Genomic DNA, 57,671 nt, shown 5'->3' with positions numbered 1-57,671 from the left:
ATCTGCATTTAATAATCTTTGATGTTTTCCCTCGAAATCGTTTGTTAAAAGCTGAAAACGATCATTTACCCCGAAGCTTTTAATTAACTCTTTTGCTCTCCGTTTCGCCTCATCCAACAGATTACCATCCTTATTGATGGCTTCCATACTATAAGAATTATCGATATAAATGCTAATTGAGTTGTTCTGGCTGGTCGTTTTTTGACCTTTGAGCGGGATATAAGGTTGCGCAAATGCAAGTACAAGGAAGATTAATGCTAAAATCCTCGAAAATAAAATCATTAAATTTTTAAGCTTTTCTCGTGATGAATTTTGTTGCTCAACTTCTTTTAAAAGCTGAACATTAGAGAAATAAACTTTTTTAAATTTTCGGAAATTGAATAAATGAATGATGACCGGAATTGCAACCGATAATAGTGCGAAAAGAAAGCCCGGATAAAGGAAATTCATTAAAAACCAAAGATAGAAAAATTATGGAAAGAGGCGAACTTCAATTATAATAAACTAGTTCTAGTACGCAAACCCCGGAAATTCAATATTTACGATTTTCCACTGATCATTATGCAGTGCAAAGTACAGCTTAAACGGACCGCTTACAATTTTTGATTGTTTCTGAATCACATTTCTATAACCGGCCACACCTTCTACAAAACCCATTCCTTTCCCATCGGCTAACAACTCAAAGTTGACATCAATAATATCATATCTCCCACCAACATATTCATCAGATTTACCAAAAATTCCTTTCAGCCGGCTAACAATAATCCCTTTGCCAATCACCTTATTACCAGGTAAAATAAAGAAATCGTTAAGCTCTTCAGTAATCGCTTTAGACTGTTTAAACCATGAGTTTATGAATCTAATGGCACTATTAACGATGTCGGCTTGATGATTAAAGGTGGTATTATCTTGCATGGTAATCTTTCGAAAAGTAATCGACCGGTATAAAACCGGTCGATTAAAAACTTGGCGAAGTTAACTATTCTTTGGTGTTTCTCTAATTTAATAGCGGCAATAGTTGCTTCTACGCTACCTTTTCCCCTTCCTCCTTCTCTGGAAACATGACCGATAAAATTACCGATATGATTAATACACCTCCAATTACAATCAGTGAATAAACTGAATCAATGTGAAAGAATGGAGCAATAATCATCTTGATCCCAATAAAAGACAGGATAATTGCCAATCCGTATTTTAATTTACTGAACAAATGGATGAAGTTATCCAATAAGAAAAACAAAGCACGTAAGCCCAAAATGGCAAAAATATTTGAAGTATAAAGAATGAAAGGATCTTTAGAAATCGCAAAAATAGCAGGGATAGAATCGACTGCAAAAAGCAAGTCGGTAAATTCGATTACCGCGACAACAACCAATAATGGCGTAGCTAATTTCACCCCATTTTCCATGGTAAAAAACTTGTCTCCGTCGTATTTATCGCTTACTCTGAAAAACTTCCTCACTAATCTTGCTCCTCTAGTGTTATTATAGTCTTCATCATCATTGTCGTCATCAGCCGACCACGACTTTATTCCGGCGTACACCAGGAATAACCCGAACAGCGTCATAATGATATTGATGTCGTATTTAAAGCCAGCCACTCCAAACAGACTCAAAATTTTATTTAAGTACGTTAATTCAATGAAAAATGCGCCAGAAAAAATAAAGATCGCCCTTAAAACCAAGGCACCAATAATTCCCCAAAATAGCACTTTGTGCTTGTTTTCATTGGCAACATCAAAAAACTTGAACACCAGAATAAAAACGAAAAGGTTATCTACAGAAAGTGCTTTCTCTATCCAGTAAGCTGATTGAAACTGGGTGAATTTATCAAAACCCAACTCATAATAAACAGCACCACTAAAAATCATTGAAAGAGAAATCCAAACGATTGACCAAGTGATGGCTTCTTTATTGGATATGGTGTGGCTTTTTTTGTTGAAGAGACCTAAGTCAATGATCAGCATTATAACAACCACTACCGCAAAGCCTGCAATTAAAAGTGGGTGATCAAACATGTTATTATTCATTATAGTTATTTTGGTTTATTTGTTTGCAAGCGTTATTAAAATTACCCTTCCACCATCCTCTTTAGATAGTAAAAGCTTCTTTCCATCTGTTAGTTCGACCATCGAACCGATAGGAATTTCCTTTTCTTCAGTTTTATCTACCAAAGATGTGAGTTTTTGGTTAACTAACACCCATTTTCCTTCGTGAAAAGTAAAATAACCCACTGGTATTTTTTGTTCGTCTGTTAGTTTTTCATTTCTAACCACATTTCTGTTTACATGCCACTGAAACAAGTATTGATTATTGTACACCATCAATCTGTGATTTTCAGGTTTCCAAACCGAGGGTTGAAATTGATAATATAAATCCAATATGGGCAAAGTTCCTTTATGGCTGGTGCCGCAAAACGGACATTTTGGGATAGAGGTATTGTCGAAAACATACCATTTCTGATCGCAATAAATATTGCTGCATTGCTGCATTAAATCTGTAGTTTTAAGCAAAGCGATTTCCCACTCTTCAGCCGTTGGGCGCTGCATAGGATTGTGCAAACCATCAATAAAAGCCTTATCAAAAAGTGCTTTTAAGTATGGACCGGTAATGTTATAGGGTATTTTATTCACATCGGCCCAATAGGTATCCCATTTGGAAACCTGATTCATTTTTGGCCGGTTCGATGAATCTGTTGGATGTTCTACAAACAATGCCTTCTCGCCCATACTCAACAAATCGTCCTTTTCGGTATCCAGATCATGAACCTTGCCGCCTTTTAAGGGATGCCGATGCAGCAAATACATGTAAATTAAACAAGCTAGAGCGTGTAAGTCGGTTAACCGGTTTGGTAATTTCCTGGCGGGATCGTTTTTTTCAAGATGTTTAGTAGCCAAAACTTCCGGAGCGATGAAATCTGCAGTTCCAATTACTTCGGCTTGGAATATGCCAGGAACAACCAAACCATCTAAATCAATCATACAGGCAGAACCAGTTGAAGGATCTATTAACACGTTGTTGTATGATAAATCGGAATGAGAAAGTCCCATTTGGTGCATTTTTTTTACCCCACGGGATAAATTAACGCCAATTTGAAAATAGTTAAGCCAGCGGCCCAATTCATTTTGATCTAAACTTAAGGGGAACTGCCTATTTCTAAACTTGGCGGCGGCAAACCATTTTCCATTTTTTTCTTCCCCTTTAATTAAATCGCTTGAGGTATAACCTTTGGAAAAGAAAAATTTAGAATTGTAAATCGGAACAATAATTCCAATGCGATCATGGGTTTCGATGATATCAGTTGGCCAACGATAAATTTCTTCTAAATAATACTTTCCAGCCTCTTTGGTTTCTATCTGATTGAGGTATTTAGTTACTATTTTGGTCAGCCTTTCTTTTTGATTGAAATCTTGTTTCTCTTTAAAAATCGCGACAACGTACTTTCTATCCGGGCTAAAATAAACATTCTTTGCAGTTCCACTTTTCGGATCGCCATTATCTACATATTGATAAGATTTGCCTGTAAGGGAAGATTTAACGGTAATTGTAGACATAGTTTCTCTCTAAAAAATAACAGCTAAAGTTCGATCATCGTGATTACCGGGACTCCAAAAATCCATCCATGCAGATAACTGCTCAGCAATTTTTTCATTATCAGACTCGAAATTGACTCCCGCACCATCTTCATTGTTGCCCTTCAAATCTTCTACAAATGTTTTCCAATTTTCGAGCTTTTCCAGATTGACTTCCACAACAAATTTTGCATCATAAATTCCATCGGTCATGAGCATAAGATAAGAGAAATCTTCGATTAATGTAAAGCCAAAACGAGTAGAAAATTTTTCACTCGTAAAAATTTCCGGCATGGTTATAAATCTTGTTCCTCCACCAAATTCGCCAACATCGAGCCAATTCATTAACTTGATGTCGGTTAAATCTTTGTTCAATAAACCTATCGGACAATCGCCTACGCCAAATGTTAATATGGCATAACCGAAATCGTATTTTTTAAAAAGTGCAAAAATCAAGGTACTGTGAAAATCTTTTACCGGACTTTCTGTTTTTGTAGCGAAATCTTCTATTTTATAATGTGCGAATTGAGCTGCTTTTGATAGGTTATTATAAACGAAATGGCTAATCTTTTTTTGTGCATCCTCTCCGATTTTATGATGATAATCGAAAAGAATTTGATCAAAACCCTTAAGTTTCTCTTCACTTAAATGATCGGAAAAATATTCGATTACAGCGTCACAGGCAATTTTCGACCCTTGGCGAGCTAATTTTGCACTTCCAGCACCATCAGCAACACCAACTATACTCCAGCCGTTTTCGTCAAAGTGTTTGAAGGCATAATCATCATCTCTAAACGACCCCACATTGGCATGGCTTCTTCCACGTTTTGAAGCCACAACAATATGTTTATCCCCTATCGGCTGAAAATCATTTGTATTATCCTCTTTCCAATAATTAGCAACTTTCCAATCTTCATCTTTCCCTTCAGCACTGGCAATATTTTTCCATAAAGATTTTGGATTAGCATTCACAACTAAAGAAAGCATTTTTTCATGTGCCTCGGTATCCAACTCCTCCCCTGAAACATTAAACTTCATTTTAATTTTGAAATCGCCACTTAAGCTCGGGTCGCCTTCAATTACATTTAAAGTTGGGTTGAAAGTTAAACCATATTGCTCCAATCCCTCAAATTCAACATTTGTGATATCACTGAAACCTAACTTTTCAAACTGTAGGTTTGCATAATAGGGTTTCCCAACGGTTGCATTTGGAATGACAATTTGCTTGGCTAAAATATCTTCGATTTTGTTTTTCAAAATCCATTTATCTACCATAATTTGTTGCTTTTCTTTAATCAGTTTTACGGCATCAATATTAAATGTTTCGTTAACATATTTTTCAAAAATATGCTGCCTTGCGGCTGAAACCTCAATGTTTTTGCTTTTGAGCAGATTTTGTATGTATTGTTTAGTTTCGAGCACGATTAACCCTGTGCTCTTCCTACATCAAAGCCACCTTCTCCATATCCATAACTACCAAAATTACCACACCAAGGGCAAGTACTCATGGGTTCGTTGCCGATACAATGAATTTTTTGGCATACACAAACTGCCAATCCAAACTGATTGCCACAACACGGACAAGCGGGTGCTCCAATCAACTCTTCGCTATTCACTTTTTGCTGTACGGCACTTTCATCGCAGTACTCATAGTAAGAATTATCAACTTGAAAGCCGCCCACCAGACGGTAAGCTTGTGTTTGTAAATCCAAGCCTTCAAAGCCCGATTCATTCATTACCTTTCGGTATTTCATCAAATATGGACGTTTTGTGTTTTGGCATTTGGCCGATAACACTACATAATTATTATCGATATACTGCGTATTTACTGGTGCTTTTGAAATATCAATTTTTGAAAGTGTATCGCCATCCATCTTAGCCAGTTCAAAGCCCGATTCATTATTTTCTACACTGATACTACTCGTTTTAATGGAGTCAGTTACCCATCTGAAAAACTTGTTGTAATCTTCGCTGGTGGCATTTTTAAAGTGCAGTACATTTTCTGTTAGTTCGGATAGCACTCGGGTGTCCGTGCTATCGCCAAATGAAATGGCCACCATGTTTGCCGTACGTTGCCAGTTTTGCTTCCACTCAGAAATTGCTGTTTTAGTATCATCTGTGGGGACCCCATCGGTAAACAAAAATACTATAGGTTTCCAATCCCCCTTTTGTTCCATGGTAGTTTTTACAATATCTTTCCGCATCTGGTACATTAAATGCCCCAAGCCCTTACTTAATGAAGTGCCACCGCCAATTGGAAATTTTGGCGGGTAAAAACTCACCACTTCCTGCAATGGCACTAACGTTTTTGCCTGGCCTGCAAAAACAATAATCGAAATCCATACGGTTTCAATGGCAAAAGGATCAGTTTTTATGGCTTTTATGATAGTCGCCATACCTTCTTCAACCTGCTGGATTTGGTCTCCAACCATCGATTCGGAAATATCTATTAAAAAATAAATGGGTAATCTTCTCATATTAAAAATAGTTGTTTATCAGCAAGAGTATTATCAGCAATATAATCTGAGTCATATCAACCGCCAAGCCTTGCCCTACTTGATATGGGTTTATAAAGGTTTTTAGAAAATTAAGAACAGGCTGAAAAATACCTTGGAAAAAATTAAATGCACTTTTATATCTGCTATTTAGCTTATCCTTATGGGGTAACAATTTCGAATATAAAAACAGCCAGACTATTAAAATATTTAGAAAAATCCTGAAGGCTAAAATCATACAAAAATGGCTTTCCGGATTTCGCCAGCAATGATTTTGTAGCTATCCTGCACACGTTCCTTACAGCTGGAACAGCCATAAATAAGTATATTTTTGCTATCTCCTAAATGGTTGACAGAAAAGTAAGTAACCACATCATTATGGACTCCCTTCATTTCTCCGGTTTTGGTTTTGCGATCAAAAACATCTACAAATCCGACGCTTAAGTACAAGCAGTTGCCCGCCAAACGGGTAGCCAATAAACTAAATTTCGTATGATGGCTATTTCTCAAAGTACGTTCAACGTGATGCATATTTAATTTATCAACGCTAAAAGTTTCATAGCAATTTACTATTCCATCTAAAGTACCATCCTGAAAAGGATCAAGCGGTTCGTTGTAGCTGTGTTGTGCGGGAACATCATGGTCTTCTCCACCTGAGGATATTTTAACAATAAAACCAATGATGGTAATTGCTAAACTGATTATGCCGAGTACGTCCATTTAGATTACCATTGTTATTTCACTTGGTGGGGGCGGTAGTGCAACACTTTCTCCCGTTCCTTGGCTTTTGTTACCTTGTTCGATGGTTTCTGAAACCCATTTAAAAAACTGCTTCAGTGTAGAACTGTCGGCAGTATCCAAATGAACAACATCAGGTGTGAGTTCTTTTAGAAGTGCATCATTTGCAGAATGTCCGGCAGCACAGCCAACAATTGCGCCGAAGTTTAATGATTTTATTTTCGGCACCATTTCGCGATACAACTGCAGATCACTAGGTTTTCCATCAGTGAAGAGAAATAAAAGCGGCTTCCAATCTCCCTTTTGCGCAGAATTCCCTTTGATCAGATCATTTTGAACTTTGTCATATAACATATCCAAAGCCTGGCCTGTATGGGTTGGGCCACTTTGCGGACAAGTAATTTCAGGAAGCTGAAAAGAAGCTAATTCGGTTAAAGAAACGATTTCTTGTACCTCACGATCGAAAGTGATCATCGAAATCCAAAGCGAATCCAGTGCCTGTGCATCTGTCCTCAAAGTATTAATCATCCCACTTAAGGCGTTGTTCAAAGCCTGTATCGGCTCTCCATACATGGATCCCGAAGTATCAATTAGAAAGTAAACGGGTAGTCTTCTCATAATTTTCTGTTAAACAACGATATTCAATTCAGATGGTGGCGGAGGAAGTTCTTTCAACAAACTAATTTCCTTCCCTGCATCTTCGACTTTTGTAGAGGTTACACCAATTGAAGCCGTTACCCATTGAAAGAACTTACCAATACTCGCAGAATCTGCTGTATCTAAACTTACAACATTATCTGTGATTTGTTTAAGCACAGCGGTATCTGCTCCCGACCCTGCTGCGCAGGCAACAGTGAAAGCGACTTTTTGCTTCTTAAATTCAGCCAAACCTGGCAACCAATCATCGGTTGGTACGCCATCGGTCATGATAAAAACTAATGGCTTCCAATCTCCTTTTTGTTCGGTTGTAGTTTTGGCTACTTCATTTTCAATTCTGTTGGAAACCAATCGTAAAGCTTCGCCTAAAGCCGTAACTCCAGTAGCTTTTAAGTCGACCATTTGGAAAGATGCCAAATCGGTGAGCGGAATGATTTGTTGTGCAACACTATCAAAGGTGATCACACTTAAAAAAGCGGTTTCGATGGCTTGAGGATTTCGTCTTAAGGAACTAATCATCAACTGAACTCCATTTTTAACGGCTTCTATAGGCTCTCCACTCATCGAACCTGATGTATCTAGCAGCAGGTAAACGGGTAATCTTCTCATATAAAATTATTGAGGAATATGGTAAGTGCTGGCGGTTTCGTTGCTATTATTTGGCACATTGTAAGTACTACCATTATTATTTTGTCCAGGAATATTGTAACCAGTTCCTGTACCATAAGTAGGATCGTTTCGGTTTATATGCGACATATTTTCGGCAGTATAATCTTTTCCTCCACTTAAAATAGTATAAATATTTTGTATAGTATAAACCGGGCCCCATGTAATTCCCCACCATCCTAAGAAAAAGTTGGTAAACAAATGCCCTAAACCAGGCCCTACCCTAATTTTACCGGGATGGATAAAATGGAAATCAGATGGGTTATTGAATGTCATCACCACTACTGAGATGCAATATTTATACATTACAAATTTTCCGCCCTGCGCTACCAAACTCCTAATTTGATCGCCAGATAAACCCTCTATATTTTTAATGTTCATTACAAATAAGATTTACTGATTAAATGAATGGTTTGCCCTAAAAACGTGTCAGGTGTCGGATCGCCGATGGCATCGAATTTCCATTCATCATTACGTTTGTACAAGTTGCCTAAAATCAGCGCTTTTTTACCTGCATAACTTTGTTCGGCAGAAACGTTGTATGACGCAAAAACTTCTTTCACCTGCGTAGGTGTACCTTCGTACATTCTAATTTTTGAATATGGAATTTGAGAGAAATCCTCTTTCCCAACATTATTCAAAAACAAAAATATTTTAGAAACTTTTGGGTCAATTTAGCTAAATCGACTGTAATAATCTCATTATCCAATCCATCATCGCCACCAGAATCTCCTTGCAAGTCATCGCCAGTATGCCTCAAAGCACCATCCAATGAAACCAATTTCCCTTTTGGCAAACCAAATTGCTGTAAGAAATCAATATTGTACAGCGGCGAGTAGATATGATCACACAAATTGTTGTTCTCATCGATTAGAATGCAACTTAAATCTAAATCTACGCTTTGCTTATTGGTAGATAAACCGAGAAATCCTTTTGTTTCTATTGCGCCCCAATTAACGCCTACGCAGAAACCAGTGAGTTTTGCACCGGTTTCTTTACTTAGATCAATTTTCTGCCCTTTTGATAAATTAATAGCCATCCTTTAGTTTAGTTTTAGTTGTACTTACTCAAGAAAAATTCAAGCCCATCTTTCATCCCGGCACCTACGGCCTCAAATTTCCATTCGCTATTTCGTTTATAAATCCTTCCAAATTCTACCGCTGTTTCGATTGAGAAATCTTCTTCCAACTCATATTTAAGTATCTCGGTTTTGGTACCATCGAATATTCGGATATAAGAATTTCTGATTTGTCCAAAATTTTGTCGCCTGTTTTCAGCATCGTGAATGGTTACCACAATACAGATTTCGGCAGCAGTTGCTGCAATTTTTGAGAGGTCAACTTTTATTTGTTCATCATCACCATCGCCATCACCAGTTAAATTATCACCAGTGTGTTCTACCGCCCCATCTGGCGTTTTCAAATTATTGTAGAATACGAAATGAGCGTCAGATAGTAATCTTTTATTTTCACCTAATACGAAAATCGAGGTATCTAAATCGAAGCTACTACCGGTTGATGAACTATTGGTATCCCAGCCTAATCCGACTGTAAATTGTGGAGCACTAATTGATTCTCGTTGCCCCTTTTGCAGGTTAATTGCCATATTTGGTTGTATTTTAGCTTGAAGTTATCTTTGCTGAATTTGTGAATAAAATCTATTTAGTTCGCGTATTTTTTCAAAACTTCCAAAAAGCTGTCTGTTGGATGAGGCTCTCCAATGGCTCGAAATTTCCAGCCATCATCTTTACGATAAGCCTCAGCAAAAACCATTGTACACATACCATTTAACGAAGCATCTCCAGAAAGGCTGTATCTAGTAATTTCTTTCCCTTTTGCATCAACAGCTCTGATAAAGGCATTTTCAACCATGCTAAAATGTTGGTTGTTCTGCCTCCCTTGATAAATCGAAACTACAAAAACAATCTTTTGATAAATGGGATCCAAGGCATCTAGTTTAACAATAATCTGTTCATCATCGCCATCTCCCGCTCCTGTTCTGTTATCACCAGTTAGCCAAATATTACCCGATGGATGTCTCATGGAGTTAAAGAAAATAACATCTCCTTCGAAAAGACCAATCTGACGGCCGTTTTGATTAACGGTTCTGCCCAAATTCATAAGCTTATCGTTTCCATCAAGCAGAAAAGCAATGGCATCTAAATCGAACTCGTCCTCTTTTGGACCAAAAAGTTTCCCTAAAAAGCCTGTGTTTTTTTGTCGGACATCCCACCCCAAACCCATCGTCACTTTTGATAAGTCGAAAGATTCTCCTTTATCATTTTTTCGGAGATCAATAGTTTGACCTTTTACTAAGTTAATAGCCATACAGAGCGTTGTTAATTTATTTTATAATTTGACCTTTGAAATATTTTGATAAAAAGAACGATAAATCTTCACGATACCCGATTCCTGAAGCTTCGAATTTCCATTTACCTTCACGTTTATAAAGTCTGCCAAATTCTACACCAGTTTCAATAGAAAAATCTTCGCCCAACTCATATTTTGCCACTTCTTCACCTGTGCTATCATCAACTATTCGGATATATGAATTTCTAACTTGCCCATAATTTTGTTTACGGGTAATGGCATCATGGATGGTTACTACAAAAAGAATCTCCTGGATATTGGTATCAACCTTCGACAAATCAACCTGAATACTTTCATCATCGCCTGTAGCACTATTTCCTCCTGTCGGATCATCGCCTGTATGGTGTAATGCAAGATCAGGTGAATCTGTATTGCCATAGAAAATGAAGTACTCTTCCACAGGAATTAATCGGTTTCCATCAATCATAAAAGCCGAAGCATCCAAATCAAAATCATAGCCAGTACCTTCATTTGGATCCCAGCCTAAACCCAAAGTAATTTTAGATAATCCGATATTGATTTTTTGTCCTTTTTGTAAATTAATAGCCATTGTTAAATTTAGTTTTTGATGTTTTATGTTGTAAAAAATGAGATGTACGGGACACTCAGCTACATAAAAATGCAGCGAGACGCTGAAAAGATCGAATCGGATTAAAACCGACACAAACAATCGTAATAAAATAAGTAGAGATAGAATTGGTTACAGCGACAAGGGTTGAGCGCTAATTTTTACATCCTGTAACCGGGTTTATCTGTTTAAATGTTTCCTAACAAATATATTATTTTGGATTTTAATTGCAAATTTCCTACTCAAAAATGTTGTAAATTTTGAGCTACAACCTATACTTTTTCATGGATACCCAAAGCTTTTCGTCCATTTGATAAACATCAGGGCGATATTCTATTTTATTGTTCTGAGCCCAGGCAGTGAAATAAGTAATAATTAATGGCACTGGTTTTTTTGGACCAAACCAAGCTGGTTTAAGTTTAAATGCTTTCGTGGTGTCGGCTTTCGCGGCCATGCGCTTTTTGTACCATTTGTTATGCGTACTGTCAACCGGCGGCAAATCTACCTCCGCCCTAAGTTTATCATAGATATAACCATCACCAACCAATCTTTCGGCAAACTCAAGTGGCTTTTCTACACGAACGCAACCATGGCTAATTGCTCTATTTGTTAAGTTAAAACCGTTCTTGTTATTTGTATCGTGAAGATAGATGCTGGAGCTATTATCGAATATAAACTTAAATTTCCCTAAAGCATTACCACCGCCCGAACCTTGCTTAAACTTGAAAGGAAGTTTATCGCGTGAGTATCTGCTCCAGTTTATCGTATCTGGCTCGCCAATAAGTTTATCTTTATAGTAAACGTTAATGTTGCTGTTTGATAGATAGTAGGGATCCTTTCTGGCCATCCAATAAATTTCGCTTTGCGCAATACTCACGGGAATATTCCAAACCGGGTTGGCCTGTATAGAATTAATTTTACTAAACAACAATGGGGTTTCATGGTTTTTAGGCTTATCATCTAAATTTCCAGATTTGGCAAAAGCCTTCAACTTCTCGTCGTAACCATTTTCGCGTTTACCACCCACGCAAACTTTCATCGAGATTACAGTATCTTGCTTATCAAACCAGGTAAGTTTAAAATCAGGAATGTTTACCTGGACGTAATTGTCGCCGGTCTCAGGCATTTTCCAACGAAAACGCTCCATATTCAAAAGCAAAATACGTTTTTCATCCAATGCATCGGCCTTTAAGTATGCCTCTTGTAAAGCTCTATATTGGGGTGATTTCGGCTGGACTATACGTAAGGTATCAATTAAACTTTCAGAAGCCAGAAGCTTTGTCATCCCCAAACTATCTGGCCGTTTTACTTTAATATAATATCTGGAGAAAATATTGCGAGGGTTTACAACACCGTATTTTAAATAATTATTATAATTAAGGTAGGCATTAGCAGATAATAATTCCAGTTTCGCAATTACCGGATAGGTTTCCTCAACATTTTTAAATTTGTTAGTCGCTAATTCAGCTAATAAACCTTTTATTTCTTCAGTTTTGAATATTTTTGGATTAAACCCGTGCACCTTACTATTTTCTAAGTACGCAACTAGTGAATCTAATTCGCCATCGGTGTAGAATTTTGTAACCAATTTTGGCTCATTAGTCGTGGAAGTATAATAAGCTTTAATAGTTTTAGGATTTACAAATAATTCTGATAAACTATTCATAGTGGAAACAAACACGCTATCGAAAGCAACAGTATCAAAATCTTTATAAATCTTATTTTTAAAATGTTCCGATAGCACTTTGCCAATCTCTGGTGGCTGTTTAAACCATCCACAGGCAGATATACAAATAATTATAGGGATAAAAAGAAAGCGAAAGTTTTTCAAAGCGTCGAATTTTTAGTGTAATAAGTGAGCAACAGCAATTATAAAAATGCAAATGAGGCAAATTAAGTGCCATTATTTTTTGATTTACCGATGCAAACGTTATATTTGCCAATGCATATCAGCTAAAGTATTGATACTGGCAGAAATAAATATATGAATTTAACTTTGAACCATCACTTACATTTACACCATCGCCGATAGGCGATATGATATGTTTGTTTTGTACTTCAAAACTTTTTTTCCGTAAAATTATTTCCTGTTCATTCTATATTCAATACTTTGAAAACACTAAAAATTGCTATCCAAAAATCGGGTAGGTTAAACGAAAAGTCCGTAGAAATATTAAAAAATTGTGGTCTTTCTTTCGAAAACTACAAGAGTTCATTAATATCAACTGTTCAAAATTTTCCATTAGAAATTCTTTTTCTTCGCGATGATGATATTCCAGAATACGTTCAGGATGGCATTGCCGATTTAGGTATTGTTGGCGAAAATGTGATCACTGAAACCCAGGCTAAAGTTGAGTATTTACAAAAGCTTGGCTTTGGAAAATGCACCCTAAAAATTGCAGTTCAAACCGGTAGCCAAATTCAAAATTTGGATGATTTAAATGGCAAAGCCATCGCTACTTCTTACCCGGTAATTCTTGAAAAATTCTTAACAGAAAAAGGAATAAAATCTGATATCAGAACCATCTCTGGTTCGGTAGAAATTGGCCCCGGTTTAGGCTTGAGTGATGCCATTTTTGACATCGTTTCTACTGGCGGAACTCTTAAAAGTAATGGACTAAAACCATTCGCAGATGTGATGCAATCCGAGGCAGTTTTAATTGGAAATAAATCGATTTCAGATAACCCAGAAGTTGCAGAATTGCTACAGAGAATCCGTTCGGTTTTGAGCGCAAAATCTAATAAATATGTGGTGCTTAATGTATCGAAAGATAACCTGCAAAAAGTTGTCGATTTATTACCAGGTGTTAAAAGCCCGACAATAGTTCCCTTGTTCGAACCCAACTGGGTTGCTGTTCATTCTGTAATTGCTGAAGAAGATTTTTGGGAGAAAATCAATAGCCTAAAAGCCGCTGGAGCCGAGGGAATTTTAGTGATGCCAATTGAAAAAATTATCACTTAAAATAGCACAAAAAACACCTAATTACATATTAACTATTAGTTAATTTAAAATCATAACACCTTGAAAGTCTACAATTATAAAGATTTATCTACATCAAAGATCAAGGAATTGTGTTCGAGACAAATTGAAGACGACAAATTGGTTGAAGAACGCGTTGTAGATATCATTAAAACGGTTAAAAGTGATGGAGATAAAGCACTCTTTAATTTCGCCAAAGCATTTGATAAAGTAGAATTAGAAAAGCTTTATTTAGATGCAGAAGAATTGAAAGTCATTGCATCAACCATTCCTGCGGATGCGAAACAAGCAATTGAAACAGCTTATCACAACATCAAAACTTTTCACCAATCGCAACTAAAAACTGAAGATAGAATTGAAACAATGCCTGGAGTGGTTTGCTGGCGAGAATCCAGGGCAATTGAAAAGGTAGGCCTCTACATTCCAGGTGGCACTGCAGTTTTACCGAGCACTTTCTTGATGCTGGCTACCCCTGCAATAATTGCTGGCAGCAAAGAAATCGTAGTGTGCTCACCCCCACAAAGCGACGGCAAAACGAATTGTTACCTTGCCTATTGTGCTGTGCTTCTAGGTATCGAGAAAATCTATCTGATTGGTGGTGCCCAAGCTGTTGCCGCAATGGCTTTCGGAACAGAAACTGTGCCCCAAGTTTATAAGATATTTGGTCCAGGAAACCGATACGTGACAACAGCAAAAACGATGGTTCAAAATAAGGTTGCAATAGACATGCCCGCAGGCCCATCAGAGGTTTTAGTGATTGCTGATGATACTGCCAATCCGTCATTTGTTGCCGCCGACTTACTAGCTCAAGCTGAACATGGAGTTGATAGTCAGTCAATTTTAGTTTCTATCTCAAGTGATATAATAGCTGATACTCTTCAAGAACTTCAAAAACAATTATCTGATTTACCTAGAAAGGATATTGCAGCGAAAGCTATTGAAAATTCTTACGTTGTTTTAGTCGATAATTTAGATGCTGCAATGGAATTTTCCAATGAATATGCGCCGGAACACTTGATTTTAGCTACAAGCAATTTTGAGAACCTTATTCCATTGATAATCAACGCTGGTTCGGTATTTTTAGGAAACTTTACTCCAGAGAGTGCTGGTGATTATGCATCAGGAACAAATCATACTCTACCTACAAGTGGCTTTGCTAAAGCGTATTCGGGTGTGTCAACTGATGCTTTTCTTAAAAAGATAACCTTTCAGCATTTGTCGGTCAATGGATTAGAGAACATTGGAAATACTGTTGAAACACTTGCAGCTGCCGAAGGCTTGCAGGCACATAAGAATGCGATTACAATAAGATCAAAGAACAAGGATTAAAAACAAAGATTTAAAGCAAAAAGTAGAACTAAGGCTTAAATACCAAGTCATTCATCTTTGGCCCTTGCTCCTTTATCTATCACACAGAAATAACATGGACATTAACGAATTAGTAAGAGAAAATATAAAAAACCTTAAACCATATTCTACTGCCAGAGATGAGTTTAAAGGACAAGCATCTGTATTTTTGGATGCCAATGAGAACAGCTATGGTTCTCCCCTACCCGCAAATTATAATCGCTACCCAGATCCACTACAATTGGATTTAAAAGATGCCATTAGTAAGATAAAAGGCGTGCCTATTGAAAATACCTTTTTAGGCAATGGAAGTGATGAAGCGATAGATTTGCTTTTCCGAGCCTTTTGTAACCCAGGAAAAGACAATGTGATCGTTCTTCCGCCAACGTATGGCATGTATGAAGTTTCTGCAAATATAAATGATGTCGAAATTCGCAAAGTCAGCTTGCTGCCGAATTTCCAATTAGACATGGAAAAGATTGCAGAAACGATTGATAAAAACACAAAATTAATCTTCATTTGTTCACCAAATAATCCGACAGGAAATTCGATAAACCGCGAAGATATTGAAACAATTTTAGCCAACTTTAAAGGCATCGTTGTGGTTGATGAAGCCTACATAAATTATGCTCGCCAAAAGACCTTTATTCAGGAGCTAACCGAGTATGCAAACCTGGTAGTTTTACAAACTTTTTCGAAGGCCTGGGGGCTTGCAGCTTTGCGTTTGGGAATGGCGTTTTCGTCGCGAAAAGTGATTGACGTTTTGAACAAAATTAAACCACCTTACAACATCAATCAAGCCACGCAAGATTTAGCTTTTGAGGCCTTGAAAAATATTGCACAAGTTAACGATTGGATCAAAGAATCTGTTACCGAAAGAGACCGTCTTTCCGCTGATTTGAATACGTTAGATATTGTTAAAAAAGTCTATCCATCTGATGCAAATTTTATACTCGTGGAAGTGACGGACGCTACTCAAATTTATGATAGTTTGGTTGATAAAGGCGTTATCGTTCGCGACCGTTCGAAAGTGACTTTGTGCGAAGGTTGTTTAAGAATTACCGTTGGAACAAGAGAAGAAAATGATAAACTACTATCCATTTTGAAAACGAAATAAAAAGATGAAGAAAGTATTATTTATAGATCGAGACGGAACCTTAAATATCGAACCGGAAGATGAGCAGGTAGATAATTTTGCAAAGCTGAAATTTTATCCACGGTCGTTGTACTACCTATCCAAAATTGCAGCAGAGATGGATTACGAATTGGTGATGGTAACGAATCAGGATGGATTGGGAACACCATCAAATCCAGAAGAAAATTTTTGGCCAATCCATAATTTCATGCTGGATACTTTTGCAGGAGAAGGTGTAAATTTTAGTGAAATTATTATTGATAGAACTTTCGCGAAGGATAATGCCCCTACCCGCAAACCCGGAACGGCTTTACTTACCAAGTATTTAAATGGCGATTACGATTTGCAACACTCATACGTGATTGGAGATAGGTTGAATGATGTTGTACTGGCCAAAAATTTAGGAGCGAAAGCTATTTTTCTCCGCCAGAATGATGCACTCGGGTCTACAGAAGCTTTAGATAAACATGAAACCTTGCTTGACATCATTATCCTGGAAACGCAAAAATGGGAAGATGTCTATAATCTCTTAAAAGCAGGCAGCAGAAAAATTAACCACGTTCGCAAAACCAACGAAACCGATATTACCATTAATCTGGACTTGGATGGCACAGGGAAGGCTAAAATTGAAACGGGTTTAAACTTTTTCGATCATATGCTCGATCAAATAGCCAGACATGGCAGTGTAGATTTGGAAGTAATCGCCAAAGGTGATTTACATATTGACGAACACCATACTATTGAAGATACTGGAATAGCACTTGGCGAAGCTTTTGCTCAAGGACTAGGCAATAAATTGGGCATAGAACGTTATGGCTTCTGCCTCCCGATGGATGATTGCTTGGCCCAGGTTGCCATTGATTTTGGTGGCCGCAACTGGATTGTTTGGGATGCTGAATTCAAACGTGAAAAAGTTGGCGATATGCCGACGGAGATGTTTTACCACTTCTTCAAATCTTTTAGCGACGCTGCGAAATGTAATTTAAACATCAAAGCAGAAGGCGAAAACGAACATCACAAAATTGAAGCTATATTTAAAGCTTTTGCAAAAGCAATTAAAATGGCGGTTAAACGTGATGCAGAGAAAATGGTTTTACCGAGTACAAAGGGTGTATTGTAAATGAATAAGGATAAACCAACAAAGAAAAATGATAATTATCTTTACTCTTTGTTATTTATTCTTTAATCCTAATTGATTATGATTGGAATAGTGAACTACGGAGCGGGGAATATTTTTTCTTTAACCGCAGCTTTAGAAAGGCAAAACATCACTTACGGAATGGTAAATACGGAGACTGATTTAGATAAATACAGTCACATTATCATCCCTGGGGTTGGCCATGCGGGTGCAGCAATGAAAAAACTGGAACAAACCGGTTTAGTAAGCGCCATAAAAGCGTTAAAAAAACCTGTACTTGGAATCTGTGTAGGCATGCAACTCATTACCGAACATTCAGAAGAAGGAGATGCAGAACTATTGGATATTGTACCAGTGAAGACTAAAAAGTTTGATAAGGCATTGCAAATCAAGATTCCACATATGGGCTGGAATGATGTTGAGCATAAAAACAATTTATTGTTTGAGGGTGTTGAAGATAATGCACAATTTTACTTTGTTCATTCGTACTTTATTGAATATAACCCTACTTTTGACATCGCCTCTGCCAACTATGGACTAAAATTTTCGGCAGCAGTAAAAAAAGATAACTTTTACGGCGTTCAGTTCCATCCGGAGAAATCGGGAAAAGCTGGCGAACAGATATTAAAAAATTTTTCAAACTTAAGTTGAGGAATGGCTCATATTTATATAACTTTTCACGTTCAACTTTTAACTAAAAAAAAATGTATATAATTCCTGCAATTGATATTTTGGACGGAAAAGTAGTCCGCCTGCGAGAAGGCGATTACAATCAGAAAACCGAGTATGATATTTCTATTGCCGATATGATAGAAAAATATCGTTCAAATGGAACTGATTTTATCCATATCATTGATTTGAATGGTGCAAAAGGTGATTTCAGCAACCAGAAATCACTTTTCGAGATCATTAAAAAAACCGAAATGAAAGTGCAGTACGGCGGTGGAATCCGTACAATCGAGCAGGTAACTAACTTGCTTGATGCAGGAATTCACCGTGTGATTGTAGGTACGCAAGCGATTACCAATCCCGACTTTTTACAGGAATTGAGCGAAGCTTTTGCAAAAAAAGACAACTATGCAAACCGTATTGTGATTGCCATTGATGTTTTGGACGAAGTAATCAAATACTCAGGCTGGATGGAAAGTTCGCCGATTAAATTAATGGATTACGTTGATAAATGCTTGGCGCTTGGTTTCTTTCGTTTTTTATGTACAGACATCAGCAAAGACGGAAAATTAGGTGGAGCGGCTGTCGATTTGTACAAAAAATTGTTAGAACATTCTCCGATGATTAAGTTAATTGCATCAGGCGGTGTTAGTTCAATGGAAGATATTCATGAATTAGCTAAATACCCTATTAGGAGCGTTGTTGTCGGAAAAGCCATTTACGAAGATAGAATTACAATTGAGCAGATTAAAGACTGGAATTTGAAGATGTTGAGTAGTATATAAGTGAATGAACTCAAAGAAGCTGTTAATTATTGGGTTAATATTAATACCTATTAGCTTCGTAATGTTTCTATGGGGAATGCACATGTTTACATATGTAGGTAATTATACAAAGTTTATGGGAGTTAGTGGACTGTGGTGCTTCCTTCTCTGTATACCGACTTTTATAATTGCCTTAGTTTTAATAACAATTGCATCTAGAAGAAAAGATAAAATTTAACACACTCGTCATTGCTAGGCACGAAGCAATCTTACAGCGATAGCTAAGTGCTTTAGGATTGCTTCGTGCCTCGCATGCAAGCAATGACGAAAACTCAAACAAATGCTGAGTAAAAGAATAATCCCCTGTTTAGACGTTAAAGACGGGCGCACAGTAAAAGGTGTAAACTTTGTTGATTTACGCGATGCTGGCGACCCGGTAGAACTTGCAGCCCAATATGCGCAGCAAGGTGCAGATGAACTGGTTTTTTTAGATATCACCGCTACTCACGAACGTCGTAAAACGATGATTGAGATGGTGAAATCGGTTGCCAGACAATTGAACATTCCTTTTACTATTGGTGGCGGTATAACCGAAATTGCAGATGCTGAAGCCTTGTTAAATGCTGGTGCTGATAAGATTAGTATCAATTCTGCAGCAGTAAAAAACCCACAGTTAATAGAAGATTTAGCCAAAACCTTCGGGGTTCAATTTGTGGTTTTAGCAGTTGATACTAAACATATTGATGGCAAAAACATTGTTCATTTAAATGGAGGAAGATTGATAACCGAACTAGAAACGGAAGCCTGGATCAAAAAAGCGGAAGATCTAGGTGCCGGAGAAATTTTATTGACTTCTATGGACCATGATGGCACAAAAGCTGGTTTTGACTGCAACTTGTTAAGCAAGATAAACCAAATGATTAACATACCAATCATCGCATCTGGCGGAGCGGGAAAAACGGAACATTTTACAGAAGTTTTTCAAAAAGCCGGTGTCGATGCTGCATTAGCCGCTTCGGTATTTCATTATGGTGAAATATTAATTCCAGATTTGAAACAAGAATTAAAGAGGAATGGAATTCCTGTTAGGATATAATTTTTTGTCATTTTGAACGCAGTGAAGAACCTCATTTAAGAATTCACAAAATGAGATTCTTCGTTGCTCAGGATGACAAATCCAGTTAAAGATTTAAACAAATGAATATAGACTTTAGTAAGAGTGATGGCTTGGTCCCCGTAGTGATACAAGATGAGCAAACATTAGAAGTGCTAATGTTGGGTTACATGAATGCCGAAGCATTTGAAAAAACCCAAACTGAAGGAAAAGTAACTTTCTATTCTCGCTCTAAAAACCGATTATGGACCAAGGGCGAAGAAAGTGGCAATTTTCTTTTTGTAAAATCTATTCATATAGATTGTGATAACGATACGATATTAATCAAAGCCAATCCGCTTGGTCCAACTTGCCACACTGGAAGTAGAAGTTGTTTTAAAACAGATTACAACCAGAACTTCATTTTTGAGTTGGAGAATATTATCAATGATAGATATGAAAACCCTGTTGAAGGCTCATACATCAATAAAATGCGCAGCAAAGGCTTGAATAAAATAGCGCAGAAAGTTGGCGAAGAAGGTGTAGAAACTGTTATCGCCGCATTGGCAGAAACTGAAGCGGATTTAATTGGCGAAGCAGCTGACTTAATTTTCCACCTGACTTTTTTATTGAAAGAAAAAGGTTTATCGATTAAAGATATTGCTAAGAAACTAGAAAGCAGACATAAATAAGGCAACGAGTTACGGGTTACAAGTTTTTGGGGCAAATTGCCTAATCTAAATCCTAACCTGTAACTCGTAACATGCAACCCATAACTCGAATATGCTTAAACATCTCCACACCTTTCCTGGTCATCAAAATCCTGTTTATGCTTTAGCAAATGCTGATGAGAATGGTATTTTCTATAGCGCAGGAAATGACAAAGGAGTTGTAGAATGGTCGTTAAAAAACATGGCCTTCGTAAAGGTAAAAACACCTGTACAAAGTTCGGTTTATAGTTTACTTAGCTATAATAATTTGTTATTTATTGGCGAAAGAAGTGGCGCATTTAGTGTTTATGATTTAACTAAACAGGAAATAGTTATAAGAATTAACGCACATCCGAAACCAATTTTTGATATCCAACTAGCCAAAAGCAAAAATGAATTATTAACTACAGGTGAAGATGGTTCGGTTGCAGTTTGGTCGCTAAATGATTATTCGGAAATCTATCGGTTTCAAGTCGCTTATGATACAGTTAGGTGCATTGCAATTTCACCAGATGAAACGGAAATCGCCTTTGGCTGTAAAGACCATTTAATAAGGATTTACAATTTGGCGGATTACAGTTTAAAACAAGCTTTGGAAGGTCATTCGTTACCCGTTACTACTTTAGCTTATCATCCTAATGGAAAATATTTGATTTCCGGAAGCCGAGATGCACAATTGAAAATATGGAGCTTACCCAATTACGAATTGGTACAAACCATTCCAGCGCACATGTTTACGATTTATAATATTGTCTTTCATCCAACCCTTCCCTATTTTGCTACGAGCAGCCAAGATAAAAGCATTAAACTTTGGGATGCTGAAAACTTTAAACTCTATAAAATTTTAAATTTAGAAAAAGGAGAATTTGGACATACCCATTCTATCAATAAAATCATTTGGAGCAAAAACGGAAAATATCTAATTTCTACGGGAGATGACAGAAAAGTGATGATTTGGGAGATGGAAATCTAATCCTAATTTAAGTAGTGTCAATTAAAACTGGAAAAGGTGCTACCATAAATCAGTTTGCATTATGGTGCGACCCTATCATTTATGCCACAAACCTTTTAATAATTCGCAACTTATGGCTGTAAACGCCTAATTCTCTATTAAAAATCCCTTGATCATCAATTGGATCAATTTTAACTTTTGCTGATGAGTGGATAATTTCATTCGGACTCAGCATAATACCCACGTGTGTAATTTTACCCTCAGCATTATCAAAGAAAGCGACATCACCAGGTTTAACTTCTGCTAAAAATCCAACCAATTCGCCTTGTTCTGCTTGCTGTGAGGCATCTCGGTTTAACTTAATATTTAACATTTTAAAAACAGTTTGTACAAATCCAGAACAATCGAAACCGAAAAGGTTACGGCCACCCCATAAATAAGGGATATTCTGGAAAAATTTAGCTGTGGATTCGATTTCTGTTTTAAAATCTGTCTTCGATGTATCATGAGGCTCAAAGTTGACCTTAAATTTTTCTTGGCCAGCAAAACAATAGCCATCAGCCAAACATGGGATATTACTCGCCGGGCTCAAATGATAAACACTACCATCGGCAGCTGTTAAAACATTATCGAAACTTAAGGGAGCCAATAATTCACAACTATTCATTTCTACAAATTGTGTTTGCGAAATTGCAGCCAATTGCCTAAAATCCATCCAGCCTTCGTAGCCATCGTAGCCATTTTTTACAAGCCACCATCTATCATCTTTTCCAATAACTTCTACATGTTCGCCGAACAATAACTGCGAAACTATTTCTGCTCTATCTGATGGTTCATCCCTCAAAGGAGCTACTGCAATTCTACAAATACCGTATTGATTTTCCATTTAATGTTGCTCATTGAATTGGACGTAAAACTAACAATTTACAATCAATGCTAACATTTTGAATTCAAATTTGTTATTTTTATGATGTTCACATTTAAATCTGCTAGTGATGAATTTTAAAAAGATATTAATTGCTGTCGATAATAGCACTTGTTCGGAAAAAGCTGCAAAAGCTGGATATGACATGGCTGAAAAGTTTGATGCTGAGGTTGCATTGGTAAACATTATTGAACCGATCCCTGCCAATGTAAACCCCGATTTAACCTTAGCACCTGTTTTTTTAGAAACTTACGATAACAGCGAAGAAAACAGCCATATCTTGCTGAAAGAGATGGAAACTAAATTCGGTAACGGGATAAAAACAACTTATTTGAGTGTGGTAGATACTGCGGCTCACGGCATTATTCAACAATCTGACGAGTGGGGATCTGATTTAATTGTAATAGGAACCTACGGAAGAACTGGCTTGTATCATTTTTTAATGGGAAGTGTTGCTGAGCATGTGGCTAGAAAATCTGCTTGTCCGGTGTTGATTATCCCTAATAAATGCGACATTTAGCAGGAAAATACCTTCTCATGAAAAAATTCTTATACATACCATTATTTTTACTGTTGCTTACGTTCAATAGTTCGTATGCACAACTAAATGAGGTTAAAAGTCCGATATCGTCAAAAGAACTTTTTAAAATTGATAGTCTCTTCAAACAATACCTTGATAGCGGATGGATTAAAGGCATCACTGCAAACATTGCTGTTGATGGAAAAACAGTGTATAACAAGGCTTATGGAAACCAACTGAATCGTCCGTTTAAAACAGATGATATTTTGAGAATTGCCTCACAAACCAAGGCCATGACCTGTGTAGCGGTGATGATGGTTTTTGACGAAGGAAAATTTACACTAGATGATCCCATTTCTAAATTTATTCCGGCTTTTAAAAATCCGAAAGTGCTGGATAAGTACAATAAAAAAGATGGTAGCTATACCACCGTACCAGCCAAACGCGAAATCACCATTAGGGATTTACTTACACACACTTCAGGTTTAGGATATGCGCAAATAGGATCGCCAGAGATGAACGCCATATATGCTAAAGCTGGTATTGAAGCTGGCTTTGTTATCCATAAGAAACTCTTGGAAACCGAGATCAATAAATTAGGAAAGTTGCCGCTCGCTTTGCAGCCTGGCGAAAAGTGGCAATACAGTCTGGCTATGGATGTTTTAGGGAGATTGGTAGAAGTAACTTCAGGTTTAAGTCTGGATCAATTTTTTAGAGAACGAATCTTCCGCCCTTTGGAAATGAACGATACCTACTTTGCGTTGCCCAAAGAAAAACAAGATCGATTAGCAACGGTTTACACCGAAGATAAAACTACAAAAACTGTAAAACCCTGGGTAGATGGTGCGTTTCCAGGTGCAACCGTTAATTATCCAATCAATAATAACGGCTATTTTGCTGGCGGTGCCGGTTTGGTTTCTACTTCAACAGATTACGGTTTATTTCTCCAAATGCTGTTAAATAATGGTGAATTAAATGGAAAAAGAATATTGTCTAAACGAAGTGTAGATTTGATGACCACAAACCAAATTGGCTCTATTCCGTTCGGCGATAACTATTTTGGCTTGGGTTTCGAAGTCATCTCTGACAAAGGAAGTAAAAAACTCGGCCAAAGCGTTGGTTCGTATGGCTGGGGAGGTTTTTTTGGCTCAAATTTTTGGGTGGATCCAAAAAAGAAAGTTGTTGCTCAAATTTATGTTCAACAATGGCCACTTTCTCACGGCAAGCTGAGCGAGCAATTTAAATCGCTTGTTTATCAAGCTATTCAATAATTATTGGCAAAAAAAATCCCGAATTTCATCGGGATTTATATTCATCTTAAACTTTAAATTTGTGGAAATTTAAAATCGTATAGTCACAATCTTAATTCTCCTGGTGTAGCCAGGCTTTTTTCGCAAGTAACTCTTCTTCCGTTTCGCGAATATCCTCATCATCTACGCAACAATCTACCGGACAAACCGCAGCACATTGTGGCTCATCATGAAAGCCTTTACACTCCGTACATTTATCAGATACAATGTAATAAACTTCATCAGAAACAGCTTCTTGCGAAGAATCAGCTTCGATTTGTTGATTACCAAAGTCGATGATACCATTTAGATTTGTACCATCAGAAAAACGCCATGCAGTACCGGCATCGTAAATTGCGTTATTAGGACATTCTGGTTCGCATGCCCCACAATTTATACATTCATCTGTTATTTTAATTGCCATGTTTTCGTCTAATTCTTTTGCTTAGTTTACCTTTGCGATGCAAATATAGCACTTAATCATTTAATAATAATTCTAAATATGTCAGGTTTAACTAAAGAAAAAGTAATAATTGCCTTCAAAAAATTAGGAATAAAGCTTACAAACCCTACTGACATACTAGGAAATGCAATTTATACTGCAGAAAACAGCAATGCCTGGTTTACCGCAGAAAATATAAAAAAGTCTTTATCCTCATTTGCAGAGATGTTAAATGAAGCTGATGTTGAACAGTGGTTCAAAACGATCAGCTTCAGTTCTTCACCGAAAAAGATTGGTTTAATCCTGGCAGGCAACATTCCTATGGTTGGTTTTCATGATGTTTTGAGTGTAATTGCTTCTGGAAATATTGCCATGATAAAGCTTTCTTCATCAGATGACAAATTAATTAAAGCAGTAATTGCTGAGTTGCTAAACATTGAACCTGCATTGGCAAGTAAAATTGAATATGTAGAACGATTAAAAGATTTCGATGCAGTTATCGCCACTGGAAGTAATAATTCATCTCGATATTTTGATTATTATTTTGGCAAGGTGCCAAACATCATCAGAAAAAACAGAAATAGCGTTGCTGTGATTAACGGAACTGAGACAAAGGAAGATATCGAAAATCTGGGAAATGATATTTTCGACTACTTTGGTTTAGGCTGTAGAAATGTTTCAAAAATTTATATCCCTAAAGGATACGATATTGCCAAGTTTTATGAAGGAATTGAAAGCTTTCAACCTATTATTAATCATTTTAAATACAATAATAACTACGATTACAATAAATCAATCTATTTGGTAAATGCAGCCAAACATTACGATAATGGATTCCTATTATTAAAAGAGGACGAAAGTTTGGCATCGCCTTTGGCCGTTATTTTTTATGAAGAATATGAAAACTTGGCTGAAGTTGAAATAAAACTTAACCAGAAAGCAGAGAACATTCAATGTATCATTAGCAAATCAGATTTAAAGACTACAACATTTGCATTTGGTGAAAGTCAGCACCCAAAACTTTGGGATTATGCAGATAATGTAAATACAGTCGAATTTTTGAATAGCCTTAATTGATTAAGCAAAAAATTCTTGCAGTGGAGCCTTGGGAGATCCTATCGTAAATGTTGATTATGGTTCTGGAGCAAGTACTTTCGGGCCTCCCCTAAATAATGGAATTACCAATTACATAGCTGGTTCCCCAAACGATGGCTCTTACACTTTTGCAAAAACAATTTCAGGTTAAATCCAGGTTGGGTGCAGAATATTGTTAATCATACCCCGAATGATCCAAATGGATATATGATGGTGGTTAATGCCTCCAACAGTCCAGGCATTTTTTACCAATCAACTGTTACAGGCTTATGTCCGGGCACAACTTATGAATTCTCTTCATGGATAATTAATATTCTTCGAAATACCGGAATAAAGCCTAGAGTTAAATTTACTAATAATGGGGTAATAATTGGCACATTTATTACGCCAGATATACTTGAGGGAGTTCGACAAATTGCGTTAGATATCCATTAACTTTTACTACGCCAACAAACTTGGGTGTAATAACTTAAAAAATGACGAATGAAAATCCTAGGGGAACAGCAAATGATTTGACATAGAATGACATTACTTTCCGAGCCTGTGGTCCCATCATCACACAAACAATAAATGATACTGATAATATTAGCACCAACTTATGTGAGGGCCAAAGCGCTAATTATTTATTAAAAGCAACAATTTTACATGATGTTTACCAGAACCAAAATACCAATGGCAAGCCAATAACGGTAATGGTTGGAATGATATTGCTGAACAGGTAGGTAAAGAATATTTGGTTAGCTATATTTATGCAGTGGCTGGTAGTTACCAATATCGTTTAATTACGGCAGAAAACATTGGCTTAGCAACTTGCAGGGTTGCAACCACACCATTTACTATTAATGTTACGGCGTTTCCAATAGCAGTTGCAGAAAATTTGGCCCAAATTTGTATCGGGCAAACCATTCATTTAAATGCTTCCGGCGGAACATCGTACAGTTGGGTGGGACCAAATTTCTCATCAACAGAAAAAAGCCCGAGTATTATAAGTGCCACAAAGGAAATGGCTGGAGAATATACGGTTACAGTTGCCACAAATGGCTGCTCCACAACTGCCGCTACCACCGTATCCATTTTAGAACCGCCAGTTTTGGCTACCAATTTTAAGCAGACAACCATTTGCGAAGGTACTTCTGTTGCACTGTCAGCATCAGGTGGAACAATTTATCAATGGGCACCAGCAGTAGGATTATCAGATCCAAATTCTTCAAATCCAACTGCATCTCCAACTGAAACCAAAATTTACACTGTGAAGGTATCAAATGGTGCATGTTCAGAAACCGCTGAAATAACTGTCAACGTAAATAAAAATGCCGTTGTTGATGCCGGCTTAGATCAAAAAATCATATTGGGACAAGCCATTACGCTAAATGGCAAAATTATTGGGAATGATTTTACCTATTATTGGTCACCGAACGATTTCTTGGATGATCCATCAAAATCAAACCCAATTGCCCAACCCACAGAAGATATAACTTACACCCTGCATGCCATTTCTAATTCAGGCTGCAACACCATTACCGATAAAGTTTTTATAAAAGTGTATCCAAAAATTGTAATTCCCAACTCCTTTCGCCAAATGGCGATTCAGTAGATGATACTTGGAATATACCCGCAGCCTTGGCATTTCCAAATCCTATTGTTAGGGTTGTGAATAGAAATGGACAACCTGTTTATCAAAGCAATGGAATTTATAAACCTTTAGATGGAAAATTGAATGGAAGAGATCTTCCGTCTGCAGTTTATTGGTACACCATTATTTTAATGAAGATTTTGAAACCTATTCTGGATGGATAAACTTGATTAGATAAAAACTGTTTTTACTTTCGCTGATAGTTTTGAAATGCTAATTTTATAAAAAATGTAATTCTGCATTAAACTTTAAAAACGCCCTAAAAAAAATCGATTTCTAAAAATGAAAAAGTTCCTATTTCTTTTCTTCGCAATTGCAAACGCATACTCGTCCTTAGCACAGTCAAGCAAGCAACAAATTTTAACAAACACCGATTTATATGTTTCGGATTATCCAACCGGAGTTTACAAAACAAAACAGGATTTTGAAAATAAAATACCAAGTGATACTAGCCAAGTTGTTCCTAAAAATTTGCCTGGTAAGAAAAAAGATTCTATTGTATTAAATCAAAATACTTTTTTTTACACTGCCGCCAATGATAAAAAAATTAAAAATGTTTTTGCAATTTGTTACCGTGGCTATTTGTTTTTCAATGTTCAATCTATTCTTTTAAATAGAAATAAAACCGATCGAGCCCAAACAAATAGCAACCCAAATGCCTTTGTTGGGGTACTTTACGCTGGAAATAATTATTTGTATACAGAAGCAAATTTAGCCAATGCTTGGGCTCAAGGTTTTGCTTATGGTGTGGGTGGAGCCGTTGGTGGCATTGCTGCCCAAGGCATGATTTCAGGCAAAGGGATTTTGTGGGATTTTAAAAATAAAGAGTTTAATATTTTTAAAAACTGCAAAGATTATAATGAGTTTATAAAGGATAAATATGCTGATGGTGTGCAAGAATGTAAGAATAATTATCCAGATATGCTGAGAGTTAGAAACGATATTAGAAATATTCTTTAATTGGATTTTAGCGATGACAGAACTACAATTTAGATCAATTTTTGAAGGTTTTTCTAAATTGAAATGCTATTTTTGAGCACAATGTATATCGTTAAAGTTAAAGGCATCGCCAAAATTCCAGATTACGTACAATTACGAGATGATAAGTTTACCTTACTGGCTTACTTTAGGGTAGATCGGCCAGATAAATCTTTGGAGAAACTGGGTTTGGGCGATAAACAAGAGTACATTATGGAAATGGTTAAAGATTTGCCTTTTGGGCAGATTGCTAAATTAGAAATATAAAATGGCAGGACACGCAGTAATTCATTTAAGCAATGTTGATGTTTTTCAACAGAAACACTTAGTACTCTCAAACGTAAATTTACACATCGAAAATGATGAATTTATTTTCTTAATCGGTCAAACAGGTTCGGGTAAAAGTAGCTTACTGAAAATTTTATATGGCGATTTACACATTGGAAATGGTGAGGGAAATATTGCAGGTTTCGATTTAAAAAATTTAAAAGAAAGCCAGGTGCCGTTTTTACGCAGAAAATTAGGCGTAGTTTTTCAGGATTTCCAGTTGTTAACAGATAGAACCATAGAAAAAAACCTGGAGTTTGTTTTAAAAGCCACAGGTTGGAATGATCAAAAACTTATTGACGAGCGCATCAAAGATGTTTTAGATAAAGTGGGTTTACGTTCGAAGATCAAGAAAATGCCACACGAAATTTCCGGAGGCGAGCAGCAGCGGATTGTTATTGCAAGGGCTTTACTTAACGACCCGGAAATTATTTTGGCCGATGAGCCGACTGGAAATTTAGACCCAGAAACTTCAGAAGAAATTGTAACACTTTTAAAGCAAATAAGCCAGGCCGGAACTGCGGTTTTAATGGCTACCCACGATTACCATATCATCCGCACTTTTCCATCCCGTATTATTAAATGCGAAAATGGAGTGGTGCTTGAAGGCGCACAAATAGCCTAATCATTTAAGAATTTAAATTTACGATTTTAGATTTCGTGCTGCGAAATCTGAAATCGCAACGCTAAATTTCGAACGCTTCTTTCTGCCAAAACCGTAAAGCAAAATTTATCAATCATAAATCCGCTGTCAATCTGTTCAGATAAAACAACATAAATCTGACAGCTTGGCTGATTTACGTTTATGGCAAAATAGTTGAGATTAATACAAAAAAATTCAGCCTAGTATTATGTTTAATAAGAAGAAAAATAACGATAAAGAAGAAAATATAATGAATCCTGAAAATTCATCAGAAAATACTGCTGAAAACGCAGAAAATACTGATGCCACTATAAAAGAAACTGAACAAGCGCCAGAATTATCTGTAGAAGAAAAATTGCAGGCTGAGGTTCAACAACTTAACGATAAGTACTTGCGTTTATATGCCGAGTTTGATAATTACAAACGCCGTACTCAAAAAGAACGCGTTGAGTTACTACAAACTGCAGGTAAAGATGTAATTGTATCATTATTACCTGTTTTGGATGATTTTGATCGGGCGTTAAAAGCCATGGAAACTGCTGCTGATGTTGCGCCAGTTAAAGAAGGAATTCTATTAGTGAGCACTAAATTGAAAAATACACTGTCACAAAAAGGTTTAAAAGATGTTGAAAGCATCAATCAGCCGTTTGATACAGATTTTCATGAGGCAATTACCAATATCCCTGCACCTACCGAAGATTTAAAGGGAAAAGTGATTGATGAAGTTGAAAGAGGTTATACATTAAATGATAATGTAATTCGCTTCGCTAAAGTTGTAGTTGGAGCGTAAATTAATTATTGAATGTTAGAATGTGTGAAGGATTGAATGATTATACATTCTATCACTCGATCATTCAAAATTCAATCATTTTAAAAAGAAGATGAGTAAAAGAGATTATTACGACGTATTAGGCGTTAGCAAAAGTTCGGCTGCCGACGAGATAAAGAAAGCCTATCGCAAGATGGCCATTAAGTATCACCCAGATAAAAACCCTGGCGATAAAGCGGCTGAAGATAAGTTTAAAGAAGCAGCCGAAGCTTACGAAGTGTTAAGTAGCCCAGAAAAAAAGCAACGCTACGATCAATTCGGGCATGCGGGTGTTGGTGGTGCCAGTGGCGGTGGTTACGGTGGTGGCGGAATGAACATGGATGACATCTTCAGTAATTTTGGAGATGTTTTTGGTGGTCATAATCCTTTCGAAAGCTTTTTCGGCGGTGGTGGCGGTGGCCAGCAACGTGGCGGTCGCAGGGTGGCTAAAGGCACTAACCTGCGTATTAAAGTTAAGTTAACGCTTGAAGAGATTGCTCATGGTGCGGAGAAAAAAATCAAGGTTAACAAATTAATCGTTTGTAAAACTTGCGATGGTTCTGGTGCAAAAGATAAATCATCGGTAAGTACTTGCGGTACCTGTGGAGGTAGTGGACAAGTGCGTAGGGTAACCAATACCATTTTGGGCCAGATGCAAACCGCTTCTACTTGCCCTACTTGTAATGGTAGCGGTCAACAAATTACGGCAAAATGTAATGTTTGCCATGGCGATGGCGTTGTACGTGGCGAAGAAACCATCACCATTAACATTCCTGCTGGTGTGAGCGAAGGCATGCAGTTAAGCATGAGTGGCAAAGGTAATGCAGCACCAAACGGCGGTATTCCAGGAGACTTGATTATCTTAATTGAAGAAATTCCTCACGAAACTTTAAAACGCGAAGGCAATAATATAGTTTACGATTTGCATTTAAGTTTTGTTGATGCTGCTTTGGGCATGAGCCTTGAGGTACCAACAATTGATGGAAAAGCGAAAATTAAAATCGAACCTGGAACGCAGAGCGGAAAATTATTACGCTTAAAAGGAAAAGGTTTACCAGAAGTAAACTCTTACCACAGAGGCGACGAAATTATTCACATCAACATTTGGACGCCTAAAGCTTTAAGTAGCGATGAACGCAGTGCACTTGAGAAGTTACGTGAATCTCCAAATTTCAAGCCGCAACCCGGTAAAAACGATAAAAGTTTCTTCGAAAGAATGAAAGAATATTTCGAGTAACCAATTATCGATATAATACAAAAAACCGATGGCCCTCGCTATCGGTTTTTTTCATTTTCAGGCACTCCTACTAGTCAACAAAACTGTTGTAACTGGTGCGCATATATTCGTGCTTCCTAATTAAATTTTCTGTATCATTTTCTGTTATTTTACCAGATGTTGCAGCATCCCTCATCACCTTTTTGGTTTCTATTAAAAACTCTTTAAAGCTTTCGTTAAAACGCCTGAAAGAATCATCCTTACCTGGATACTTAGCTGCATTTGGAGCATCCATTTCTGTATGTTTTTTGTTTTGTGCTTCCAATGCGGTGTAGGCAGTCTTTATCTTACCTTCATCAGCTTTATAATTTTTCGATTCCAAAATTAGTTTATTAAAATCAGCTACCGCTTTACGGTCGTCTTTCATCGCAAAAATATATTCTTTAAGGGGATGCGTTTTCAAAATAATTCGTTCTGCATCATCACCAATTATTTCTAATTTCGTTAATAACTGATCATCATATTTGTAATAAGTTTTACTCATTGCATAAATAGAATCAACAAGCGCTTTGCCTTTTACACCTTTATCATCTTTGAAATCTTCTGCTTTAATATATTCATCAAGCGATTTATACGTATTTTTCATTTTTTCAAATGATTCATTCAGTGCCAATACATTATCCTTAAAAAACTTCTGATCTTCACCGCTTAAAACTTTTGGTGGCGTTTCAGGTTTCATGGTTGATTTGCTAAAATGCGGAACCGAAAAAGGTGTTATAATACCTATAAACGCATATTGATTATTAGGTTGTTCCAGTCCTCTGGCAATGCGCTGCACATTGCTCTCCATGCTTTTCAAATAAGTATTGTTTTTATCTGTGTAAGCAACTAAAACGTTGTTATATTCTACTATTTGATTGGCCTCATCATTACTGGCCTCGGCATATTCGGTTTTAGCATTTCCATCTTTTTTATCCCCGCCTTTACATGCAGAGAATGAAATCGCTGTTGCGATAATTAGTAGTTTAATCGGTAGTTTCATCTTTAGCTTTTGTTTATATCTGATTTATTAATTAAATGACAGTTGTTTTTAAATAAATGCTTAACAATGATAGCTTCGGGATGTTTGTTGAAACAAATGCTTTGTTTGAGGGATGACTCATCAAACTAAATTTTATTCGCCTTTAAACGAAATTTATTTTCACTTCAACATTGTTTTTACTAATTATTTTAGTAATTTTAGATATGGAAAATTTGTTTTTGGTATGTTTAATCCCTCCAAAAGACATTATGGATGATATTGATGATTTAAGAAATTTTATATCTGAAAAGTTTAACGTTTTCGAATCTCTTAAACGCCCTGTACACCTTACTTTATATGATCCGGTGAAGATAACCTCACTTTCGCAAGAGGAAAATTTTTTCAGCGCACTAAATAATGCCGCCTATTCCGAGTCGTTTGATCAGATTTTATTGAATTTCAATTCCTTTCCAGAACATACATTTTACATTGATGCAGAACAGAATCAAGGCATTATGAATTTGAAGAAACAAATAGATGAAGAACCTAAGCCGATGAAATTAATCGAAAAAAATAGGCCGAAATTTAATCCACACGTAACATTAGCATTTAGAGACCTAAAGTCAGACGTTTACCGGGAACTTATTACTGAGTTTAAGGATCGTAAGTTTAAAAGGAAATTTTTAGTTTCAGCGTTTTCAGTTTATAAACATGATGGCAAAAGATGGCAGGCCTTTAAAGAAATCCCATTTAAATCTCCATCAGAAAAACCGAAACCACTAACACTTTTTGGTTGATTAAAAAGGCATACCGATACCAAAATTATACTGAACAAATCGATAGGTATCTGGAGCATGCGTTAAGTTATATTGTTCTTTAAACGCTTTTGATCCCGAAAACATTTTGCCGATTACCCATTGATCGCCACTCCCAAATTGTGGATCTTTTAATTTCAAACCTACATCAAACCTGAAAACAAAATACTGTACATCGTAACGCAAACCAAAACCAGTACCGATAGCCAATTGTTTAGCCAGTCTACTCAATTTAAAAACGGTTAGTTCATCTAATTCGGTAACCTGCTGACTGATTGATTCCCCTAAACGAACATTCCAGATATTACCAGCATCTAAAAATGCTGCTCCTCTTAAGGTTGCCCCAAAAAACTTTCTTGCCAGTGTAAAACGATACTCAAAATTGGTTTCAAGGCGCATTGTTCCCAATTGATCTAAGCCAAACAACGCCTTTCTTAAAGTCTCTGAGCCAATGACTTCTCTGTTGTAATTACCAGGCCCAACCGTTCTAGCCTGCCAAGCCCTTAAACCACTAGATCCACCAGCAAAAAACTGTTTCTCAAATGGAATACCTGTTAAAATAGAATTTCCGTAAGAGTAGGCTATTCCAGTGTTTAGGCGAGCAATAAACTGCCTTTCGCCTCCCAGATGTTTATACCATCTTAGATCTACCTCTGGCCTAACGTATTGGTTAAAAGGCAAACCGAGGATACGCGCAGGGTTATCATTGGCCGGATCGCTATCCGATCCACCAAGCCTGGAAATGCCTTGCAAAAGGTTTCCAGCAATATCAATGTTTGCCCTTAGATAAAAGAATGTTCGCAATTGGTTTAACTTATCTGCATTTAAGGTATAACTGTACTTCATCCCTAAAGTTAAATCCTGACGTCTTAACAACGTTGCATAATAAAGGTTATTTGCAACTTCATTTACATCCAAACTATCGCTTAAATTACCAAAACGATATTCGAAATTTAAAGGCGTAAAGGAATGTAGTTTTGATTTCGTTTCAAACCAATCGTAGGTGATCGAGTTAATAAAAATATTCCTTACAGAGACATCTTTCTGCAGGGCATAAATGTAACTGGAAGAAAATGTAGTATGCGGCATACCATTTCCCCCCAATACCGGGTTGTAAAATGGAATAATTAAGCGTGGAACGGTAATGCTTGCACTAACAGAAAAATCGCGTTGATAAATATCTCTAAATGGAGATGATCCATTTCCTATCCGAGATTGTAATCCGCCTTTTACTTGGAACTCAAATCGCTCTGCGCCTCTAAATAAATTGTTGTTGGTATAAGTATTACTGATATTAATGCCCACCGTACCACCATTAAAAGGTACTTCGCCCTCTATCCTATTGCTCATCACCTTTTGGGGCGTAACCATGATAATTGGATTTATTTTATTGCCCGTGCTATCGCGATTGAAATAATCAATTTTAACATTTTTGAAAATATTCAGTTCGTACAAGCGATCATAGGTTAAATTTTCATTTCGGATGTCGTAGAGTTCGCCCTGTTTTAAGAAATCATAGCGAAGAATAGGGTTTCTTCTATATCTTTTGGACAAATCGGTAAATGAAACACCGCCAGTAGTATCTCTGTTTACGTAATTACGCAACGAATCTGGAAAACCATCCGGACTGGGAGCGATAATCATATAGGTTGTGCCGATTTTGTATTGTTTGTGCGGCCCCGTGGCTGGGTTGGTAATATTTAAACGCAAATTTACTTTTTGTGGCTGTTCGGTTTCGATCACATCAAAATTTACATAAGGACGTAAGAAATAAAAGTAACCATTTTCTTTCATCACCCGGTAAATTTGTTCACGCTCATACGTTAACGAATCTACATCATAGCGCATACCTGAATGTAAACGCGTAAAACTCGATTTATTTCGATCATAAACATCCTTAACTGATTTACTAAAGATGGAGTCGCTCAGTTTTGCTACATACGATGCCTTACCCTGGTTTGCCTTGAAGTCGATTTCTGCTTTCTTGTTTTCTACTTTAATTTCAGCGGCAACCTTTGCATCGAAATAACCTTTACCCGTTAAAAATTTCTGAATCTGATTTCTTGATATTTCTACCAGTGCACTATCCAAAATTGCCGGAGGCGTACCAAAGGGTTTAATGTTATTGGTTTTATAACGGCCATCTTTAGTATTGAACAAATTGTATAGGGGTACGTTTATGCTAAAAGCCGATGGCGGACGAATATCTTTTTGAACATAATTATAAGCTTGCTCCTCAAATTGCGCATCTACACTATCAATTGTAACCTTTTTCACAATTGATTGATAATCGGGAATATACTTTGTAGAAGAACAGCTCTGAATTAAAACAATAATAAATAGTAATATTGCAGTGCTTTTCAGTTTTATATTTATCAAGTATTGGTATGCTTTCAAAGTCTCAAATTAGTTTTATAAAGTCATTGCATCAAAAAAAATATCGTAAAGAGCACGGTTTATTTTTGGTTGAAGGCATAAAATCAATTCAAGAATTTATCCATTCGAGCTACCAAATCCACAGCATATTTTACAACAGCGAACAATCCAATTTGTTACCCAAATTGCCTGCAAATATAAACTTATTTGAAGTAAACAACGTTGAATTAGGTAAGATTAGTACTTTGCAAACGCCACAAGGTTTTTTGGCGATTTTACATATGCCGAAAGACCGAAAAGTAAATCCAAAATCGTTGCAAAATCAATTTACATTGGTGTTAGATGGCGTTCAAGACCCAGGCAATATGGGTACCATTATTAGAACTGCAGATTGGTTCGGTTTTGATAAGATTATCTGTTCTGAAGATACAGTAGAGGCTTATAATCCTAAAACTGTACAAGCCACGATGGGCTCGCTGGCCCGGGTTGAAATTTATTACGAAAACCTTCCATTATTTTTAGAATACAATAATTTGCCAGTTTTTGGTGCGTTGCTGGATGGCGAATCTATTTACAAAACCAATTGGGGCAACGAAGGCTTAATTGTGTTAGGCAATGAAGGGAAAGGAATTTCCAGTGAGGTGATTAGTAAAATAAATAAGCCAGTAACCATACCGCGAATTGGAGCAGCCGAATCTTTAAATGTAGCAGTAAGTGCAGCAATTTTTTGCGCTGAATTAGTGCGGGTTAAAAATTAGACTGATAATAATTAAGATATTATTTGCGCACTAATTAATAATTGCTATTTTTGCAACCTTGAATTTCAAGGTCGAGTGGCCGAGTGGCTAGGCAGAGGTCTGCAAAACCTTCTACAGCGGTTCGAATCCGCTCTCGACCTCCATTTGTACAAATAAAATAATTAAAAGGTTATTACCATGGCAGTTACGAGATTAAAAAGAAAAGACAGAAGGAATAAAAATACAGCTCACCAAGAGGTAGCATTTTTAAAAAGAGCAACTAACATTGAGTTAGGAAGTCGCTCTGCTCAACCTAAAAACGATCAATTAGCTAAAAACAATGCTGTTTTAGCTGGTTTAGCAAAATAGTTTTTAGCGAGTTTTCTCAAAGGCATTTAAAGCATCCTTCTGATCAAAGGATGCTTTTTTTATGCAATAATTTTTGTAAAAAAAATCAAGTGGGCTTTGAACCCTTTGGTTTGCAACATCGGTTATGTGGGTATAAATTGCGTCGTATTTAAACTATTATGTCCGAGAAGTTGTTGGATGTACCTAATATCCGTTCCATTTTCTAACAAATAATATACAAAGACCAAACTGCTAATAGGGTTTTTCAAAAACTATTTAAAATTTTGAAGATAACTTAAACAGCTACACCTGAACCCGCCAGAATTGAAAAGCCGACGTGATGTGCCATTAACAATATACTCCATGATCAAATTGGCAAATCATTGATTCTCTACTTTTAAAATGATATTCCGCAATCGTTCTTCATTTTCGTCTCCCCAGTTACCCAAAGCAGAAATTACAGGAATTAAGGTTTTTCCAAAATCTGTTAAACTGTATTCAACTTTTGGAGGAACAACAGGGTAAATAACTTTTGAAATTAATTCGTGTTCTTCCAATTCTTTTAACTGAATATTTAGAACCCTGCGTGAAGCCTCTGGTATTTTCCTTTGCAATTCACTGGGACGTTTATGTCCTTGTTCAATAAACCACAACAAACGAATTTTCCACTTGCCATAAAGCACCTCACCAATTAAATCAAGGCCACAATTTAGGTTCAATGGAATTTTTCTGTCTTTCATAAAGCAAACTTAGTTCAATGTTCCAAATTGTACAATAGGGGAAAAATTTAACCCAATGCAATTCGATATTCCGTACTTGTTCAAACCTTTTGTATACACCAATTTTGCCCATAAATAATTATACAATGGATCAATTTAATTTTAGCAATGAACTATCTGGCAAAATTGCCTTGGTAACAGGAGGCACAAAAGGAGCTGGAAAAGCGATAGCGGAGAGGCTTTTACAAGCTGGCGCAACCGTTATTATTACAGCACGAAATGCGCCTGAGAAAGAAAATAACAATCTGCATTTCATTTCTTCCGATTTAAGCAAGGCAGAAGATTCACAAAAAGTAGTCAACGAAGTACTTTCTACTTATGGTAGGCTTGATATTTTAGTCAATAACCTTGGTTCTTCAATAACGCCTGCTGGTGGTTTTGCTGCTTTAAAAGATGAAGATTGGGAATCGACGCTACAAGCTAACTTACTTGCTCCTGTACGATTAGACAGAGGATTTTTACCACAAATGATTGAACAAAAAAGTGGGGTCATAATTCATATCGCCTCTATACAAGGCAAACTACCATTATACGATTCTACGTTGCCTTACGCAGCTTCAAAAGCAGCATTGATAAATTACAGTAAAAGCTTATCAAACGAAGTGACGCCAAAAGGAGTTCGAGTACTCACTGTATCGCCAGGATGGATCAATACTACAGCATCGAAAGCATGGCTGGGTGAAATTGCAAGAAACGCAAACAGCAGCGTAGAAGAAGCTCAACAAGGTGTTATGGATGCCTTGGGTGGGATACCGTTTGGCAGACCTGCAGAATCAGAAGAAATAGCGGAATTAGTTGGCTTTTTGGTTTCGCCAAGAGCTAATTATTTAACAGGAACCAATTTTGTAATCGACGGAGGAACAGTACCCACAATTTGATAATCTAAAAGAACAAAAATATGAACTTACCAAAAGTAATCACCGATTTAGTAACAGCGCAAAACAATTTTGATAGCATAGCTTATGCCAATTGTTTTAATGAAACAGCCGTAGTTTTTGACGAGGACAAAACGCACAATGGAAGAAAAGAAATAGAAAATTGGATAGAAAAAGCCAATAAGGATTATCAAGCGACAATGAAACCCATTGAATATCTAAATGCCGATCAAATATTAAAAACTGAAGTTTCTGGCAACTTCCCCGGAAGTCCTATTGTTTTGGCATATCACCTGGATATAAAAGATGGTTTGATCCAATCTTTAAAAATTACTGGTTAATAAAAATTTGGGGCGCAAGCCAAATTGAACAATTCAATTATTAATCGACATCTATTCTTTTCCCAAATCTGCTAAATTGATCGCTCATTCTAGCGGTAGTTTGGGAAAAGATTTTTAAAACTAATAACAATTGGTTATCATCGAATTCATTACATGGCCAAGCGAATTATAATTCACCTGCCATTGTGAAGGAGATCATCAATAGCTCCTCTAAATTTTGTGGCTGGAAATAAAGAAGAAAATCAATGGGCAGGTTACCTGTTTAAAAATAAACCAGCTGTTATTTTCGGTTTCGAGCACCATTCTTTTGGTTGCCCAAGCATTATTGTATTAAACAAAGCCTCTGATAATATTGCCATTAACTGCGACAACCGACATTAGATATTACAGTTTTTTACGTACTCCCCAAAAAATGTAAAAACAAACTCTCCCACTCTCATTTTCAAATATTCAACAGAATGGAACGAATATAAAATAAAGGTCCACGGATAATAACAACGTCTTATTCTCGTAGCATCAAGGTGTATTTTTATTTAGTTAATCTACATATACCTATTAAACTAAAAGACATGAGCACCACACTTATTATCCTTCTCGTTGCCATGGTGGCCATATACGGAGGCTTTTTCTATTTTATGCAGATAAAAAAGAAGAAGCAAGCAGAGATGTTTCTCAACACAAATTTTAGCGCAGAAATGAATAAAGCCGCCATTTATAAAAACAGCTTTTTAAATGGAGAGCTCTCCTCTATCAGTGAACAGATGGAAGGCAAAATGATTGATGCCTTTAATTATGCCGGTCTAAATTATACAACGAAAGATTCTATTAAAGATAGCCTGAAAGATAGCTTAAAGGGAATGGCAATGTTAGGAACAGTCAGATTTCATTCCGTTCAAACCCCGAAATATCTGGTTTTAAGCGGAGATGATTTACACCTGTTTGATACAGATACTGATGGAGAAATCTCCAGCTATTTTGTTTTCAAACCTGCTCGTTTGCTGGTCTCGTCAATTACCGAAATTCCGCTTGAAGGAACAATAAAAGCATATGCCAGGCAAAAAGGAGATCAAGTTAAAGCTTTTAGAATTTCGTTGGCTACTGACGAAAACCTGATAGAGCTTATCCTGTTTTCTGCATTGTTGTTCAGCTTTCCTAACACAGGTTTAAGTACTTTTTCATTGAACGTACAAAAAAACCTTGAAGAAATTATTATTGGCAATGATTTCCTTAAAAAGTTAGGCAATCGTTATCCAAACCTAAGCGTATCAGGCCTAGTGGCCTAACATCCTTAAATATCTGATTACAAAGTCTATCTCGATCAGATATTATATTAGCCTACCTAGGCTATTCGTTCTTAAATCAATCAACGCAAAAAGACATGAAAATAATAAAGCTTATCACATTAATGAACTTAGTAATCGTCTTGGCTTCTTGCAACGGACAAGAAGCAAAATCAAATCATCAGAATAACCAGCTCACAACAGATACCGTGAATCAGTTCGTGATCGGAGGTTACATGATCATGCCCAAACTAAAAGAGGTGCGGGCTTATAAAATGATTGGTGGTGCAAATTGGGATGGTTTCACTTTTGAGAAAGATCCAAAAATTGATTATGATAAGACAACCCTCCTAGCCATTGGGAACGCCATTTTTTTTAAAGAATACTTCCCTTTCAAATTTGATTTAGACAAGCTAAAAATCATTCTACGTGATGAGTTTTACTTCCTCTGTCGAGATGACAAAAATATTTATTATACATCTGAACGAATTAAGACTGTTAAAGTTGACATTTCAAATTTCACTGCTGTTAATGATTTTGTTTATAAATCCAAAACAAATGGAAAGCTGTATTTCCTTGATATCAAATCCTATGCGCTCGCTCCGGTAGCCATACCAGTTGATGAGCCATCTTTGAAACATATTGCAGCAAATTATTTTTATGATAAAAACGGGCTGTATTTCTTTGGTGAACATTCTAAAATTAATTCAAAAGGCTATTATGACGACCATGTAGATCAATCGGAGAAGCTCATGGATGGAAGCAATGTAGTGCCAGTGATCTCTAAAAAATACTTCTCTTACAACAACCAGATTTTCGCAATTGACGATAACTCCATTAAGAAGCTAGATATAGATCAGCGTAAAATAATCGAAATTAAAATTAATGATTCAGAATCATTTATTACGGATGGAAAATCGATATATAGTGATTTAAATTACGGCTATGATGATAGTGGACGTAACGAAAAAGGCTATTATGGTATTTGGTATCCCAGCCTTTACTCCAACACTAATCTTCAGAAGATACTCTCCCCTTCTCTATATTTCCAAAGAGAAGGTAAGGCCGTAGTCTTCAATAAGTATAACCCAAATACTTTCCCAGGGCTCTTTGTCAAAACTGACAATAAAAATTATCTATTGACAGACAAAAAGAAAGTGGAAATAGAGCAGGTACTATTTTACAATCCAGAAACTAAGAAAAATGAGGTTTTTGAAGAAAAGTATATCAAAACGTATGCTTTAGACGGGTTTATGCAATATAAAAACAAACTTTATTTTAACGGAATGCCTGTTGAAACTTCAAAGCTGAAAATGGATAAGTTAAGGCAAATTCCAGAAAGTAATTACCTTACTGATGGCGAATCAATCATATACCTAGGTAATATAGGGGGCTATAGCAGTGTAACGAAGGGCGATCTGGAATATGCAGTTTTTGATGAGTTAATTTTAAAAAACGTTTTTACAGATAAAATGAAAGCTGTAAATCCTGATTTGATCACGGATGGTATTTCTTTAATCAGCAGGGCACAAATAGTGAAAATAAAAGATCTGCATCTTAACGTCAAGATCCTGGAATAATCATCTGCAAAATCTAATAATTATTTCATCGATTGCCGCTAAAGATTGAAAGGTGTTAGAAAAATCTTATCCTAAAGGGCAACTATTTAGAGTTTCAGATTTCCAGTTTTGATATTATAAGTTCTGATCTCTGCAACGAATAATAGATGAACCCCGACAAATTCTAAAATAAAGCTTGCGAATCCTAATTATATTAATTCTGATAAGCGCTAACGCTTATCTTATGTAATGTTAAATTGAATTAAAAAAATCCCTTTAAAATGAGTGCAATAAAACCATTATTACTGCTTTGTTTTACTTTCTTATTGATAAGTTGTAGTTCGCAGGAAAAGGAAAGCTACTGGAAAGTGAGTGACATTTACAGAGAAAATAAAGAACCATTTAGGGGGCTTAACGGCGACCTGATGCAAGAGGTAGTAGATTATAATTTCCACTTTATAAAGCGAAATGATAGCCTGTTTTTTGAACTTCCCGAAAAATTCACAATCGAAACAAAAAAACTCAAAAATTTCCGTCAGCTCCAAATTCCGAATAAGGACTATTATGAGATCTATGCAAACGAGTTTGATGGCGATGCTTTTAAAATCAAATTTAAAGATAATGCCACACTGTCGGGCTCGAAAAATACGATTCTAGAATTTAAGAAGATTAGTAAGGAAGAATACCTTAAAAGTATGAATGATGCAGTTCTTCGTCAAAAAGAAATGCAAAAAAAGGTTGAAAATTTGAAGCTTGAGCTAGGCAAAAACCCTCAAATTGTTCTCAACCCGATCACTAAACTGCCGCAAAAAACAGATACCTTAATAAATAATCAGGGAAGGGAAATTCTCATTAAAATCCCGAAAGAAATTGAGATTAAAGAATCAGGAGACTTAAAAAATCAGGTTTTTGGGAACATCAAAATTGGAACTTTAATAGATCGCTCTATTATTTATGATCTTCACCATAAAGAAAATGATTTCGGATTAAAGCAACTTACCATCTGGATGTCGACAGATACAACAGCTTTTAATATCGATAGCTTTTTGGCAAGCCAGCCCAATATCTTAACTTATAAACGTGACAAAAATAGTGTTATCGGTTACGAAATTGTATTTGATGAAAGTAGCAATCAAGCAGTTGTGCAGTCTTTGTTCTGTTTAAAATACTATCAGATAGAAAATACACATATTTTCATTTATGGCGATGCATATCGATCTCGAATGGAAAATGTGGACAATAAAATGGAGATGAATAAGATTTTGAATTTTAATTATTTACTCTCTGAAAATATTTCCATTGCTCAATAACATTTTAAACCCACTATTATAGCCTAAAGTTTAATTTATCAAACCAAAACCTATAAATGATGAATTCGCAAACTATAAAAATTATCGAGGCCATTACTTCCATCATCGCGGCAGCTTATTAAGAGATCATAATAACCAAACCAACTAAACTTTATCGCCATGAGCAATCCATTATTAGAACCTATTCACGGGGTAAGCATACAAGATTATGCGGCAATTTCAGCAAAAATGGCTTCTGCAATTGATGTGAAAGACATTTGCAAACTACTAGGTATCGAACCTGCAGTTTTTGAAGAAGCTTCGGCAATTTGGATTACTAGGATGCAGGAAGACCATACATTTGAAGTTACCATGGAATTTGGAAAATATTTCGGAGGCCGATCAGCATCCAAAACTTGGGGGTTTACAGGCATCGCTTACAGAGGAAGGTGCAATAAACCTGGAAAAAATGAAGACAGACCGCTATTTTTATGAAGAATTAAATGGTGCCAGGCAAGCCGCTTATGAATATGGTGTTGACGGGGCACTATGGATCGAAGAAAAATTTGGGATTAACCTGGGCGACTTCCAGGCCGTAGCGATGCAATGGATGCCTATCACGAATGATGAGCCTTTTGAAACTTTAGACTTGTTCAATAAATATCGAGAAGAAAAGCAAAAGGAATATGCGGAAATTTTTGCAGCAGAACAAGGGGGTAATCTGGCGGATGATGTGGAATTTTAAACCAAGCCGCATAATTACTTAGCTGTTTTATGCATGCTTGAAATTCGAACACGGATACGAATAGCTTTTTATGATGGTATCGATCTTATTCTTCGATACCATCATTAAGTGTTATGATTCGACTTTTGAAAACTAAAAGCGATATATTTTTTTCGTTTTTTCTTATTTTTATCCTTCGGAAAAACTGGAAAAATGAAAGAAAATGCATCTCATAACGAAAAAATTGCCAGGCTAACTTTTGCAGGGGTATATCCACACTATGTAACCAAAGTTGAAAGCAAAGGCAGAACAGAACAAGAACTAAAACAAGTGATAGAATGGTTAACTGGATTTGATGAGCACAAACAGCAGGAGCTTGTCGATCAAAAAGTGACATTCGAAACTTTTTTCGAGCAGGCTAAACTAAATATTAATGCTGAAAAAATTACAGGTGTAATTTGCGGCTATCGCATTGAGGAGATCGAAAACCCGTTGACTAGGCAAGTAAGATATTTAGACAAGCTAGTTGACGAACTGGCTAAAGGCAAAAAGATGGAGAAAATATTAAGAGTATAATTCTCATGGATCTTTCCATAATCTTATTTAACCAAACTTTTGCAAATTGATTTGATTAGTCCGGGACCTTCGTAAATAAAACCGGTGTAAAGCTGAATCAAACAGGCACCAGCGTCCAATTTATCCTGAGCATCTTGTGGGGAATGGATTCCGCCAACCCCAATAATCGGAAAAGCTTTATTCGATTTTTCTGAAAGATAGCGAATCACTTCCGTAGAACGCTCTTTAACCGGTTTACCACTTAGGCCGCCCATTTCTGCGGCTAAAGTTTTTTCGGTGGCCAAATTTTCACGGCTAATAGTTGTATTGGTAGCGATAATGCCTGCTATTTTTGTTTCTGCTACAATTTCAATAATATCATCGAGTTGCGCATCTGTTAAATCAGGTGCAATTTTTAGTAAAATTGGTCGAGAGATATCGTTTTTTTTATTTCGCTGCTGCAGTGTATTCAAGATATTTTTCAGCGGTTCTTTTTCTTGAAGTTCTCGCAAACCTGGAGTATTTGGCGAGCTTACATTGACTACAAAATAATCTACCACATCAAATAGTCGGTCAAAACATTTAATGTAATCACTTACGGCATCTTCATTCGGCGTTGCTTTGTTTTTACCGATGTTTCCACCCACAACTATATCCGGATGTTTGTCTTTAAGCAATCGCAAACGCTCTGCCATTACATCAACGCCCTTATTATTGAAACCCATTCTATTGATTAAGGCTTCATCATTTGGCAAACGAAACATGCGTGGCTTATCGTTCCCTGGCTGTGGCATTGGCGTTACTGTACCTACTTCGATAAAACCAAAGCCTAGGTTGCTTAACGCCTCCACATACTCACCGTTTTTATCAAAACCTGCAGCTAAACCTACCGGATTTCTAAATTTTATACCGAAAACCTCCTTCTCCAAACCTCTTATATGAACATCGAAACTGCTGCGAATAATGGTTTTACCCAAAGGAAACTTATCATTAAACCACTTTAATCGCTTAACAACGAAATAATGAACATTTTCGGGGTCAAACTTGAAGAAAATTGGTTTAATAAGGCGATACATGCCACGAAGATAAATAAAATATGGAAAATGGAAGGTAATGGAAGATGGAAAATGTTAGACGCCTAATATAAATGGATTGCAACTTAAGTGGCGATTTGTATCCTGTTCGCAAATCGTCATTTAAAATAGATCATTATATTTTACATCAAGTTCCCGCCTTCCATTAATAATTTATTTCCTTAGTACGCGGCAGTAAATTGCTCCTGGTGATGTGCATCATTCTCCAATTCATCTGCCAAAACGATACTTAAATCTTCAACAGATAAAATTGAGCGACCTTCTTCATTAAAAACCGGTGAGGTTTTACCTAAACGATATTTTCCGGTTTTACCGATTGTAATACCTGGATGCATTTCAATAGCGGGACTAAAAAACACCCAATCCAATTCTTTCTCTTGTTTTAAAGTATTGAAATAATCTCTTACAGCAGATGCTCCAGGATAAATTTCCTTTGGAAAATCGGGACCATCAACCAACTGGGTTCCGTCAATTTGCAAAGTTCCGGCACCGCCAATAAAAATGTAACGTTTTACTCCCGATGCTTTTACTGCTTTCAGGATTGCCTCTGCACCAGCCAAAGTATCATCGTAAAGATTTGGATTAGTCCAACCCGCGTTAAATGCGCTTATTACCGCATCTGCTCCCGTTAAAACCTCTGCAAGTTGATCGGTATCCAAAACATCTACCGCAACTTTACTTACTTTTTCGTCAGCGTTTTCAATTTTGGTGGCGTCACGGGCTATGGCAACTACTTCATTTCCACGGCTAATTAATTCATTTAAAAGGGCTTTGCCTACAAATCCTGAGGCGCCTATTAGTGCTACTTTCATGTTATTTTATTTTAATTGGTGAATATTGAATCTTTGAATGAGTGAATTTTGAATGAGTGAATGAATGAATAAGATTGGAAGATCATAACTGAAACTTATTTTATTACAGTTTTGGATAAAAAATTTTTATTTAAATTTTAATGCAAAATCAGCCAGTGTCTGCGTTGATAAATTTTCGATTAACGCGTTTTCTGCATCGCTGTAGAGTGTATTTAAGTGTTGATTAATTTGTTTCCCTATTGGGCATTTAGGATTTGGCTCGTTTTTACTTTGCCCCAGAATATTATTGCTTTTAACTGCTTGATAAACTTCACCAAGATTAATTTCAGAAGCGCTTTTTGCCAAAAATGAACCTCCGCCTTTCCCCTCTTTGCTATCAACAAAACCATGCTTACGTAAATTAATGATCTCCTTTCGTACCAGTACCGGATTAATGTTAATACTTCCAGCCAGGTATTCTGAGCTCACTACTGCACCTTTCGCATCATCGAGCAAGGTTAAAATGTGTAATGAAATCGGAAACCGGCTATTATTCATTCTGTAATTATTTTTATTACAGTACAAATGTACGGAGATTTATTTAACATCAAAATATATCGGGAGTTATTTTTTTAGAAAAGTATATGAGACCCCGATAAGTTAGAATGAAGCAGATAGCCGAGGCAATTAGCCCATCAAATCATTTATTTTTGCATACTGCAATAACATAATGGTTTTGCCATCTTTAATCTCACCGGTTGCAATCATTTCCAGGGCGTTTGAAAAAGGCAGTTCCAGAACCTCGATGTTCTCTTGTTCTTCGTGATGGCCACCACCGTCGTTTACTTTCATCTCTTTTGAATATTCTGCTACGAAAAAATAAAGAATTCGGTAACAGAACCAGGCGACATATAAGCTTCAAAAACCTTTTTAACCTCGCTAATTTTGTAACCTGTTTCTTCTTCGGTTTCGCGTTTGATGGCCGTTTCAGGATTATCTTTATCCAGCAAACCAGCGCAGGTTTCAATTAACATTCCGCTCTCATTGCCATTGATGTAGGTTGGCAACCGAAATTGACGGGTTAAAATAACCGTTTGATTTTCTTTATTGTACAGTAAAATTGTAGCACCATTTCCCCGATCATAAGCTTCGCGTTCCTGCGTTTCAATTACACCACCATTGGTTTTATACTCAAATTTGATTTTGTTTAAAGTATACCAATTATCTGATAGGATTTCCTTGCTGATAATTTTAACGTTTTCGTTGCTCATGGCTGTTTGGTTTTAAACCAAATGTATTATTATTTTATTGGGGATGACTAATGAAATAGATTCTTGCCTGTTCATCATCATTTAACTTTGACGACCGATTTTCTCGATTTCGCCTAAAAAACAGAAATTATAGTTTCTTTGCTTTCCTAAATCTGAAAAAACTGGCTATATCAAGCTAACTTCCTATTTGATTTTAGAAATAAAACAAGCCTTTAAAATTCGTACTTTTGCAGCCGAAATGATTTCAATAAATAATTTAACATTCCTAATTGGCTCAAGAGCCTTATACGACGAGGCGAACTGGCACATTAAACCCGGTGATAGAGCTGGTTTAATTGGCGCCAACGGTACAGGAAAATCAACACTTTTAAAAATAATTGTTGGCGAGTATGCACCTAGTTCGGGTACGGTTTCTATGTCAAAAGACTTAAAAATCGGCTATTTAAACCAGGATTTGCTTTCTTACGATTCGCACCATAGTATTTTGCATGTGGCCATGGAAGCTTTTGAGCGACAAAACCAGCTACACGATGAGATTGAAGAGCTACTGAAAAAAATTGAAACTGATTATAGTGAAGAAGTTTTATATAAGCTAAGCGATAAGCAGCAGGAATTTGAAGCTTTGGATGGCTACAACATTGAATATAGAGCAAATGAAATTTTGGCAGGTTTGGGTTTTAGTACCGCAGACCAACACCGTCCACTAAATACCTTCTCTGGAGGGTGGCGTATGCGTGTGATGCTGGCTAAAATCTTATTGCAAGACCCTGATATTTTACTTTTGGATGAGCCGACCAACCACATGGATTTACCTTCCATTAAATGGTTGGAAACCTACTTGGCGAGTTTTGAAGGGGCAATTGTAATTGTTTCACACGATAGGTATTTCCTTGATAAAATTGTAAACCGTACGGTCGAATCTCGCAAAGGAAAATTAAACGTTTATGCTGGAAATTACAGTTTCTATGTGGAAGAAAAAGCACTACGTGGGGAAATTCAAAAAGGTGAGTTTAAAAATCAGCAGGCAAAAATTAAGCAGGAAGAGCGTTTAATCGAACGTTTTAAGGCAAAAGCATCGAAAGCTAAAATGGCGCAATCGCGGATGAAAGCTTTAGATAAAATGGAACGCATTGATGACGTTGATGACGATAATCCGACGGTAAACTTCAGTTTTAAATTTACCAAACCATCAGGCCGACATGTAGTTCGTATCGAACACGCCACCAAACATTACCCTAATGTTCACATCCTTCAAGATGCTGAAGCAGTAATTGAGAAGGGTGATAAAATTGCCCTGATTGGTGCGAATGGTAAAGGAAAATCGACCTTATTGAGGATGATTGCCGGAACCGAGAAATTTGAAGGTTTCTGCGAAACCGGTCATAATGTAACCACTACCTTTTTTGCCCAGCACCAGTTGGAGTCGCTTCATCTTGACAATGCCATTCTGGAGGAATTACAAGCTTTCGCACCGAAACATACAGATACGGAGTTACGTAGTATTTTAGGCTGTTTCTTATTTACAGGAGATGATGTTTTCAAAAAGATTAAGGTGTTATCGGGAGGTGAAAAATCTCGTGTGGCTTTAGCAAAATCGTTAACAACAGATTCGAACTTTTTAATTCTCGATGAGCCTACCAACCACTTAGATATTCAATCTGTTAACATCTTGATTCAGGCTTTACAACAATTTGAAGGCACATTTATAGCCGTTTCTCACGATAGGTATTTCCTGGATAATGTTGCAAATAAAATCTGGTTTATTGAAAATGAACAGATTAAGCAATACCCTGGTACCTATGCCGAATATGAAGAGTGGAACAGCAAACGTGAAATTCCGGTATCGAAACCTATTCCGGTAAAAATGCCTGAAAAGAAGAAAGAAGAGCCAAAAGCTGTTACACCAAATACGGCCAGTCAATTGAAAAAATTGAATGATGGATTGAAAAAGGTTGAAGAATCCATTGCAGAACTGGAAGCAGCAGTAAAAAATATTGAAGCAGAATTGGCTGATGAAAATGTTTACAGCAAAGCTGATAAATTGGCCGAAGCCAACAAACGTTATTTAGCTGCCAAACAGGATTTAGATAGCAACCAAACGAAATGGGAAAATTTAGCTGCCGAAATTATGGAGCTGGAAAGCTAGTTTTTGCCGCAGATTCGCAGATTAAAAAATTAGGCCACAGAAAAAATTCTGTGGCTTTTTTATTGTCATTTCTTTCCGCGGAGACACGGCAAACGAGAGCAAAATCCGTAATGAAACTTATGCAAAATAATTAGTTTAGAGATACGATTCAATCATATACATGATGCTTTTTAACGCAATTAAAAAATATCCGTGGTTATCCTTTTCATCTGTGGTTAATACTATTTACTTTTAACCATGCAAAAACTAATCGTAATACTTTTATTTTTCATCCCCACCCTAAGCTTTTCACAAACCGATAAAAACTTCGTTTACGAGAATAAAATATACCTCCCTAATATTAAAACGGTTCTTTGTTATAACAGCACCCGTGAGCAAAGTTTACCTGTTATCCAATTAAATTCTTCGGAGACCATCACCTTTTCGTTCGATGATTTGCTGGCTGGAACTAAAAATTATTGGTATTCTATAGAGCATTGTACTTCAGACTGGCAGCCATCAAGAATATCAACAATAGATTATCTAGGCGGCTTTAATGACGATAGAATCATTTACTACCGTTACTCATCGAACACCACCAGGAAGTATACCCACTATGAATTAAATTTCCCTAATACACAGATACAGCTAAAAATTGGTGGAAATTATATATTAAAGGTTTACCTCGATGGCGATAAAAATCAGCCGGCAATATCGCAGCGTTTTTATATTGTAGATAATCAGGTGGCCGTGGCAGCAGAGGTTACCAAATCTATGCAGGTGGCAGATCGGAATACAAAGCAAAAGATCAATTTTACCATCAATCACAGCATGCCTATTCCTAATCCTTATCAGGATTTGAAGGCGATTGTGATGCAGAATTTCAACTCCAATACCGCACAAATAAATACCCGTCCCTCGTTTATCCGCCCTAATCAACTTGTATTTAATGATTTGACCACCAACGATTTTTGGGGTGATAATGAATTCAGAAAATTTGACACCAGAAGTTTACGATACAAAGCCGATAATGTGAAAGATATTTATCGCGATAGTGAATCGGTAAACGTCATGCTTTTTCAGGATGCGCCGAGAAATACCGGTGCTTTTGCCAACCAATATGATGAGAATGGCAATTTCTTCATCAAGAATACTGATGGAAGAGACGACAAAACTGAAGCCGAATATATGGGCGTACTTTTCACATTGAATGCTCCTGCCCCATCAGCCAATGGCGATGCCTATGTAATTGGTCGTTTTAATAACTATACTTTAAGTAAAGAAAACAAAATGATTTATGATGCAGGGCGGAAACAGTTTTATGCCAATATTATGCTGAAGCAAGGGATATATGATTTCGAGTATGCCTGGTACAATAACGAAACCAAGACTCTGGAAAGTCAGCCTTTTGAAGGCTCCTTTTTCGAAACAGAAAACACCTATCAGGTTTTTGTGTATTATCGTCGCCCTGGTGCGAGATGGGAAACCTTAGTTGGTTTTGCCAATATCAGTAATAAAGTAGTTGATAGGCGCTAGTGCGAAGAACTGCGATTAATTGTCAACTATACCTTTATTGTTACATTAAATTTCGTCAGTTTAATATTGGTTAATTACTTTAGTAATCAGATTATTGAGTAACCGTAAATGCCTTTCAGCAGGCATTTCTAACCAAAATTATGTTTAAAACAATTTTCGCATTTGCATTAATTTCAATTAGTTGCCTGCAAATCTATGCTCAGGAAACTCAAAAATCGTATACCCAGAATATTGACGGCACCAGGTTGAGCTTTGACATGGAGCCAATTCCTGCAGGTACATTTTATATGGGAAGCAAAACTGGAAAACCAGATGAACAACCCGTTCACCAGGTAAAGTTAGCTGCTTTCTGGATGGGCAAGTACGAAGTAACCTGGAATGTTTTCGAACCTTTTTTGTATCGTGATTTCGAAAAGCAAGCCAGTACAGCTGCTGTTCCAGCAGAGGTTGATGCGGTTACACGGCCCACAAAGCCTTATCTGGATATGACTTTTGGTATGGGAAAAGACAACCAGCCAGCAGTGGGCATGACCCAATATAACGCTATCCAGTTTTGTAAATGGCTGTATGTACGAACAGGTATTTTTTATCGCTTGCCTACCGAAGCAGAATGGGAATATGCTTGTAAAGCTGGATCTAACACAGCCTATTCATTCGGTAATGAGGCCGCAACATTAAATGATTATGCCTGGTTTGCCGATAATAGCGATAATAAAACACATCAGGTAGGGCAAAAGAAACCAAATGCCTGGGGTCTGTTTGATATGCATGGCAATGTGAGCGAATGGACCTATGATCAATATGTTGCTGATTTCTATAAGCTCGGTGAAGGTAAAATAGCTGAAAACCCTGTCGCTAAGCCCGAAAAGCTATATCCACATGTTGTTCGTGGCGGCTCTTACGATGAAGCAGCTGAAAATCTTCGATCAACAGTCAGGTTGGCTTCCGACCCATCCTGGAAACAGCTTGATCCACAAATTCCGAAAAGCAATTGGTGGTTTCCTGAAGCCCCTTTTGTTGGCATGCGCCTGGTCCGCCCGGTTAAAGCCCCAAGTAAAGCAGAAATAGAAGCTTACTATAATAAACAACCTATAAAAGATTTATAAACCGAACTGATAAAACCACAAACCCAAAATCAGGAATGAAAAACGAACCAAACACAAACGATAGAAGAGATTTTTTAAAATCATCTGCCTTGCTTGCAGGTGGCGCTATGTTAAGCAGCATTCCGCTTGCCGGAGCCTATGCTTCGGGAAGCGATACCATTAAAATTGCCTTAATAGGCTGTGGAGATAGAGGTACGGGTGCAGCATTTCAAGCACTAGGCACTAAATTCAACATCAAACTCGTAGCCATGGCAGATGCGTTTCAAGATCGTTTGGATAGCAGTTACCAATCTTTAAACACCAAATTTGCCGACAAAATGGACGTGCCTAAAGAACGTCAGTTTGTTGGTTTTGATGCTTATTTGAAAGCAATTCCTTTGGCAGATGTAGTATTGCTCGTAACGCCTCCTGGTTTCAGACCAATCCATTTTGAAGAAGCCATTAAGCAAGGAAAACACGTTTTTATGGAGAAACCTGTTGCAGTTGATTCACCGGGAATTCGGAAAGTTTTAGCCGCAGCCGAAATTGCCAAAAGCAAAAAGCTCAACGTTGTTGTCGGGTTGCAACGCCGTTATCAAGCCAACTATCGCGAAGCGATGAAACGCGTTCAAGAGGGCGCCATTGGCGATATCGTTTCTGGTCAGGTATTTTGGAATAGTGGTGGTGTTTGGGTGAATCCGCGTAAGGCAAATCAAACTGAAATGGAGTACCAGATGCGAAACTGGTATTATTTTAACTGGCTATGTGGCGATCATATTGTGGAGCAGCACGTCCATAATATCGATATTGCAAATTGGATAAAAGGTACACATCCCGTTTCAGTGCAGGGTACGGGAAGCAGGGCCTGGAGAACTGGAAAAGATTATGGAGAAATTTATGATAATCACGCTGTGGAATTAACCTATGCAGATGGATCGGTGGTTTATAGCCAATGCAAACATTTCGAAGGCGTTCCTAACCGGGTGGACGAAACTTTCCAGGGTACAAAAGGAAAGATCTATTTATCGGCTGGAAACCAGGCGAAGTTGTGGGATTGGAAAGGAAATGTAATCTATAATCACAATACAAAAGGAAATGCAAATCCATATCAAACCGAACATGATGAGCTTTTCGATGCCATCTCAAAAGGGGAGTATAAATTTGACAACGCCGAATATGGCGCTCATAGCACTTTAACCGGCATAATTGGCCGATATGCAACTTATTCTGGGCAAACCATTAAATGGGATGAAGCCTTAGCTGCCGACAATAGTTTAATGCCCGAACGTTTTGCCTGGGACGCAAACCCTAAGTTGATGCCTGATGCGAATGGGTTATATCCAATTGCTATGCCCGGAAAAACCAAGGTATTATAGCTGAAATAATGTACCGATATCTGTTTCTCTGCTTTCCGTTAATCTTTTCGATTTTCAGTTCTAAAGAATTGAACCAATATAAGATTACGGGTTTAGCCCAGGGAACAGACTATCACATTATGTATTATGCTGCTGATAGCCTTGCTACCAAAAGCGGAATCGATAGCTTATTGAATGAAATTGATTTATCGATGTCTCTTTACAAAAAGGGATCGCTCATCAACCAATTTAATTCATCAACAAAGGGAGCGAAACTCGACACATATTTAAATGCTGTTTTAGAAAGAAGTTTTGAAATTAACCGTGACACCAAAGGCATTTTTGATATCACTGTGGCTCCACTGGTTCAAGCCTGGGGATTTGGTCCTGCAGAAAATAACAGGGAACCAGTTGCCGAAGAAATTAAAACCATTTTGAAGTGCACAGGAATGGAGAAACTGAAACTGGAAAACAACATGCTGACTAAATCATCACCTTGTGTAAATATCGATCTTAATGGCATTGCACAAGGTTACAGTGTAGATCTGATTGCAAATTATTTGACTAAGAAAGGAATTAAAAGCTTCGTAGCCGAACTGGGTGGTGAAATTAGAATTGCCGGCCCTAAACCAGACGGAACCGCAATGAAAATCGGCATCGAGGGACCAGGTAAAGATGGCACACCAGTAATCAGGCATATCGCAGTTTCCAACAGCGGAGCGATTACAACATCGGGCAATTATAGAAAATTCCATCAAAGCGGACGAAAAACAATCTCTCATTTAATTGATCCGAAAACGGGCTATCCTTTGGATAATGAAATGATCAGTGTAACCGTATATGCACAAGATGCCATTACAGCCGATGGGTATGATAATGCCTTAATGGGCATGCATCTAGATGATGCTTTAAAATTTGTAGCCAATCGAAAATACCTGGAAGCTTATTTTGTTTACCGAAAAAAGGATGGATCTATAGCCGATACTTTATCAAACGGATTTAAGCAATTAATTAAAAACTAAGTCTTTACATTTTTAAAAACCAACAAATGAAAAGAAGTGAATTTATAAGAAATAGCCTGTTAACCGCAGGTGGCATTACAGCCGGAGCTGGATTTACAGAAACCTTTGCTGCTGAAAAATCGACCGCGATACTGAGTGACAAAACTTTTAATATGGATTATGCGCCACACCAGGGGATGTTCGCTAATCACGCAGGTAAAAATTTTCTCGATCAAATTCAATTCATGTACGATAAGGGCTTCCGCTCCATTGAAGATAACGGTTACTTAAACCGACCTGTAGAGGAGCAAGAGAAGATTGGTGCCTTATTGGCTCGACTTGGAATGCGAATGGGAGTTTTCGTTGTAGATGGCGGCGATAACTGGAAAACTTCTTTAACTACAGGTAAAAAAGAATTTAAGGATAAATTTGTAGAAACCTGTAAAAAATCGGTTGAAGCAGCCAAAAGATGTAATGCGAAATGGCTGACAGTTGTTCCGGGTTTTTACGAACGCAATTTGCCTTATGGAAATCAGTTTGCAAATGTAATTGATGCGATGCGAGCCGGGGCCGAAATTTTCGAACCACATGGCTTAATTATGGTATTGGAAACACTAAGCGATACGCCAGAACTATTTCTTCAGAAAACTAACGAAACTTATGCTGTGTGCAAGGCCGTTCAAAGTCCGGCTTGCAAAATTTTGTACGACATTTACCACATGCAGCGCACCGAAGGCGATTTAATTAAAACGATCGACCGTTGTTGGGATGAAATTGCCTATATCCAAATTGGTGACAATCCGGGTAGAAAGGAACCTACCACCGGAGAAATCAACTATAAAAATTTGTTTAAGCACCTTCATAAAAAAGGCTATAAAGGTGTGATGGGCATGGAACACGGAAACTCGCAACCTGGAAAAGAAGGCGAATTAGCTGTAATTGCAGCTTATAGGAAAGAAGATGATTTTTTGTAAAAGTTAGATGGTAATTTAAAGGTCGGGATTAGTAATCCCGACCTTTAAATTACCATCAATATTATTCGGTTTTTAAAACCCAAACCGATACACTACCGGCTTTACAATGAAATTCTGCCCACCCATTCTCGTCGATTACCACTTCCTGTTCACGATATCCAAGTGCATCAACAAATGTTTTTCCAGCAAAACTCTGCCCTATTTCCATCGTTTTAAATCCTTCTTCACCTGTGCTTAATAAAACCGCCACCCCACTATTTTCGTGTTCATCATCTCCAGCTCTTGTCCAACCCACACAGTTATTGTGGTCAAAATAATCGCGTTGCTCCCCGTAGGCTAAATGAGCTCTGATTTTTGTCATGATGTCCAGGCCTGGTAAAATAGCGAGGTCGATATGTGTATCTTCTCCTTCAGGATTTTTATCATCGTAAATTCCACCGTATAAATCCGGAAAAAACAAACATGGAATTCCCTGCTCTCTTAATAAGATGATGGAGTATGCCAATGGTCTAAACCAGAATTCCACGTAGCTTTCTAAGGCTTGCAAAGGCTGAGAATCGTGATTATCGACAAACGTTACAGCAAGTTCAGGCGAGATGGAAATCAGTGTATTATCAAGAATAGTGCGCATATCAAAGCCGTCTCCATCCTTACTGGCAAGGAAGAAATTATGATGCAGCAGGGAATCAAAAATCTGGGTTTTGCCTTCCATTAATCGCAGGTATTCTTCTTGCGATTCGGTATTTTCGACATTCCAATCTTCGGCCACAATAAAAAACTTCTTATTAAACTTTGCCTCCAGGTGGTCAATCCATTCCTTAATAAAATCAGGATTGATGTGTTTAACCGCATCCAACCTGAATCCATCTATGTTGGTAGTTTCCACAAGCCACTCTCCCCAATATTTCAACTCCTCCACAACGGCACGATTGCGGTAATCAATATCATCGAACATCAGGTAATCATAATTGCCCAATTCAGTAGATGGAACTTCCTCGAAACCTTCGCCCAAATGATTTTGGATAGAGTAAATTGCAGTTTCTTTCAGGTCTTCTGCCCAATCTACTCCACTAAAACATTGATGGTCCCAAATGAACTGTGAGTATTTCCCTGCCCTATTTGGAAAAGTAAACTTGGTCCACGCTTCAATTTCAAAAACATCGCTGGTGAATTCATTTCTATTATCAGGATTAACGGTTCTCACAGGCACTTTTTCCAATTCATCGCCGCCGGCTTTATGATTGAAAACAATATCTGCAACGGCTGAAATTCCCTGATCTTGAAGGGCCTTAATGGCTTTCAAATATTCGTCTTTTGAACCATAACGTGTGTTTACACTTCCCTTTTGGTCGAATTCTCCAAGATCGAAAAGGTCGTAAACATCATATCCAACTGAATATCCACCTGTACTCGCTTTATAGGCTGGCGGTAACCAAACCCCAGTTACCCCGATTTCTTTCAAATGCGTAGCTTCTTGCGCTACTTTACTCCATAAATTTTGTTCTTCATTGTAATACCAATGAAAATATTGAATTAAGGTTTGGTTCTGCATTAATTTAATTTTAAGATAGGATAACATGAGTTTCTGGCAATTGTTTTTCCAGAAATGTAAGCTAAAAGTAAATCGGTAAGTATTTAAGGAGATGGTTTAAAGATAGTCGAATTTATATTAAAATATATCTAGCGCCGTAAACAGGTTGGGCAATTTGAGCTGCCTACTGTAGCTAAACCTGATTTACCGGAAATCCTTTTAAAATTTAAAGCATATTCTTTAAATGAAGCAAAAACAGATTTTAAAAGATTGAAGTGAGAGCAGGACGAACGTTAAGCAGAGGCAGAAGCTTTGCTTTTCAAATGATTAATGAAATGCTGATTTAAGGCGCATTTTATTTACTTTTGCGCTTGAATATGAGCTTAAAAAAGAAATTTGCCAGAGAGAGTTTTACCATTATGAATGAACTGGTATTACCCAACGATACCAACACACTCAACAATTTGATGGGTGGCCGTTT

General features: G+C 37.0%; 62 protein-coding genes, 1 tRNA gene and 1 pseudogene (2 of these 64 running past the window's edge). 38 read left to right on the top strand and 26 right to left on the bottom strand.

Annotation, left to right across the window (positions count from 1 at the left end; all coding sequences use genetic code 11):
* The 15 genes and pseudogenes from AC3ITD_RS02685 to AC3ITD_RS02615 form a co-directional block, all read right to left on the bottom strand.
* Positions 1-450: the 5' portion of a vWA domain-containing protein gene (locus AC3ITD_RS02685; protein WP_489363757.1), read on the bottom strand. It extends 1,590 nt beyond the left edge of the window; 450 of the gene's 2,040 nt are visible here — the first part of the coding sequence; its start codon is at positions 448-450; its stop codon lies beyond the left edge, outside the window.
* A 60-nt stretch (positions 451-510) separates the two neighbouring features.
* Positions 511-915: a hypothetical protein gene (locus AC3ITD_RS02680; RefSeq protein WP_265797885.1), complete on the bottom strand. Its 405-nt coding sequence runs from the start codon at positions 913-915 to the stop codon at positions 511-513.
* A 109-nt stretch (positions 916-1,024) separates the two neighbouring features.
* Positions 1,025-2,029 (bottom strand): TerC family protein, encoded by a 1,005-nt coding sequence (locus AC3ITD_RS02675; RefSeq protein ID WP_265797886.1) that lies wholly within the window; start codon positions 2,027-2,029, stop codon positions 1,025-1,027.
* 15 nt (positions 2,030-2,044) lie between these two features.
* Complete coding sequence (locus AC3ITD_RS02670) at positions 2,045-3,553, bottom strand: helix-hairpin-helix domain-containing protein (RefSeq protein WP_489363754.1); 1,509 nt, start codon at positions 3,551-3,553, stop codon at positions 2,045-2,047.
* A 9-nt stretch (positions 3,554-3,562) separates the two neighbouring features.
* The gene (locus tag AC3ITD_RS02665; protein WP_489363752.1) at positions 3,563-4,993 is read right to left on the bottom strand and encodes a PP2C family serine/threonine-protein phosphatase; all 1,431 of its coding nucleotides are present in this window, start codon (positions 4,991-4,993) and stop codon (positions 3,563-3,565) included.
* A 2-nt stretch (positions 4,994-4,995) separates the two neighbouring features.
* Complete coding sequence (locus AC3ITD_RS02660) at positions 4,996-6,048, bottom strand: TerY-C metal binding domain-containing protein (RefSeq protein ID WP_489363750.1); 1,053 nt, start codon at positions 6,046-6,048, stop codon at positions 4,996-4,998.
* A gap of 252 nt (positions 6,049-6,300) precedes the next feature.
* Positions 6,301-6,786 (bottom strand): hypothetical protein, encoded by a 486-nt coding sequence (locus AC3ITD_RS02655; RefSeq protein WP_489363748.1) that lies wholly within the window; start codon positions 6,784-6,786, stop codon positions 6,301-6,303.
* Positions 6,787-7,422 (bottom strand): vWA domain-containing protein, encoded by a 636-nt coding sequence (locus tag AC3ITD_RS02650; RefSeq protein ID WP_489363746.1) that lies wholly within the window; start codon positions 7,420-7,422, stop codon positions 6,787-6,789.
* 9 nt (positions 7,423-7,431) lie between these two features.
* Entirely contained in the window at positions 7,432-8,070 is a 639-nt protein-coding gene (locus AC3ITD_RS02645) for a vWA domain-containing protein (protein WP_489363744.1), read from the bottom strand.
* Between the two features lie 6 nt (positions 8,071-8,076).
* A complete protein-coding gene (locus AC3ITD_RS02640; protein WP_489363743.1) occupies positions 8,077-8,508 on the bottom strand; it encodes a hypothetical protein in 432 nt (143 codons plus the stop codon).
* A pseudogene (locus AC3ITD_RS02635) lies at positions 8,508-9,166 on the bottom strand (TerD family protein). The gene AC3ITD_RS02640 and the pseudogene AC3ITD_RS02635 overlap by 1 nt, the downstream one beginning before the upstream one ends.
* 14 nt (positions 9,167-9,180) lie before the next feature.
* The gene (locus AC3ITD_RS02630; RefSeq protein ID WP_489363741.1) at positions 9,181-9,732 is read right to left on the bottom strand and encodes a TerD family protein; all 552 of its coding nucleotides are present in this window, start codon (positions 9,730-9,732) and stop codon (positions 9,181-9,183) included.
* Positions 9,733-9,788: 56 nt separating this feature from the next.
* Positions 9,789-10,454, bottom strand: a complete 666-nt coding sequence (locus AC3ITD_RS02625; RefSeq protein WP_489363739.1) for a TerD family protein — start codon at positions 10,452-10,454, stop codon at positions 9,789-9,791.
* 16 nt (positions 10,455-10,470) lie between these two features.
* Entirely contained in the window at positions 10,471-11,046 is a 576-nt protein-coding gene (locus AC3ITD_RS02620) for a TerD family protein (protein ID WP_489363737.1), read from the bottom strand.
* A 283-nt stretch (positions 11,047-11,329) separates the two neighbouring features.
* A complete protein-coding gene (locus tag AC3ITD_RS02615) occupies positions 11,330-12,895 on the bottom strand; it encodes a L,D-transpeptidase family protein (protein WP_489363735.1) in 1,566 nt (521 codons plus the stop codon).
* A 279-nt stretch (positions 12,896-13,174) separates the two neighbouring features.
* Here AC3ITD_RS02615 and hisG point away from each other — a divergent pair, with 279 nt between their 5' ends.
* The 9 genes from hisG (at position 13,175) to AC3ITD_RS02570 (ending at position 21,873) form a co-directional block, all read left to right on the top strand.
* Complete coding sequence (hisG, locus tag AC3ITD_RS02610; RefSeq protein WP_489363733.1) at positions 13,175-14,026, top strand: ATP phosphoribosyltransferase; 852 nt, start codon at positions 13,175-13,177, stop codon at positions 14,024-14,026.
* 60 nt (positions 14,027-14,086) lie between these two features.
* The gene (hisD, locus tag AC3ITD_RS02605; protein ID WP_489363731.1) at positions 14,087-15,373 is read left to right on the top strand and encodes a histidinol dehydrogenase; all 1,287 of its coding nucleotides are present in this window, start codon (positions 14,087-14,089) and stop codon (positions 15,371-15,373) included.
* Between the two features lie 94 nt (positions 15,374-15,467).
* A complete protein-coding gene (hisC, locus tag AC3ITD_RS02600) occupies positions 15,468-16,508 on the top strand; it encodes a histidinol-phosphate transaminase (protein WP_489363729.1) in 1,041 nt (346 codons plus the stop codon).
* Positions 16,509-16,512: 4 nt separating this feature from the next.
* On the top strand, positions 16,513-17,646 hold the full coding sequence (gene hisB, locus AC3ITD_RS02595) for a bifunctional histidinol-phosphatase/imidazoleglycerol-phosphate dehydratase HisB (protein ID WP_489363727.1): 1,134 nt from the start codon (positions 16,513-16,515) through the stop codon (positions 17,644-17,646).
* Between the two features lie 78 nt (positions 17,647-17,724).
* Complete coding sequence (gene hisH, locus AC3ITD_RS02590; RefSeq protein WP_489363725.1) at positions 17,725-18,315, top strand: imidazole glycerol phosphate synthase subunit HisH; 591 nt, start codon at positions 17,725-17,727, stop codon at positions 18,313-18,315.
* Between the two features lie 53 nt (positions 18,316-18,368).
* A complete protein-coding gene (gene hisA / locus AC3ITD_RS02585; protein ID WP_489363723.1) occupies positions 18,369-19,118 on the top strand; it encodes a 1-(5-phosphoribosyl)-5-[(5-phosphoribosylamino)methylideneamino]imidazole-4-carboxamide isomerase in 750 nt (249 codons plus the stop codon).
* Between the two features lie 319 nt (positions 19,119-19,437).
* Positions 19,438-20,193, top strand: coding sequence for an imidazole glycerol phosphate synthase subunit HisF (hisF, locus tag AC3ITD_RS02580; RefSeq protein ID WP_489363721.1), 756 nt, complete (start codon positions 19,438-19,440; stop codon positions 20,191-20,193).
* Between the two features lie 101 nt (positions 20,194-20,294).
* On the top strand, positions 20,295-20,882 hold the full coding sequence (hisIE, locus tag AC3ITD_RS02575) for a bifunctional phosphoribosyl-AMP cyclohydrolase/phosphoribosyl-ATP diphosphatase HisIE (RefSeq protein ID WP_489363719.1): 588 nt from the start codon (positions 20,295-20,297) through the stop codon (positions 20,880-20,882).
* 91 nt (positions 20,883-20,973) lie between these two features.
* The gene (locus AC3ITD_RS02570) at positions 20,974-21,873 is read left to right on the top strand and encodes a WD40 repeat domain-containing protein (RefSeq protein WP_489363717.1); all 900 of its coding nucleotides are present in this window, start codon (positions 20,974-20,976) and stop codon (positions 21,871-21,873) included.
* Positions 21,874-21,952: 79 nt separating this feature from the next.
* Here AC3ITD_RS02570 and AC3ITD_RS02565 read toward each other — a convergent pair whose 3' ends face one another.
* Positions 21,953-22,738, bottom strand: coding sequence for a C40 family peptidase (locus AC3ITD_RS02565; protein WP_489363716.1), 786 nt, complete (start codon positions 22,736-22,738; stop codon positions 21,953-21,955).
* A gap of 109 nt (positions 22,739-22,847) precedes the next feature.
* Between AC3ITD_RS02565 and AC3ITD_RS02560 the strand changes: the two genes are divergently transcribed.
* A complete protein-coding gene (locus AC3ITD_RS02560) occupies positions 22,848-23,297 on the top strand; it encodes a universal stress protein (protein ID WP_489363714.1) in 450 nt (149 codons plus the stop codon).
* A gap of 17 nt (positions 23,298-23,314) precedes the next feature.
* Entirely contained in the window at positions 23,315-24,568 is a 1,254-nt protein-coding gene (locus AC3ITD_RS02555; RefSeq protein WP_489363712.1) for a serine hydrolase domain-containing protein, read from the top strand.
* A gap of 91 nt (positions 24,569-24,659) precedes the next feature.
* On the opposite strand, the gene AC3ITD_RS02550 is transcribed toward AC3ITD_RS02555, so the two are convergent.
* Positions 24,660-25,010, bottom strand: a complete 351-nt coding sequence (locus tag AC3ITD_RS02550; protein ID WP_056849573.1) for a 4Fe-4S dicluster domain-containing protein — start codon at positions 25,008-25,010, stop codon at positions 24,660-24,662.
* Positions 25,011-25,088: 78 nt separating this feature from the next.
* Between AC3ITD_RS02550 and AC3ITD_RS02545 the strand changes: the two genes are divergently transcribed.
* The 8 genes from AC3ITD_RS02545 (at position 25,089) to dnaJ (ending at position 31,749) form a co-directional block, all read left to right on the top strand.
* Positions 25,089-26,105, top strand: coding sequence for an acyl-CoA reductase (locus AC3ITD_RS02545; RefSeq protein WP_489363709.1), 1,017 nt, complete (start codon positions 25,089-25,091; stop codon positions 26,103-26,105).
* 751 nt (positions 26,106-26,856) lie between these two features.
* Positions 26,857-27,717, top strand: coding sequence for a hypothetical protein (locus tag AC3ITD_RS02540; protein WP_489363707.1), 861 nt, complete (start codon positions 26,857-26,859; stop codon positions 27,715-27,717).
* 26 nt (positions 27,718-27,743) lie between these two features.
* Positions 27,744-27,920 carry a T9SS type B sorting domain-containing protein gene (locus AC3ITD_RS02535; protein ID WP_489363705.1) on the top strand — a complete coding sequence of 59 codons (177 nt, stop codon included), beginning with the start codon at positions 27,744-27,746 and terminating at the stop codon, positions 27,918-27,920.
* A 307-nt stretch (positions 27,921-28,227) separates the two neighbouring features.
* Complete coding sequence (locus tag AC3ITD_RS02530) at positions 28,228-28,716, top strand: hypothetical protein (RefSeq protein ID WP_489363703.1); 489 nt, start codon at positions 28,228-28,230, stop codon at positions 28,714-28,716.
* A gap of 81 nt (positions 28,717-28,797) precedes the next feature.
* Positions 28,798-29,001, top strand: coding sequence for a hypothetical protein (locus AC3ITD_RS02525; RefSeq protein ID WP_057932355.1), 204 nt, complete (start codon positions 28,798-28,800; stop codon positions 28,999-29,001).
* Position 29,002: 1 nt separating this feature from the next.
* Positions 29,003-29,686 (top strand): cell division ATP-binding protein FtsE, encoded by a 684-nt coding sequence (locus AC3ITD_RS02520; RefSeq protein ID WP_489363700.1) that lies wholly within the window; start codon positions 29,003-29,005, stop codon positions 29,684-29,686.
* A 226-nt stretch (positions 29,687-29,912) separates the two neighbouring features.
* Positions 29,913-30,494, top strand: a complete 582-nt coding sequence (locus AC3ITD_RS02515) for a nucleotide exchange factor GrpE (protein WP_489363698.1) — start codon at positions 29,913-29,915, stop codon at positions 30,492-30,494.
* Between the two features lie 91 nt (positions 30,495-30,585).
* The gene (dnaJ, locus tag AC3ITD_RS02510; RefSeq protein ID WP_489363696.1) at positions 30,586-31,749 is read left to right on the top strand and encodes a molecular chaperone DnaJ; all 1,164 of its coding nucleotides are present in this window, start codon (positions 30,586-30,588) and stop codon (positions 31,747-31,749) included.
* A gap of 70 nt (positions 31,750-31,819) precedes the next feature.
* Here the strand turns inward: dnaJ and AC3ITD_RS02505 are convergent, their stop codons facing one another.
* Entirely contained in the window at positions 31,820-32,770 is a 951-nt protein-coding gene (locus AC3ITD_RS02505) for a DUF3829 domain-containing protein (RefSeq protein ID WP_489363694.1), read from the bottom strand.
* Between the two features lie 203 nt (positions 32,771-32,973).
* On the opposite strand from AC3ITD_RS02505, the gene AC3ITD_RS02500 reads away from it, so the two are divergent.
* The gene (locus tag AC3ITD_RS02500; protein ID WP_489363692.1) at positions 32,974-33,546 is read left to right on the top strand and encodes a 2'-5' RNA ligase family protein; all 573 of its coding nucleotides are present in this window, start codon (positions 32,974-32,976) and stop codon (positions 33,544-33,546) included.
* Here the strand turns inward: AC3ITD_RS02500 and tamL are convergent, their stop codons facing one another.
* Complete coding sequence (gene tamL, locus AC3ITD_RS02495) at positions 33,547-35,943, bottom strand: translocation and assembly module lipoprotein TamL (protein ID WP_489363690.1); 2,397 nt, start codon at positions 35,941-35,943, stop codon at positions 33,547-33,549.
* Between the two features lie 8 nt (positions 35,944-35,951).
* On the opposite strand from tamL, the gene AC3ITD_RS02490 reads away from it, so the two are divergent.
* The 3 genes from AC3ITD_RS02490 to AC3ITD_RS02480 all read left to right on the top strand — a co-directional run bounded on the left by AC3ITD_RS02490 (position 35,952) and on the right by AC3ITD_RS02480 (position 37,046).
* Positions 35,952-36,698, top strand: a complete 747-nt coding sequence (locus tag AC3ITD_RS02490; RefSeq protein ID WP_489363688.1) for a TrmH family RNA methyltransferase — start codon at positions 35,952-35,954, stop codon at positions 36,696-36,698.
* A gap of 69 nt (positions 36,699-36,767) precedes the next feature.
* A tRNA-Cys gene (locus tag AC3ITD_RS02485) sits at positions 36,768-36,841 on the top strand.
* A 34-nt stretch (positions 36,842-36,875) separates the two neighbouring features.
* Positions 36,876-37,046 (top strand): hypothetical protein, encoded by a 171-nt coding sequence (locus AC3ITD_RS02480; RefSeq protein ID WP_010602219.1) that lies wholly within the window; start codon positions 36,876-36,878, stop codon positions 37,044-37,046.
* A 359-nt stretch (positions 37,047-37,405) separates the two neighbouring features.
* On the opposite strand, the gene AC3ITD_RS02475 is transcribed toward AC3ITD_RS02480, so the two are convergent.
* Complete coding sequence (locus tag AC3ITD_RS02475; RefSeq protein ID WP_265797923.1) at positions 37,406-37,765, bottom strand: winged helix-turn-helix transcriptional regulator; 360 nt, start codon at positions 37,763-37,765, stop codon at positions 37,406-37,408.
* Positions 37,766-37,890: 125 nt separating this feature from the next.
* Between AC3ITD_RS02475 and AC3ITD_RS02470 the strand changes: the two genes are divergently transcribed.
* The 8 genes from AC3ITD_RS02470 to AC3ITD_RS02435 all read left to right on the top strand — a co-directional run bounded on the left by AC3ITD_RS02470 (position 37,891) and on the right by AC3ITD_RS02435 (position 44,448).
* Complete coding sequence (locus AC3ITD_RS02470; protein ID WP_489363685.1) at positions 37,891-38,682, top strand: SDR family oxidoreductase; 792 nt, start codon at positions 37,891-37,893, stop codon at positions 38,680-38,682.
* Between the two features lie 20 nt (positions 38,683-38,702).
* Positions 38,703-39,020, top strand: a complete 318-nt coding sequence (locus AC3ITD_RS02465; protein WP_489363683.1) for a nuclear transport factor 2 family protein — start codon at positions 38,703-38,705, stop codon at positions 39,018-39,020.
* 569 nt (positions 39,021-39,589) lie between these two features.
* Positions 39,590-40,303, top strand: a complete 714-nt coding sequence (locus AC3ITD_RS02460) for a hypothetical protein (RefSeq protein ID WP_489363681.1) — start codon at positions 39,590-39,592, stop codon at positions 40,301-40,303.
* Positions 40,304-40,398: 95 nt separating this feature from the next.
* Complete coding sequence (locus AC3ITD_RS02455; protein WP_489363679.1) at positions 40,399-41,880, top strand: hypothetical protein; 1,482 nt, start codon at positions 40,399-40,401, stop codon at positions 41,878-41,880.
* Positions 41,881-42,140: 260 nt separating this feature from the next.
* Positions 42,141-43,169 carry a hypothetical protein gene (locus tag AC3ITD_RS02450; RefSeq protein ID WP_489363677.1) on the top strand — a complete coding sequence of 343 codons (1,029 nt, stop codon included), beginning with the start codon at positions 42,141-42,143 and terminating at the stop codon, positions 43,167-43,169.
* A 159-nt stretch (positions 43,170-43,328) separates the two neighbouring features.
* On the top strand, positions 43,329-43,643 hold the full coding sequence (locus AC3ITD_RS02445) for a DUF6620 family protein (RefSeq protein WP_265797931.1): 315 nt from the start codon (positions 43,329-43,331) through the stop codon (positions 43,641-43,643).
* The gene (locus AC3ITD_RS02440) at positions 43,528-43,893 is read left to right on the top strand and encodes a DUF6620 family protein (protein WP_489363675.1); all 366 of its coding nucleotides are present in this window, start codon (positions 43,528-43,530) and stop codon (positions 43,891-43,893) included. Before AC3ITD_RS02445 ends, AC3ITD_RS02440 begins: the two co-directional genes overlap by 116 nt.
* Positions 43,894-44,085: 192 nt before the next feature.
* On the top strand, positions 44,086-44,448 hold the full coding sequence (locus AC3ITD_RS02435; protein ID WP_489363673.1) for a DUF2200 domain-containing protein: 363 nt from the start codon (positions 44,086-44,088) through the stop codon (positions 44,446-44,448).
* Positions 44,449-44,471: 23 nt separating this feature from the next.
* On the opposite strand, the gene AC3ITD_RS02430 is transcribed toward AC3ITD_RS02435, so the two are convergent.
* From AC3ITD_RS02430 to AC3ITD_RS02410, 5 genes are all read right to left on the bottom strand, one after another.
* On the bottom strand, positions 44,472-45,503 hold the full coding sequence (locus AC3ITD_RS02430; RefSeq protein WP_265797934.1) for a quinone-dependent dihydroorotate dehydrogenase: 1,032 nt from the start codon (positions 45,501-45,503) through the stop codon (positions 44,472-44,474).
* Positions 45,504-45,682: 179 nt separating this feature from the next.
* On the bottom strand, positions 45,683-46,333 hold the full coding sequence (locus AC3ITD_RS02425) for an NAD(P)-dependent oxidoreductase (protein WP_489363671.1): 651 nt from the start codon (positions 46,331-46,333) through the stop codon (positions 45,683-45,685).
* Positions 46,334-46,459: 126 nt separating this feature from the next.
* Positions 46,460-46,870: an Rrf2 family transcriptional regulator gene (locus tag AC3ITD_RS02420; RefSeq protein ID WP_265797936.1), complete on the bottom strand. Its 411-nt coding sequence runs from the start codon at positions 46,868-46,870 to the stop codon at positions 46,460-46,462.
* 129 nt (positions 46,871-46,999) lie between these two features.
* On the bottom strand, positions 47,000-47,164 hold the full coding sequence (locus AC3ITD_RS02415; RefSeq protein ID WP_489363668.1) for a hypothetical protein: 165 nt from the start codon (positions 47,162-47,164) through the stop codon (positions 47,000-47,002).
* 17 nt (positions 47,165-47,181) lie between these two features.
* Positions 47,182-47,583, bottom strand: a complete 402-nt coding sequence (locus AC3ITD_RS02410; protein ID WP_489363666.1) for an NUDIX domain-containing protein — start codon at positions 47,581-47,583, stop codon at positions 47,182-47,184.
* A gap of 238 nt (positions 47,584-47,821) precedes the next feature.
* On the opposite strand from AC3ITD_RS02410, the gene AC3ITD_RS02405 reads away from it, so the two are divergent.
* From AC3ITD_RS02405 to AC3ITD_RS02380, 6 genes are all read left to right on the top strand, one after another.
* The gene (locus AC3ITD_RS02405; protein ID WP_489366622.1) at positions 47,822-49,729 is read left to right on the top strand and encodes an ABC-F family ATP-binding cassette domain-containing protein; all 1,908 of its coding nucleotides are present in this window, start codon (positions 47,822-47,824) and stop codon (positions 49,727-49,729) included.
* Positions 49,730-49,966: 237 nt separating this feature from the next.
* Positions 49,967-51,244: a type IX secretion system plug protein gene (locus AC3ITD_RS02400; RefSeq protein ID WP_489363664.1), complete on the top strand. Its 1,278-nt coding sequence runs from the start codon at positions 49,967-49,969 to the stop codon at positions 51,242-51,244.
* A gap of 140 nt (positions 51,245-51,384) precedes the next feature.
* Positions 51,385-52,350 (top strand): formylglycine-generating enzyme family protein, encoded by a 966-nt coding sequence (locus AC3ITD_RS02395; protein ID WP_489363662.1) that lies wholly within the window; start codon positions 51,385-51,387, stop codon positions 52,348-52,350.
* A gap of 35 nt (positions 52,351-52,385) precedes the next feature.
* Positions 52,386-53,705 carry a Gfo/Idh/MocA family oxidoreductase gene (locus tag AC3ITD_RS02390; RefSeq protein WP_463487829.1) on the top strand — a complete coding sequence of 440 codons (1,320 nt, stop codon included), beginning with the start codon at positions 52,386-52,388 and terminating at the stop codon, positions 53,703-53,705.
* A 68-nt stretch (positions 53,706-53,773) separates the two neighbouring features.
* Positions 53,774-54,706: an FAD:protein FMN transferase gene (locus AC3ITD_RS02385; protein ID WP_489363660.1), complete on the top strand. Its 933-nt coding sequence runs from the start codon at positions 53,774-53,776 to the stop codon at positions 54,704-54,706.
* A gap of 26 nt (positions 54,707-54,732) precedes the next feature.
* The gene (locus AC3ITD_RS02380) at positions 54,733-55,659 is read left to right on the top strand and encodes a hydroxypyruvate isomerase family protein (RefSeq protein ID WP_489363658.1); all 927 of its coding nucleotides are present in this window, start codon (positions 54,733-54,735) and stop codon (positions 55,657-55,659) included.
* A 61-nt stretch (positions 55,660-55,720) separates the two neighbouring features.
* Here the strand turns inward: AC3ITD_RS02380 and AC3ITD_RS02375 are convergent, their stop codons facing one another.
* Positions 55,721-57,211 carry an alpha-amylase gene (locus tag AC3ITD_RS02375; RefSeq protein ID WP_489363656.1) on the bottom strand — a complete coding sequence of 497 codons (1,491 nt, stop codon included), beginning with the start codon at positions 57,209-57,211 and terminating at the stop codon, positions 55,721-55,723.
* A gap of 356 nt (positions 57,212-57,567) precedes the next feature.
* Between AC3ITD_RS02375 and AC3ITD_RS02370 the strand changes: the two genes are divergently transcribed.
* On the top strand, positions 57,568-57,671 hold the start of the coding sequence (locus AC3ITD_RS02370; RefSeq protein ID WP_056849543.1) for an acyl-CoA thioesterase. The gene runs 418 nt beyond the window's last position; the window shows 104 of its 522 coding nt (coding positions 1-104); it begins with the start codon at positions 57,568-57,570; its stop codon lies off the right edge, out of view.

Source organism: Pedobacter sp. KH_004 (assembly GCF_057840755.1).
This window is presented reverse-complemented; position numbering and strand designations above follow the sequence as displayed.

Coding starts and splice junctions, on each gene's coding strand:
- AC3ITD_RS02680 (WP_265797885.1), bottom strand. CDS start 915: ATGCAAGATAATACCACCTTTAATCATCAAGCCGACATCGTTAATAGT.
- AC3ITD_RS02675 (WP_265797886.1), bottom strand. CDS start 2,029: ATGAATAATAACATGTTTGATCACCCACTTTTAATTGCAGGCTTTGCG.
- AC3ITD_RS02670 (WP_489363754.1), bottom strand. CDS start 3,553: ATGTCTACAATTACCGTTAAATCTTCCCTTACAGGCAAATCTTATCAA.
- AC3ITD_RS02660 (WP_489363750.1), bottom strand. CDS start 6,048: ATGAGAAGATTACCCATTTATTTTTTAATAGATATTTCCGAATCGATG.
- AC3ITD_RS02655 (WP_489363748.1), bottom strand. CDS start 6,786: ATGGACGTACTCGGCATAATCAGTTTAGCAATTACCATCATTGGTTTT.
- AC3ITD_RS02650 (WP_489363746.1), bottom strand. CDS start 7,422: ATGAGAAGACTACCCGTTTACTTTCTAATTGATACTTCGGGATCCATG.
- AC3ITD_RS02645 (WP_489363744.1), bottom strand. CDS start 8,070: ATGAGAAGATTACCCGTTTACCTGCTGCTAGATACATCAGGTTCGATG.
- AC3ITD_RS02640 (WP_489363743.1), bottom strand. CDS start 8,508: ATGAACATTAAAAATATAGAGGGTTTATCTGGCGATCAAATTAGGAGT.
- AC3ITD_RS02630 (WP_489363741.1), bottom strand. CDS start 9,732: ATGGCAATTAACCTGCAAAAGGGGCAACGAGAATCAATTAGTGCTCCA.
- AC3ITD_RS02625 (WP_489363739.1), bottom strand. CDS start 10,454: ATGGCTATTAACTTAGTAAAAGGTCAAACTATTGATCTCCGAAAAAAT.
- AC3ITD_RS02620 (WP_489363737.1), bottom strand. CDS start 11,046: ATGGCTATTAATTTACAAAAAGGACAAAAAATCAATATCGGATTATCT.
- hisC (WP_489363729.1), top strand. CDS start 15,468: ATGGACATTAACGAATTAGTAAGAGAAAATATAAAAAACCTTAAACCA.
- hisB (WP_489363727.1), top strand. CDS start 16,513: ATGAAGAAAGTATTATTTATAGATCGAGACGGAACCTTAAATATCGAA.
- hisH (WP_489363725.1), top strand. CDS start 17,725: ATGATTGGAATAGTGAACTACGGAGCGGGGAATATTTTTTCTTTAACC.
- hisA (WP_489363723.1), top strand. CDS start 18,369: ATGTATATAATTCCTGCAATTGATATTTTGGACGGAAAAGTAGTCCGC.
- hisF (WP_489363721.1), top strand. CDS start 19,438: ATGCTGAGTAAAAGAATAATCCCCTGTTTAGACGTTAAAGACGGGCGC.
- hisIE (WP_489363719.1), top strand. CDS start 20,295: ATGAATATAGACTTTAGTAAGAGTGATGGCTTGGTCCCCGTAGTGATA.
- AC3ITD_RS02570 (WP_489363717.1), top strand. CDS start 20,974: ATGCTTAAACATCTCCACACCTTTCCTGGTCATCAAAATCCTGTTTAT.
- AC3ITD_RS02565 (WP_489363716.1), bottom strand. CDS start 22,738: ATGGAAAATCAATACGGTATTTGTAGAATTGCAGTAGCTCCTTTGAGG.
- AC3ITD_RS02560 (WP_489363714.1), top strand. CDS start 22,848: ATGAATTTTAAAAAGATATTAATTGCTGTCGATAATAGCACTTGTTCG.
- AC3ITD_RS02555 (WP_489363712.1), top strand. CDS start 23,315: ATGAAAAAATTCTTATACATACCATTATTTTTACTGTTGCTTACGTTC.
- AC3ITD_RS02550 (WP_056849573.1), bottom strand. CDS start 25,010: ATGGCAATTAAAATAACAGATGAATGTATAAATTGTGGGGCATGCGAA.
- AC3ITD_RS02545 (WP_489363709.1), top strand. CDS start 25,089: ATGTCAGGTTTAACTAAAGAAAAAGTAATAATTGCCTTCAAAAAATTA.
- AC3ITD_RS02525 (WP_057932355.1), top strand. CDS start 28,798: ATGTATATCGTTAAAGTTAAAGGCATCGCCAAAATTCCAGATTACGTA.
- AC3ITD_RS02520 (WP_489363700.1), top strand. CDS start 29,003: ATGGCAGGACACGCAGTAATTCATTTAAGCAATGTTGATGTTTTTCAA.
- AC3ITD_RS02515 (WP_489363698.1), top strand. CDS start 29,913: ATGTTTAATAAGAAGAAAAATAACGATAAAGAAGAAAATATAATGAAT.
- dnaJ (WP_489363696.1), top strand. CDS start 30,586: ATGAGTAAAAGAGATTATTACGACGTATTAGGCGTTAGCAAAAGTTCG.
- AC3ITD_RS02505 (WP_489363694.1), bottom strand. CDS start 32,770: ATGAAACTACCGATTAAACTACTAATTATCGCAACAGCGATTTCATTC.
- AC3ITD_RS02500 (WP_489363692.1), top strand. CDS start 32,974: ATGGAAAATTTGTTTTTGGTATGTTTAATCCCTCCAAAAGACATTATG.
- AC3ITD_RS02490 (WP_489363688.1), top strand. CDS start 35,952: ATGCTTTCAAAGTCTCAAATTAGTTTTATAAAGTCATTGCATCAAAAA.
- AC3ITD_RS02480 (WP_010602219.1), top strand. CDS start 36,876: ATGGCAGTTACGAGATTAAAAAGAAAAGACAGAAGGAATAAAAATACA.
- AC3ITD_RS02475 (WP_265797923.1), bottom strand. CDS start 37,765: ATGAAAGACAGAAAAATTCCATTGAACCTAAATTGTGGCCTTGATTTA.
- AC3ITD_RS02470 (WP_489363685.1), top strand. CDS start 37,891: ATGGATCAATTTAATTTTAGCAATGAACTATCTGGCAAAATTGCCTTG.
- AC3ITD_RS02465 (WP_489363683.1), top strand. CDS start 38,703: ATGAACTTACCAAAAGTAATCACCGATTTAGTAACAGCGCAAAACAAT.
- AC3ITD_RS02460 (WP_489363681.1), top strand. CDS start 39,590: ATGAGCACCACACTTATTATCCTTCTCGTTGCCATGGTGGCCATATAC.
- AC3ITD_RS02455 (WP_489363679.1), top strand. CDS start 40,399: ATGAAAATAATAAAGCTTATCACATTAATGAACTTAGTAATCGTCTTG.
- AC3ITD_RS02450 (WP_489363677.1), top strand. CDS start 42,141: ATGAGTGCAATAAAACCATTATTACTGCTTTGTTTTACTTTCTTATTG.
- AC3ITD_RS02445 (WP_265797931.1), top strand. CDS start 43,329: ATGAGCAATCCATTATTAGAACCTATTCACGGGGTAAGCATACAAGAT.
- AC3ITD_RS02435 (WP_489363673.1), top strand. CDS start 44,086: ATGAAAGAAAATGCATCTCATAACGAAAAAATTGCCAGGCTAACTTTT.
- AC3ITD_RS02430 (WP_265797934.1), bottom strand. CDS start 45,503: ATGTATCGCCTTATTAAACCAATTTTCTTCAAGTTTGACCCCGAAAAT.
- AC3ITD_RS02425 (WP_489363671.1), bottom strand. CDS start 46,333: ATGAAAGTAGCACTAATAGGCGCCTCAGGATTTGTAGGCAAAGCCCTT.
- AC3ITD_RS02420 (WP_265797936.1), bottom strand. CDS start 46,870: ATGAATAATAGCCGGTTTCCGATTTCATTACACATTTTAACCTTGCTC.
- AC3ITD_RS02415 (WP_489363668.1), bottom strand. CDS start 47,164: ATGAAAGTAAACGACGGTGGTGGCCATCACGAAGAACAAGAGAACATC.
- AC3ITD_RS02410 (WP_489363666.1), bottom strand. CDS start 47,583: ATGAGCAACGAAAACGTTAAAATTATCAGCAAGGAAATCCTATCAGAT.
- AC3ITD_RS02405 (WP_489366622.1), top strand. CDS start 47,822: ATGATTTCAATAAATAATTTAACATTCCTAATTGGCTCAAGAGCCTTA.
- AC3ITD_RS02400 (WP_489363664.1), top strand. CDS start 49,967: ATGCAAAAACTAATCGTAATACTTTTATTTTTCATCCCCACCCTAAGC.
- AC3ITD_RS02395 (WP_489363662.1), top strand. CDS start 51,385: ATGTTTAAAACAATTTTCGCATTTGCATTAATTTCAATTAGTTGCCTG.
- AC3ITD_RS02390 (WP_463487829.1), top strand. CDS start 52,386: ATGAAAAACGAACCAAACACAAACGATAGAAGAGATTTTTTAAAATCA.
- AC3ITD_RS02380 (WP_489363658.1), top strand. CDS start 54,733: ATGAAAAGAAGTGAATTTATAAGAAATAGCCTGTTAACCGCAGGTGGC.
- AC3ITD_RS02375 (WP_489363656.1), bottom strand. CDS start 57,211: ATGCAGAACCAAACCTTAATTCAATATTTTCATTGGTATTACAATGAA.